Raw genomic sequence first — 43,871 nt, forward strand, 5'->3', positions numbered from 1 at the left:
GGCGTGGACACGGCAGCATATCGACCAATGGGAAGTGCAGAAGCAATGATGAATCAATTAGCCAAACGATTAAAAAATGGAAGAGCATGGAGCAAAAAAGGGGTCATGAGCCTAGCACGATTATGGATTGGACTAAAAGATGAACTATCCATCCAAACGATATATGGGAAATGGGAAGAGGCCACGGAAAAATCAAAGAAAGAGCATCGACCGAAAAGAAAAATATCCACAAAATTAGTAACAGAAACCGTGCGTCAGAACCTGCCATACTTAAATCAAGCGATTGGAAAACCCATTCACTTTGCCTTACAGGGATTAAAAGGTTTTTAAAAAAAGAGAGAATCAACAGTTGGAAGAACAAAACCAATTAGAAAGCGGATACAATCTTAGAGGTTTTACTTTATAAAAAAGGGAGCTAAAAAAACTCCCACAAAAACTTGACTCAATCGTAACAACTGAGTTGTATTTATATGGAATGCTAAAAGGTAGATATTTCTGCCTTTTTAATTTGCCTGTGCTTTTTTTATTGGAAAATAACCAATGGAGGGTAAAATAAGGGAAAAAGTATGTCTTGAATTAGTAAATATAGAAATTGCGTATTTAGATCGGATCGTGTTAACCATACCAAGATTATCTGTACATCAGTTTGATCGAATGGTTATTGTAGGGAAGAACGGAGCTGGTAAGAGCACCTTGCTAAAATTAATGGCAGGTAGGATTCAGCCAGAGAAAGGAAAAATAAATAGTTTTGTAGATTTCGCCTATTTTGATCAATTAAACCCACCTGAGAAAAAAGAAATAGACTATGACTTAATCGGAAAACTTTCTATCCCTAAAACAGCATTAGAAAATTTTAGTGGAGGGGAGCTTACAAAACTCAAAATAGCAGAGATTTTCTCCAACTATAGGGAAGGCTTATTATTGGATGAGCCAACAACCCATTTGGATAAGTTAGGAAAACAGTTCTTATTAGAAGAATTAGAGTACTATTATGGTGCGCTTATTCTTGTCAGTCATGACCGGACTGTTCTTGATAAATTAGTGACGAAAATATGGGAAGTAGAGGATGGAATCGTAACGGAATATACAGGGAATTATTCCGATTATACTGCTCAAAAGGAACTACAGCGAAAACAACAGCAGGAGCAACATGAGAAATATGTAAAGGAGAAAACACGACTTGTAAATGCGGCGGAAGTAAAAAGAAAAAATGCAGACAAAATCACGCAGGCTAACGGCCATATTTCTAAATAAGGAACAAAAGCAAAAGCTAATAAAATGTTTATGACTAAATCAAAAGATACAAGCCAAAAGTCTGTTCAACGAGCAGCAAAAGCGATGGAACAGCGAGTAGAACAATTGAAAATGGTAGAAGCTCCTAAAAACGAACAACAGTTGCGGTTTCAACAGTCAGAAACGCTTACCATGCATAATAAGTTTCCCATTATGGGCGACAGTATTATGTTGAAAGCAGGAGTAAAAAAATACTGGTTCAAGACGTAAGCTTTCAATTTCCATTAGGAAAGAATATTGTGATTACTGGAAAGAATGGTTCAGGGAAAACATCCCTTTTAAACTATATCATTCATCAAAAAGAGGGAGTTACTATCTCTCCGAATGCTGTTCTTGGTATGTATAAATAGATGGACTATCAATTTATAAAGAACCAATCAGTCAAGGATTATATGAAAGAAAAGAGTGATTATGGAGAAAGTAAAATTCGTTCTGTTCTTCATTCGATGAATTATTCAGGGAATGATTTAAAAAAGAATGTCTGCCAATTAAGTGGGGGAGAAGCTATTCGATTAACATTATGTCAGCTTTTTCTAGGAAGATATAATGTCCTATTTTTGGATGAGCCGACAAACTTTTTAGATATATATTGTATCGAAGCTTTAGAGCGATTTTTAAAAGCATATGAAGGAACAGTCATTCTTGTTTCACATGATCAAGCATTTATTGAGCGTATTGCAGATTATATATCTGAAATCGAAAATAATCAATTAGTTTTGAAGAAATTTGAATAATACATGGAATCTTGCATGAATTGTGCAAGAAAAGTCGGAAGCGTGTTAAATTTGTTTGGTAAATTTTATAAAGAAGGGGAGGGCATGAAATGGATGTAATTAAAGGAATGAATCAGGCTCTTCAATATATCGAAGAGCATTTGTCTGAAGAAATAGATATGAAGCAAGTTGCTAGGATTGCTCTTTGTTCTGAGTACCACTTTAAAAGGATGTTTTCGTTTCTCGCTGGGATATCACTAACAGAGTATATTTGTAAAAGAAGGCTAACGATTGCTGCATTCGAGCTAGAGAATAGCCATTTAAGAATTATTGATATTGCCGTTAAATATGGCTATTCATCACCTGATTCGTTTACAAGAGCATTTCAACGTTTTCATGGAATAGCGACTTCTGAAGCGAGAATTAAGGGAATCCCATTAAAGGCATATCCACGAATGTCCTTCCAATTAACCATTAAGGGAGGAGTCGAAATGAATTACCGAATAGAAGAAAAGAATGCTTTTCATATAGTAGGTATGATGAAGAAAGTACCGATTATTTTTGAAGGGGAGAACCCGGAAATCAATGCTATGTGGAAGCAGCTAGGGCAAGAGAAGATTAGTGAACTACTACAACTATCAAATGTGGAACCAAGAGGGATAATTCAAGCATCGACAAATTTTTCAGAAGAAAGGATGATGGAAAAAGGTACTCTTGATCATTACATTGGGGTTGCTACAACAGAATCCTGTCCAAAGGGCTTTGCAGCTTTAGAAGTGCCTAATCTAACTTGGGCTGTGTTTGAGTCAGAGGGTCCTTTTCCGGAAACAGTACAGACAGTATGGGGAAATATTTATGCCGAATGGTTCCCATCTTCAGGCTATCAACAAATGCAAGGACCTGAAATCCTATCAATTAAAAGTAAAGATTTACAGTCTCCGAAAGTACCATGTGAAATTTGGATACCTGTTAGTAAAAGGTAGCAGCATTTGTAAATAAAGTTTTTTAAGACGGTTTAATAAGAGAGAGTTACTTAAGAGAGGGAAGGCGACTCAAAATTTGCCTTCCCATTGCTTAATAATCCAAATGCTTATAATACAAAAGATATTCTTTTTCATTAAGTTTCATCAGTTTATATTTTCGAATATCGTTTTCCAGCTTCTTTTGATCGGTATTTTTATTACTTAGCTTCAATGCAAGCTGATAAAAAATTTCACCTAGAATGTATATGGTACCAGATGAACCTAATTCAAGACCTAATGTTTCTGTCTCTGACAGCTGTGTTTTTGCCAATTCCTCGATTTCTTTTTTATAATCCTCTTTAATTAAAATATGGGATTCTTTGTTTGCAAAGGCGAGCAGTAAATCCTCTGTATTGTATACTTCAAAATAGGCAGTGTTCTTTTCTAATTGCAAAAGTTCATCTAATACTGTTCCTTCGCTTTTTTCGACTGTTTCAGCAATAGCTTGAATGGTTTTTACTGAATAGCTGCTGACATTCTTTTTGTTGACGGCAGCTAGCATTTGTTGACTTATGCCAGTTTGTTTAAAAACATCATAACGCTTTTTTCCATTCTTTTGTAAATAGACGTCAAGTAAGCTCACAATATTAACCACCTTTACTAAAAATTTGTTTACTAAAATATATTTTAGTACAGATGGTTAATATTGTAAATGGTAATGTGGTCTTTACGTCATATTTCCAATTTTTGTTGTATTATGATTATTCTTTGTTAAAATAAAAAATTATAGTTTGAAAATGAAATGGGGGAGAAGGTATTGAAATTAGTTTTTATTGTAGGCCCACAAGCAGTCGGGAAAATGACTGTTGGCCAAGAACTATCAAAAGTAACAGATTTAAAGTTATTCCATAATCATATGACCATTGATTTAGTTAGTACATTTTTTGATTAATGGAACAGTAGCTGGTAAGAGGTTAGTGGGGCTGTTTCGTAAGGAAATATTCGAAGAGGTATCTAAAGTGATTTGAATGGCATCATCTTCGCTTACGTGTGGGCGTTTGACATGAAAGAAGATTGGGATTATGTAAGTCAGGTTTGCGAGCTTTTTGAATCAAGAGGGGCATCGGTTTATTTCGTTGAGCTAGAAGCAGATGTAGAGGAGAGAATTGAAAGAAATAAAAGTCCGAATCGGCTTGAACATAAACCTAGTAAAAGAGATATCGCTTGGTCTGAAAATGATTTGAAAACATCCATGGAAGCCTATCGCTTAAATTCTTTACCAGGAGAAATAAAACATAGAAATTATTTGCGAATTAATAATACAAACAAAAGTGCAGAGGAAGTTGCAAAACAAATTAAAGAAATATTTAATTTATGATAGTAAAAAGAAAGAGGAGTTTAGCAATAATTTATTGAAAGGATGAAGGCATATTTTCCATGAATTTGGTATCATCGAAAATTTTAATAAACAGCAAGTATACAATCAATACACACCTGATCTTTATAATTGTGTCACAGTAAATGATGATTTTATAAAAGAGATGATAAAACAATTAGCGATGATGAAAACATATTTCCATACATATGAAAGACCTGCTAATGGTTTAGCATACAACGGAATAACGCTCATTCCTCCTGAGTCGTTACCAATATTTTTAGATATCGTTTTGTCTAATAAAACAAGAAGAAAATCGGAGGAGCTTATCGATCTAGCTATAAAAATAAAAGAAGCACAGGAAGCAAAAAAATACATGATTCACTATGGGATATAAGATTAGAGTGGATTATGTATTTTTTTGCGAGGATTATTCACTCTTTGTCTACTTGAAAAGTATACCTTATTAATGAGCAAATATTTAAATAGACTCCATAACTTCCTTCATAGTAGGGATAGAGGAAGCAGCACCTTTTCGTGTTACGGCAATTGATGCTGCTTTAGAAGCAATTTTTAATGCATTCTTTATGTGGGCATGCTGAGAAATTTGGCTTAAGAAATATCCTAAAAATGTGTCTCCTGCTGCGGTAGTATCAACTGTATCTACTTTATAGGATGATTGTCTATGTTCAATGACAATATCTTTATAAATTACGCCTGCTTTGCCCAATGTTAACACGATTTTTAGCTGTTTGTTTAATGACAAGAGTTTTTGAAAGATCTTGTCATTTGTCTGTTCGTTCGTAATCGCTTTTGCTTCTATTTCATTTAAAATTAAATAATCTATTTTTGAAAAATTTAGGTTGGTAATTGATTCATCGATTGGAGAAGGATTAAGGACGATTTTTAATCCTTTTTGATGCGCTTTTTCTACTATGTATTCTATCTCATTGATTTCATTTTGCAAAAGAAGGATATCATCTGTTGAAAAATTTTCTAGAACACGATTAATTTGATCGACTGTTATCTCTTTATTTGCACCACCAAATAATAGAATGCAATTTTCCCCACTGGATGAGACTTGAATAATTGCATGACCCGTTGTGCTTCCATCCTCCTCAATCCAATCAACATTTACATTTGCTTCAGCTAAAACATCTTTTAGAAATAAGCCGTCTTTTCCGATATTCCCTCCGTGGTAAACTTGTGCTCCAGCTTTAGCAAGTGCAATCGATTGATTTAAACCCTTTCCACCCGGGAATTCTTCGTAATTCGTAGAAGATAATGTCTCGCCGGCAGACACAAAATGAGGAACAGAATATACTTTATCAATATTTAAAGAACCAAAGTTTAAAATCTTCAAGTCTTTCACCTCTGTCCATTTAACATATTTATAGAATATCACTATTTATTCAAATGGAGAAACTTTATGAATATAAGAATGAGAAAAATTTTCGAATGTATTGATAACTAATTAATACTCGGAAAACATAAATATTTTTGGCCTGCTATCGAAAAAGATTAGTCCAAAGTAAAGTTAATTATAGATAATTCAGCAGTAGTTTCATAGCCGAGTCCTTTGTAAAGATTTGTAGCAGGAAGGTTTTCCGCTAATACACCAAGAAAAACCTCTTTAGAAATCTTTTTGCCAATGTAAGTTAGTTGACTAGTCAATAGTTTTGAAAGTCCCATCCCTCTATAATCAATTCTAGTTAATATGTTTCCAAGTTCGACAAGCTCTGGATCAAAGAAGTGAAAGCCACCTACTGCGATAAATTCATCTCTGTTTTTTATTCCTAAAAATGGATATTTTTCTAATTCGCTCTTTGTAAAAAATTTCATTTTTTCATTTTCTAAAAATTTAATTACTTTGGATAACTCTTCTGTCTTTACTTCTGTAGCGACATTTGATTCAATCAGCTTTGATAGGTCTTGGTGTTTCATCGTAAAAAAACGTTTTGGTGTACCTGTAATCAAATTTTGAGACTGAAATAGGTGAAAATCATCTTGATTAAGAATGGTCCCACAAATAGATTTTTTTTTAATTTGAATGACACTTCTTGTAAAAGCGATTAATTCCGGTAGGTATGCCTTCCATTGATTAAAACGATAAAATGAAAATGCTGGGAAAGATAGCCCGTTATAAAATGCCAAAATTGCTGTTAGCTGATTATCTACATACTGACCTATAAACACTACATTCGACTTTCTTTGACTCAAATAACTATAAAAAAGTAAATGCTGATCTTTATCGACTTTATCAATTAATTGTGAAATAATTTCCTTTTTAAGAATTTGATGTGAAATCATTTTATAGTTCCTTTCTATCTATTTTCTTTTATTTTAATGGATAGAAATTAAATATATTTGAACATTTCTTAACATTTTATTTTTCAAAGCACTACAAACAGATTTTATCAATGTAAATGGATGGACTAATTTATTGAATAGAAGTTTGCTCAAGAGCATAATTTCTTTTTTATAGTAAACTAGTGCCTTAATGTTAATGGTATAATTTAGAAAAGATGATTAAAAGGAACAAAAACATAGGTATCGATTATTGATGGACTACACGATTTTTCAGTGAAAGAAAATGACTTTCAATAAGGAGCTGGGAAGAAAGATGACAGAAGATTTCTATTGTGACCAAGTTCTTAGTGGAAAAACAGAGGTTAAGAAAGTAATGGAAACAAATAATGTTTTAGCTTATTATCACACGAACCCTTATTATCCTACCCATATAGTTGCAATCCCCAAAAAACATATTTCGTCGTTCATTACGTTAGAAGCAGGGGACAATCTCCTATTATTGGAGCTTCTGGGAGTGATAAAACAAGTAGCAGCTAACGTAACAAGGGAGCACGGTGCATGTAGAGTCATTACCAATATGGGGGATTATCAAGACTCTAAACATCTTCATTGGCATATTGTTCATGGCAAACCTTTAAGATAATAGCAATAACTTAAAAAGTGGAAAAGATAAAAAGGACTCCAAAAAGTCCTGTCTTAGTTAATTTGCGTTATTCATTGGATGTCTACTGAACATCATTTTCAGGAACCAAAGGAACCATATAAAGATAAATAAATGACCAAAAATAGTAAAAATGGTCCAATGTTTTCCCAGTTGTAATGAAAGAATTAAATGTTCCCACTCATTCTGATTAATATCTCTTTCGATGCTATTAATAAGGCCGATTATCGGAATAGTCAAAGTTAAAATATGACTTAAAATCGAGATAAGCTTTTGTTTTCCTTTTAAAATACTGAATATTGCCGAAATTGTAATGGCTAATAAGAATGTATAATAAACGATCCAAAACCAAGTAGGTAGGCTTGCCAATGCATTTCCCCACTCCTTTTAAATACAATTTCATTATAAATAGTAACTTATATAATTTATTAGTGTTAGGAGAATTTAATAATGCTTACCCTCTACATAACAAGACATGGAGAAACAAAATGGAATACAGAAAAAAAGATGCAAGGATGGAGTGATTCATCGTTAACGGAAAATGGAGTAAAGAATGCGATCTTATTAGGAAATAGATTGAAAGAGATTGAGTTTAATGCTATTTATACAAGCCCAAGTCAAAGAACCGTCAAAACAGCGAATCTAATTAAAGGAGAAAGAAAGATTCCGCTTATTTTAGATGATTATATAAAAGAAATCAATATGGGGATATGGGAAGGAGAAACGTTAGCTGATTTAAAAAACAATTATCCAGAACAATTCGACTTCTTTTGGAATGCTCCTCATCTGTATAAATCCATTGATGGAGAAGATTTTTTTGAAGTGAAAAACAGAATATCTAAAGCATTGAAAGAAATACAAGACAAGTATTCATCCGGTAATATCCTCCTTGTTACTCATTCAGTAGTGATAAAAGTACTACTGGCTATTTTTAAAGACTTGCCAATCGAGAAAATTTGGGAACCTCCTTTTATTCATGATACTAGTCTCACAGTTGTAGAAATGATTAATGGTACAGCGCAGATTGTACTAGAAGGGGATCTAACACATAGACAGGATAAATAATTCATAGGAGTGTACATAAAATGAAAATCTTTGATTCACATTTTCATATTAGTATTTGAATTAGTTGGTTGGCATTCAGAAATCTACATCAATTCGAATGATTTAGAAGACATTGCTGCATTAATAGAAAAACTACCTGCTGTGTCTATTGATCATCTAGGATTATCTCAAACTGGCTTTTCAAGTCTACTATATTTGGTCGAAAAAGGAGTAAAGGTAAAGGCAACTGGTTTTGGGAGACTTGATTTTGATCCAGTTACAGCTCTCCAAAAAATACATGAAGTAAATCCAAATGCCTTAATGTTTGGTACAGATTTACCTTCTACAAGGGCGAAGCGGCCATTTCAAGTATCTGATATAGACATTATTTTGAATGCTATAAGAGAAGAATCACATCTAGTACTATATCAAAATGCAATGGATTGGTATTTTAAATAAATTGTTTACTGAAATCTGGAGTGAAATAATTATAATAGGAAGGAGAAAACTGTTGGATAATATAGAGTTTATTGAATTAACGACAGAAAATATAGAGGAAATAGGTTGTTATTGTTTAAGAAGCAAAACGAAGTCAACAGGCTATCAAGGGAAAAAAGGTTGGTTAATAGATCAATTTAGACAAGGCTTAACATATATTCAAATGTTGGAGAATGAAAAGCTGGCTGGTTTTATTGAATATACACCAATTGAACATTCCTCAAGGGTAGTATATGGGGAAAATTACTATGTCATACATTGCCTTTGGGTTAATATAACTGGGAAAGGCTACGCCACTCACCTAATTGAAAAGGTTATTCAAGATGCCAAAGATCATAAGAAGAATGGCGTTATTGTTGTAACAAATCCAACAACTTCTTGGACACCAAGTAAAGAAGTTTTTATAAAAAAGGGTTTTGTTGAAGTAGATCAGGCTCCATATGGATTTGAGTTATTAGTCTACAAAATGGAAGATGCACCAAATCCTTATTTTCCTAATGACTGGGAAGAACGGCTAACTCGTTATAACAATCAATTAACCATCCTTCGAACAAAGCAATGCCCATATATAGACATAGCAATCGATAATGTAATAGAAGCAGCAACAAAGTTAGATATTAAGGCAGAAATCCAACTTTTACAATCGCGAGAAGAATTATTAAGACTGTCTCCAACTCCATATGGCGTTTATGGTGTGGTTTATAAAAATCAATTGATATCCTATCATCGGCTTACGGTTCATTCTGCGATGAAACGAATGAGGGAAGTATCGGTATTAAAAATATAAACGGAGAATTACTGAAAGTGGGCCTATTTGAAGGACTCCACTTTTTATTTTGTGAAAATATTATAAAAAAGTAAAACTTTTAAAGACTTCATCCGTCTATACATAGAACTTTTTTAAAAGGAGGGGAAAAAGTGGAGAAGGAAAAAGACAAAATTATCTTAGAATGGTATGAAAAGTTCGGGGATGCTATTTTTAAATATATCTTAATTATGATTCAAGATTATCAGCAGGCAGAAGATTTAACAAACGAGACTTTTTTTAAGGCATTTCTTCGTTTGGATACTTTTAAAGGACAAGCCAGTGAAAAAACGTGGCTTTATCGAATTGCTCATAATCTTACCGTCGATATGATTAGAAAAAAGAAGCCGTTACTACTTATAAAAGAAGCCTTTTTACTAAAAAAAGATGATTGTCCATTGCCAGAAGAGATTTTACAAATGAAGGAGCAATCGCTGAATCTTTATCATGCATTAAGTTCATTAAAAAAATCTTATCGAGAGGTCATTATACTAAGGAAACTGAAGGAGTTTTCTATAGAAGAAACGGCAGAGATTTTAGGATGGTCAGAAAGCAAGGTGAAATCTACTTTATTTCGGGCTATTCGATCATTGGAGAAAGAATTAAAAAAGGAGGGAGAGTTAAATGGGAAAGTCATATAAACAGCTTGATTTAGATTTAACAAATTTAGAAACAGATATCATTTGGGATAAGAAACGAAAAGAAGCTACCCGCTTAAAGCTAGAAGAGAGGATGCATGTTCATAAGGAAAAACAAAACATATTTCAACCGTTTCCTTTCGTAGCATTTATAATAGCATCGACTATTCTCTTTTTATTAATTCGTATTGAATCTCCATTATTACATAAATTTCAGGATATAAACGCAATGGATGAAAAACCAGCTGATCTAGAAGAATTGGTCATTATTACAGCGGAAGAACAAAAGAGAGTCGAAAATAAAAACACCGTATTTCTTTCAGAGGAAGCAGGAATTCCTTATTCTCTATATACACTTAAATTATCTTCATTAAAGATAACTGGAGAACCGAAAATAAGTGCGACGAAGGTAAAGAATTCTATTCTAGTAAATGCAGATTTTCCATTGTCAGACGGAAGCTTTCTTTCCATACATACAGAGAAAAAACAAAAAAATATATATGGTAATGATAAAAATGGTTTTGTAAAAAAAGAGCAGGAAATAACCATTAATAAACATTTAGCAGTACTTATCCATGAGAAAAATGATCTCAAATTAATTATTCCAACAAAGAACTATCAATATACGATTACAGGTGTCGAAGATGAGCAGGATTTAATAAGCATTGCGGAAATGATTGAATTTTACTGAGTTTGTGTAAGTACACTACAATATTTGATGAGAATTTAGCTATTATAGTTTTATAATTCCATTTCACGTATATAATTGAACCAATATCATGGCGAAAAGTTAATGCGAAATAGAGGCTCAGTAGTTATTATGGAAGATAATAAGCTATGTCTTATTAAAAGAAGTAGAAATAATTCTATCTATTATGTATTTCCTGGTGGTGGTATCGAGCCAGAAGAAACGCCTAGGGAAGCAGCTAAACGTGAAGCATTTGAAGAATTAGGTGTAACCGTCCAAATAAACGAATGCTTAGCAGAAATAGAATATGAAGGAACCCAGTATTTTTTCTTAGCAGATATCGTCAGCGGCAGTATTGGAACAGGTCAAGGAGAAGAATTTACGGAAAGATCTCTAGACCGAGGAACATATTTGCCAATGTGGGTAGAAATAGATGATTTATCAGCTATTGATGTAAAACCACTATTCGTAGCTAAAAAGTGAAAGAATACTTTGATAGAAAAATCTCTTTTTAGTAAAATGGCCTTTGTTCTTGAAGGTCATTTTTAATTTCGTCGGGTATCTGAATTTTTCGAAAAAGTGAATTTCTTCTTAATGATTAATGTTATAATTTTTGAAGGTAATGAGGAGGGAAACACAGCCATGTTATTTAAAAGTTTAGGAGAAAAAGTTTATATTAAACAGCCGGAGTGGAAGGAACTAGAGTTTGTGGAATGGCTTTGGGCTGACAAAGATACCATGATGGATGTTGGAGGTACAATTGAGTTTGAGGAAAGTCGGAGAATAGGATGGTACCAACGAATGGTTCAACCAACAGATGGAACCAACTTCTACTGCTTTATTTATACTTATGAAGACATTCCAATTGGGGAAGTAAGTTTCCATCGATTTGATCATGAAAAGCACCTAGCGGAGTTAAATATAAAAATAGCTTATAAATATCGTAGAAATGGTTATGCAAAAGAGGCAATTCATTTACTTCTGGATTATTTCTTTAATGAATTTGGAGGAGAAGTGATGGCAGACCGTGTGGCTATCCATAATACTGCAGGACAACAACTATTAATAAATTATGGATTCAATCTTATTAAAGATAGTAATCAAGACATAGTTCTATTCCGGTTAAGGAAAGAAGATTTTATTAAAATTATGAACTAATATAGCAGTAGGTAGGGGAATGGCATGACAATAGAAGTGTTGACATCTGTAGAGAAATCTATAAAGGCAAGCGAAGTGTTAGAACTTTATAAAGATGCTGGATGGTGGAATGAAAGAACGGAGCAAGATATGGAAAAAATGTTATCCCAAACATTAGCAGTAGGTGCATGGGAAAATAATAAGCTCATAGGCTTTGCCAGAGCAATAACAGATGGAGTTTTTAGGGCATATATTGAGGATGTAGTGATTCATAGTTCTTTTAATAGAAACGGAATCGGAACTATGCTTATTGCTAAATTGATAGAGGAATTATCCAATATTGATGTTATTAGTTTATTTTGTGAGGAAGACTTAATTGCCTTTTACAACAAGAATGAGTTTAAAAAAAGTAAATCACAGTTTGTGATGCATAAAGTAAATAGATGAAAAGGGATTGTTACTTCCCTTGTTATTGATAGGAGTGAGAAATTGAATCTAATAGAAAATATAATTCCCATGAAGGAAAAAGAGTTGAAGAACTTTTTAGGAAATAGAAAATCTGAAGAAATAGAATGGGATGAAAAAACAAAACAGACAGTCGTAAAATCTATGCTTATACATATTGGTTCACCAGATAGCGAGCTAAGAGATAATTTGATTTATCACACCTTTTGTCAATTAATCATGGAAAATAAACTAGAAAAGCATTTTTTATGTGAAGTGTTAGAAACCTGTTTAAGTGATCAATTCTTGTTTAAAGGAATTGGTGAAAAGGATACGGATTCTGTTTTCACTCGTTCTTTTACATCATTACTAATTGCACTTATTCTTTATCAAGATAATCGCAATGATTTTTTAACAGAAGCCAAGGTTAATGAAATTAAAGATAAATTGATCAACTATGTAAACCTTGAAAAAGATGTAAGAGGATATGTGAAAGATAGAGGCTGGGCTCATAGTATGGCGCATGTAGCGGATGCTTTCGATGAACTTGTCAAAAGTGAAAAAATAAATCAAAGTACATACCCGGCAATAATGCAGGCGATTTGGCAAAAAATCTATCAAACGGAAAGTGTATATATTCATGATGAGGATGAACGAATGATTGTTCCTCTTATACAAATGATAGATAACGGTTTGGAGCAGGAAGTGTTAGAAGGCTTAATAATTAATATGAAAAACGATTTACACCAGTATAGAAATCAAATAGAGGAAGAAAGTTATTGGTTTTTGGTGGCAAACTGTAAGAATTTCCTGAAAAGTTTGTTGGTAAATATGATAAATAATCCTAAGTTATCTTCTATGCAGTCAGTCGTGAGCGAAACTTTAAATGAGATATATGAAATATGAAATTTTCAATGTTTGATAAACTAGATTATTTACGAGAAGGAAATGCTAAGCAGCAACAAGCATATTCAGCATTAAAGAAATTAAAAATATACGAAATTTTACATCCTTATAAACCAATTCTTTGTGGAACCATTCCAATTGGAGTGAATATAGAGGCTTCTGATTTAGATATTATAATGGAAGTCTACGAATTTGAAAAATTCAAACAGATTGTAACTGAGAAGTTTGGTGAAATGGAGCATTTTCGCCTGAAAAGATTAATGATTAGAGAAGTGGATGTAATGAAAGCAAATTTCAATTTTGATGGCTTCGAATTCGAATTGTTCGGTCAACCAATCCCGGTAAAACAGCAATATGCATATCTCCATATGATTATTGAACACGAAATTTTAAGGATAAACCCAACTATAAAAGAAGAAATCCTTTCACTAAAGAAACAGGGCTATAAAACAGAACCAGCTTTCTGTAAGGTACTAGGGCTAAAAGGTGAACCTTATCATTCGCTGATCCAATATGGGAAAGTGAAGAGATTTATTTAAGTATAGGTAGTAAAGGAAGGTACGACAGTGGAGAGAATAGTAATCGGTGAATATAAGTTTTATCAGTCTACTAATATTATTCAAAATAAAGACAAAATTGTGATCCTATATCATGGTTGGGGTGGAACAGCGAAAGGATACATAGAGTTGGCCGAAGAGATTGCTCAAGAAGGATTTGGTGTATTAATCCCTGACATCCTTAATCATGATGAAAGATACCCTTTGGAAAATCACTTTGATTCCAACGTTACCCGAAAGTACTTTTGGAATACCGTTTTCCATACCATTAATGATTATAATGAGTTTTTAAGAGTAATAGGCGTAAAGAAAAACAGTACCATATTAGTAGGCAATTCTATGGGGGGATTTATAGCAAATGGCATTTTTGCGAAAGAGCCTGAAATAAGTGGATTAGCAAATATAAATGGATCGGGTTCATTTGTGCTTACCGAAAAAATATTTCGAATATGGGATGGTAGAGATGAGATGTCTCAAGAAGAAGAGAGTCGATTAAAGAAATATGATCCAATCGACAAAATGATTAGTCTATCTCCTATTCTTCTCATGCATGGGGATAGTGATACGATTATTCCAATCGAGGGGCAAAAAAACTATTATAAGTATATTACCAAAGAGGAAAAACGAACCAATGTGGAAATGGAAATCTTCGAAAAAGTAAATCATGAATTTACACCGAAGATGGTTCAGAAACTAATCACTTGGTTAAAGGAAATCAAAAATTAAAATGAGGGGATGGGATGGAATGGAATTATTCTTCATACGGCATGGAGAGGGAGAACACACGCTTAATCTTCCATCTAGTCTACATAAAAGAAATCCGCCACTTACAAAAAAGGGAATGGACCAAGCAAAGAAACTTAAAGATCGTTTTCCTTTAAGCACTCAAGATATTGTGTTCATTAGTCCATTAGTAAGAACTATGCAAACAGCTATGCTGTGGGCTGATGGCGTCGATTGCAGAAAAATAGTAACTCCTTACGTTTCTCCAAGAATGTTCCCTCTCTTATCAAATAAGCAGACATTGCCTTGCGATGTAATGATGGAAAAGGAGAATATATTACATGCATTTCCTTCCTTTGAACTAGATGACAATCCACCAGTAGCCTTATGGAAGGAAGGATTTAACACCGCTACAGAAAGGGATTTTACAAGATACGCTGAAGAATTTTTAGCAAATTGTAGTCGATTAAAAAAAGAGAAAATCTATATTGTCTCACATGACGGCACAATAACTTCCTATCGCCAGTTAATAACGGGTAGACAATTAAGTAGAGATGATTTTCCGAAAGAGACAGGGTGGTTTCGGATAAATTGTTGATATAGGATGGGTGAGTATGCCGGTAAAAAGAAAATTCGGAACCCATAAAGGTTGGAAACGGATATTAGAAAAGCAATATGCGCAAATGTTTATAATAACGGATGAGTTTACGGGATATTTGTCACTATTTCATTCCATAAAGGTAGCGGAATCAGTAACCAAAAGGAATAACCAGAAAGAGGTTTGTATACTTGATGACGGCTATATGTGGCTTCACCAATATCCATTAAATAAAAATCACTCTATCACTACTATGTTTAATAAAGATGGAGATATTGTCCAATGGTATATTGATATCTGTCTTGAACATGGAACAGAAGATAAGGTTCCTTGGATGGATGACTTGTTTTTAGATATTGTAGTATTGCCAACTAAAGAAATTTATTTACTGGATGAAGAAGAACTGGTGAATGCGTATAAAGACAATTATATTTCGAAAGAACAGTATGACTTAGCATGGAAAGAAGCGAGTGATATTTTAGAACAATTAAAACAGGATCAATTCCGCTTATTAGCATTAGCCGATCAACATAAAAAGCAGCTGGAGAAGAAGTTGAAATAATTAAATAAATCGCTCGAAAGGATTGATACCAATTATCATATCAACACTAGTATTAGGCTGGATAGGAATCGTCTTATTTGTCATCCTTGCAGTAACGTTTCCAAAGCTGGCTAAAAATAACGAATTTGGATTTATACATATTCTAATGGCATTTATGTATGCAATGTGGTTGCCTATTCCGATTACATTATATGAGATACTACATACTGATAGCCTAAAAATGGGTATGATTTTTGGGACAGTATACTTATCTATGATGATTATGACAATGAGTTTACAGACAGGTCATATAGTACATAGCGAAAAAGTAAGTCAACCGCAAGCAATAAGCAATCATCTGATGGCAACCTTATCAGGACCATTTGAATTAATGGCCAATATCCTAAAGAGTATTTGGGTAATATTTCTTGCAGTTGCGTTTTGGAAGCAGCAATATGTTATGATGGCAAATTTGATGGGAATCATTGGTATACTTATCATTTATTTTGTCCTACTTTTAATAAAAGAAAGCCTCCTTAAACCAAATAAAATTTTAAATCGGATAGCCGGAAATCCATATTTTTTTAATATAGAAGTGTTTTTTCTTTTTGTAAGTTTACTAATATTTCTCACTTTTATTTAAATCTTATAATAGAATGGAAGAAAGGTGAGAGCGGCTGAACAAAAAGTATAAATGAAATCACTAAACACCCATTAAAATTGTACCTAGTATATGGTAAAAAACAGGGAACAAGAACAATATTATATTGGCAATTATACCAACTAATGATAGTGTATCTCTATTCCGTTTATATCCTAAAAGACCGATGACTGCTCCAAATGGACACAAAAAAAGCGGCATGAGAACAGGTAATCCTTGAAGCTTATCCAACGGAATGATGTTTGTAAAAAAATTAAGAATCAATAGTCCAAGGACAATAGGAAAAAATATCGATAGTACACCTAAAAAGTTGCTTTTATTGATTTGTTTTTTTCCGAAATTCTGATGCACATTCATACTCCTTTCAGATTTAATTTTAATAAAATCACTTTTTGCAAAACATGAGAGGATTAAACTTGATATGTATACTTTACTATACATTTATTGGAAATGCATGTGGTTTTCCATTGAAATTGTGTTTTTTATAATAGGAGACAAATTTACCAAGAAGGGAGAATAGTTTTGCTAATATCCGATAAACTGTACGGAGATTTTGAGATTGAAAAAGTTTTAGAGGAATTAATAAAAAGCAAGCCAATCCAACGACTAAAAGGCATCCATCAAGGCGGAGCAAGTTATTTAGTAAATAAAAATTGGAATGTTACTAGATATGAGCACTCGATTGGCGTTATGCTATTAATCCGAAAGCTCGGAGGTTCCATGGAAGAGCAAATTGCTGGACTGTTGCATGATGTCTCCCATACAGCATTCTCCCATGTTGTTGATTTTGTCTTAGATAAACATCATGAGAATTATCATGAAGTTATTTTTCTTTCTGTTATTAAGAATTCTGAAATTCCTTCAATCTTAGAAAAATATCGATATGATTATAAAGAATTGCTAATGGATGATACCAAATGGACTATTCTAGAACAGCCAGCACCCGAATTATGTGCTGATCGTGTTGATTATACAATACGGGATATGTATACTTATGGAAAAATTTCGTTAAAGGAAGTAGAGAAATTTTTAGAAAATGTTTTAACGGTAGAAGGGAAAATGTGTTTAAGTAACGTTGATGCGGCAGAATGGTTTGTTACAACCTATTACAAAGAGGTCATCGATTTTTTTATGCATCCATTAAATATTTATGGATATGATCAGTTAACAAAAATTTTAAAAGTAGCGTTAGCTAAGAACATTATAAAGTTTTCTGATTTTCTAAGAGAAGATAGGGAGTTGATTTTTAAAATTAGTAAATCAAAGAATGGTGAGATTCAGGAGCTCTGGCATAAACTTCAATCTTCTTTGAAAGTAATAGAGGATGAAGAGGATTTTGATATCCATCTAAAGAATAAGGTTCGACTTATTGACCCATCCATTTTCTATCAAAATAAGTTAGTAAGTGCTTCAAGCCTTTCTAAAAAAATAGAAGAGATGAATAAGAATGCTTTTCAAAAAGCGAAAAAAGGAACGTATGTAAAAGTAATACAAGCTTAAGACATAGTAGTGAAAAAAGGGGACAATTGTTTCAATCGTCCCTATGAATGACTTTTAATCACTTCTGCACCAAACTCTAAACATGAGCTGCAAATAGACACATTTGGTCCAACCGCTAAATGACCAACTTCCTCTTTTGATTTTCTGCAAAAGGAACAAGTTTCCGTGTATTCAATGCTTGATGCCTGTGTAGAAGAGGAGGTAGTAGAGAGAGCACGATATAATTCATCGATTACTTTTAACTCTATGCTATCTACTTCCCCATTTATTCTCATACGTTCTGTTGTATAGGCGATCGCCATTCCTTCATAAAAGCGCTGTTTTTCGGCAGAATCACTATTTTTAGCATTTCCTTCACAAGCAGAAATTAGTTTATCTAACTCAGTAATTAAACCTTGTAAAGAATCTTTTGACATGGATTAACACCTCCTTTTTTCATGTATATTTACCATACTCGTTTATAGAATCCTAGATTTGTATATTTCTATATAAATGAAGGAAATTCCTTTAGAAAAAAGAATTATGAAATAGAAAACTTCAATAGAACCATCCACTTAATTTACAAAGAATAGAAGATATTTATGAGGGGAAATGTAGTTATTTACGAGTATTTTAAAAAGTATGGTAAAAGAGACGTTACCTTTTAAAAAGTGGGAATGTCTCTTTTACTTTTTGTTAAATTTTTTTCAAATAAACATAGCTTACTTTATCATATTCCATTTTCTCTTCATAAAAGCGATGGGCATCAATACGCTGTAAACCAGAAGACAAAGACACAAGAGGATAGTCATTTTCAATGGCCCACTGATGGACATAGTTCAATAATGCTTTGCCATAACCTTTGGAACGATGGTTGCGGTCTGTTATTAATTCACAGACCCATATAAATCTGCCATAGTATAAAGTGATCATAGGCATAAATCCACATAGTGCTACGATTTCTTTCTGATTAAACAGTGCAATCAAGCGATACCCTTCTTTTTGGACAGATTCTAAAACTAATTCAAGATATGCGCTCATATCTAATTTTGTTCGCAATTGTTTCATTACAGGAAATGCTGTTTTCCATTCATCTTCTGTCTTTAACATTTTAATGGTTAATTGATTGTTTATCATGTTCATTCCTCCATTCATATCTATAATGTAATAGGATTCTGGTATAATCTAAAGTATCAGATTAGCTCTTTTTAATGGTGTCAGTGTGATTTAAGGAGGAGTGTTTTGTGCTAGAGTTAACACCAGTTTTACGGAAGGACAGTAGTAAGCCGCTTTATATACAATTAGCAGACTTTATCAAGCATGAGATTAGAAACAAACATATATTACCCAATGAAAAATTACCATCCAAAAGGAAGCTAGCAACACATTTGCAAATTAGTTTAAATACCGTCCAAGCAGCCTATGATCAGCTTTGTGCAGAAGGATATGTGGAAAGTAGTCCCCGCAAAGGATTATATGTGCAAACAATTGATGAAGAATATAAGAATCAGCTAGAAACGAAAGCTAGTCCTATCGTAAAGAAACCTAATCAACAAAAAGTGGTGAAAATCGACTTTAACTCAGGACAAGTGGATCGTAAATATTTTCCCTATAACACATGGAGAAAGCTCTCCATGCAATCGATATATGAAGATCAAAATTTTTGGTTTTCGAACGGAGATCCACAAGGTGAGTTTAACTTAAGAGAACAGATTGCCAAGCATTTATATGCTACTAGAGGGGTAATTTGTCAACCTAATCAAATAATAATTGGTGCAGGAACGCAAGTGTTAATAGGATTAATTAGTTTATTGTTAGGAAGGGATAAATCATACGGGCTTGAAAATCCAGGCTATCACCGAATTAGAGTGGTATTACAAGATATGGGGATAGAAACACTACCTATTCCTGTCGATGAGAATGGAATGGATGTATCTCTACTGAATAAGAGTAAAGCAAATGTCGCATATGTAACCCCATCTCATCAATTTCCATACGGGATGATTATGCCAATTGCACGAAGATTGGAATTGGTTAACTGGGCAGAAGAAAATAATGGTTTTATAATAGAAGATGATTATGACGGCGAATATCGCTATAAAGGAAAACCAATTCCTGCACTACAAGGATTAGCAAAAAATAGTCAAATTATATATTTGGGCACCTTCTCGAAATCATTAATTCCCTCCCTTCGAATAAGCTATGCGGTTCTCCCAATGCAATTATACAGTACATATGTGAAACAGTTCACTGTCTATAAGCAGACCGTATCACGGATGCATCAAGATACATTGTACCACTTTATAAAAGGAGGACATTGGAACAGTCACTTAAATAAAATGAGAACACTGTACCGGAAAAAACGGCAAGCACTACTCCAAGCCATCCACCGACATTTAGACAGAAATGTAGAAGTGATTGGAGAAAATGCTGGACTTCATATTGTTTTAGAAGTGAAACGTGATTTAAGTGAAAAGCGATTAGTCGAAAAGGCAATGGAATTTGGAGTGAAAGTATACCCTGTTTCTGCGTACTATTTTCAAAATGAATATTCAGGGAATCCAAAAGTGATTCTTGGATATGGTGGATTAACGGAAACAGAGATAGAAACAGGGGTGGAACTGTTAAAAGAAGCTTGGGAGTTAGAGTGAAAATAATAATAAAGAAAAGTCACAATGACAAATGCCGCTGCTCGAATCGCTTTTGTCATTGTGACTTTTTTCGCTTGCTCTTTACATAAAACTTATCGGTAACTATCATGCATGGGTGAAAATAAATCTTCCTCTGCTTCGCGTACTATCGAAAAATGATCGACATTATAGTGACCGTGTAATATTTTATTGTGATGTTGAATAATTTTTTCAGCAGAAAGAACGGTTGAATCGGTTGTTGAATGCCCATCTCCAACTAGCGTTACATCCATATTATTTACAGTTGCTGTCCGTACCGCTGTATCAATACAATAGGGTGTTTCGCAACCCATAATGACAAGATGTTGAATGTCTTTTGACTGTAAATACTCTAGTAATCCTGTTCCATAGAATGCATTTGTAGCATATTTATCAAAGATTTTTGCTTCAACAGGAATTTTCAAATCGGAATGAAATTGAAACCCAGGTCCTTCTCCTCCCGCAACATCTTTATCTCTTACAAACATAACTTCAACATTTAATTGGATAGCCTTTTCAATAACGAGATTAATAGTATCTAATAAACCTGTTTTATTATAAATCTCATTTGTTTCCGCATTCCCATCTACCAGTTTTTGCTGAACATCAATAATTAATAAAGCTTGATTCATTGAAAGACTCCTTTATAAAAGTAATGTAGGTATTTTAATTACAGTTTAATTACTAGATAAGTATTCGTTACGATTAATTGATTTTCCTCTTTTTAGAAGACTAGAGATGGAAGAGTAAAGGGAGTAATAGTGGAATGCTATAAGCTTTTTATACCTAGTATGAATTTATAAGCATTTCGTTCTTTTTTTCGTTTTTTAACCCCTTCTTTTGAATCGATAATAATGACCGTTTTCCTAATCCAGACTCTAGTATAAAGAGAGTAAAAATTAATAGGTCTCTTTATTCCTTTTTCTTCAAACTCTGTCCCATCTTGTAATTCTGTTTCTGTACGAATAAGCCATTTGTTGCCAATACCAAATTCTATGTATTTCAAAGAGATTCCTCGTTTCTATTATTCTTGTAAAATAAAGGATTTTATTTGGACGCGTATCCTATTTATCTAAAAAGAGTAGGTGGGGATTTTTGTTCATAAGCAAACTGAAAACCACATTTCAAGAAGAAGCAAGCAAAAGTAGAGTTCATAAGGAAGATGAAAACCACATTTCAAAAAAATGCAAGGAAAAGTGGCTTTCATCCAAAAAACGAAAACCACTTTTCTATAATGAATAGAAAAATTTTCCAAATCATTCAAGAGCCAAGCTTAAAAGTAAATTTACATCCTATTAACGATGTGCCTTATAAACCGATGCTTTCGAAATTTCTTTAATAAATGCTATTTCCTCTGCTGTTAAAGGTGCACTGTTCACGGCATTTGCATTGGCTCGAAGCTGTTCTGCTGAGCTTGCACCTGCAATGATGCTAGCTACAGGGGTTTGAGCCAAGTTATATTGAATAGCAGCTTCCGTTAATGTGCGATTATCTGCAAATTTTTGTTCTAAATTTTGAAGTAATTTTGCAAGTTCCTCACCAGAATAATCTAAATAGCCTTTTTCTGTTAGCTTTTCACGGTACTTAGGGCTTAAAAGACCTTTTGCAACAGGGCCGCGGGTAACGACACTAATATTGTTTTCTGCAAGTGATGGTAGTGCTTCCTCTTCTGGACGTCTGTCTACTATACTATATTGCATCATGACAGAAACAATAGAGGAACGCTTCACATATTCGCGAATGACATTTGGGCGAATGGAAGAAATGCCGTAATAAAGAATCACGCCTTCTTCCTTTAATTCTTCAAATGCCTCAATCGTTTCTTCAATCGGATCTTCCATCATCCCGCCGTGTAGTTGATATAAATCAATATAATCTGTGCCTAGTCGTTTTAGGCTGTGTTTAACTTGTTCTTTAATATAGGCCTTACTTGCATCCCAAGACCATCCATCTTTTCCCTCTTCCCACTTATTTCCTACCTTTGTTGCAATAATGACATCTTCTCGATTATTTTTGAAAAAACGACCTAGTAATTGCTCATTTTTCCCCTGATCATATAAATCTGCTGTATCAAAATAATTTATTCCTTCTTCTAATGCTGCTTCTAAAATCGGAAAGGCAGTCTTTTCTTCGGTCCCAAGACTCATGCATCCAAGTCCTAGTTTTGATACATATAAGTTAGAACTACCTAATTGTGAATTTTGCAAATTCGAACACCTCTTTACCTAAGATATCTCTTATTGTACGAAAAATGGTATTTATTCACAAAGAAATCGGCTTATTTTTTTGAAGGATTCGAATTAGCATTCACCCAATCCTTCACATAGGTGTATTCTTTTTGATACTTTTTAAGCATATAACGGATTTCCCGTGGTTTTCCAGTTAAAACAACCCCTTTTTCTCGTAAATATATCTTCAGCGTCCCCACAATCCTTTCTTAAAAACCGAAATAAAGTATAATAATCTATATGTTAGGATCTTTGTTTAATAGAACAGGAGTGTGTCAAATGAGTTCATTGGAAGAAAAAACAGTAAAAACAGAGCATATTTTTAGTGGAAGAATAATTCAAGTTCAAGTGGATGAAGTAGAATTGCCTAATGGAAAAACCTCTACACGAGAATTAGTAAAGCACCCAGGTGCAGTAGCAGTAATTGCCATAACGGACGATAACAAGCTAGTTATGGTAGAGCAATATCGAAAGCCGCTTGAAAAAGTAATCGTAGAAATCCCTGCCGGAAAATTAGAAAAGGGCGAAGACCCAGCTTTATGTGCAAGAAGAGAATTAGAAGAAGAAACGGGATATGATTGTGAATCTCTAGAATTGGTAAGTTCTTTTTATACTTCACCAGGATTTGCTGATGAAATCATCCATGTATATGTGGCAAAAGGATTAACCAAAAAAGAAGATGCCGCAGGACTAGATGAAGATGAGTTTGTAAATGTATTAGAAATTACGCTAGAGGAAGCATTACAATTTATGGAAGAACAACGCATTTTTGATGCGAAAACAATTTTTGGGATACAATATTTACAAATTGCTAACCTAAAGGAGTAAAAATGAAGTCTTTTTACACGGATTTACATATCCATATTGGGAGAACCAAAAGTGGAAAGCCGGTGAAAATCACAGCTTCCAGAAACCTTACCTTGCCTGCTGTCATTGAATATGCTAGCAAACAAAAGGGTCTTGATATGATTGGAATTATAGATTGTCATTCCCCTGAAGTGATAATGGAAATGGAAGAGTTGATAGAGCAGGGGAAGATGATAGAATTGCCTAGCGGTGGGGTTAAGATGGAAGGGATAACGATTATTCTAGGGTCAGAGCTGGAAATATACGATTCTTCCTGTAAGGGGCCGATTCATGTGTTATCCTATCTGCCGACTTTAGCTAAAATGAAGGAATTTTCCAATTGGATTTCTAATCATATGAAAAATGTGACTTTAAGCTCGCAAAGGCTTTATATAACTGGGAAAGAATTGCAGCATAAAGTAAAGGAATTAAATGGGCTTTTCATACCAGCACATATTTTTACACCATTCAAAAGTTTATATGGAAGTGGTGTTTATCGTTCCTATAAGGAAGTTTTGGATGAGAAATTGATTGATGGCATGGAACTAGGATTGAGCTCTGATACGGATATGGCTGATCAAATTTCAGAATTACATGCCTTTTCTTTTATAACCAATTCTGATGCCCATTCTTTAGGAAAAATTGCTCGAGAATATCAAATTATGGAAATGGAGGAAGCATCTTTTGCAGAATTTGCAAAAGTTCTGCATCAGGTAGAAGGAAGAAGAATCATTGCCAATTATGGGCTAGACCCAAAATTAGGTAAATATCATGAAACGGTTTGTATGAAATGCTATGCCCCTTTTTCAGAAACGACTGGTATATGCAAAGAATGCGGAAGTCATAAATGGGTAAAAGGGGTAGCAGCAAGGATTACCGATTTAAAGGATGCTACTTCAACAGCTAATAGACCACCCTATATTCACCAAATACCGCTAGAATACATTCCTGGCTTAGGGAAAAAAACACTGCAAACATTACTTGATTATTTTTCAACCGAAATGCAAATAATCCATGAAGCTCCCTACGATAAGTTAGTGGAAATCATTCCAAAGAAGGTGGCGGATTATGTAGTTGCAGCGAGAACGGGAATGTTAAATCTGCAAGTAGGTGGTGGCGGTAAATACGGAAAGGTTAGGGTAGATAAGTAATAGTACAAAAAAATCCCACACTAAAATTTGTGGGTTTTTTTGCATTATGTCAACGAATAAAGACAGATATCTCTTAGTTCCTCTGTATCGGCACTAAGGGTTTCATTTTTCAATAGACCATCCAATGAGAAGCCGAGTTTTTCTGGAATAGCACGACTTTTCCTATTTGTGGATTCAACACGTATCTCAATACGATTTGCGTGCAGTGTTTCTTTTGCAAGCTTTATTAAAGCTCTGGTGCTTTCTGTAATATAGCCATTTCCAGTGTGGACAGAATTGCACCAATACCCAATTTCAAACACGCGGACTTTCCAATCGATGGAATGTAGACCAGTTGAACCTATAAACTCTTTTGTATCTTTTAAATAAATATGTAATCGTAAATCTTCTCTTAAAATATATTTAGCATACGATTCTCGTACACCTGCTTCCACCTCTTCTAGTGTTTGCTCTTTATTAGCAAAAGCCATCCAAGGCTTAAGGGCATTTTTTGACCGTTGGATGCTCTCATATACATCCTTGCCATCTCCAGGCATACATGGACGCAATACTAATCTTTCTGTTTCGATTTTTTCTGGCAAATCTATTAAAATCGGTTTCAATTCTCTCACCTCAAAATTAATCTACCATATCTTTTTGTAAAATAACATAATTATTAGATGATTTGCTCTTTTTGATTAATAATAGATTTCTAGTCATATGCCTATCTTTCGTGCATAAACATAAATTAACAGACTTGGCGGGAGGAAAGGCAATGAAAAAGAAAAAATATCAGAATATCCTAGCGACTCATATACATGAGCATTCCTCAATTTATTTATTTATCATTGTATTATTTTTAATGGGGGTAATTTTTGGTGCAATAGTAGTAAATAGTTTGTCTCTCTCCCAAAAGGAAGATCTCTACTACTATTTAACACAATTTTTTGGACAGGTTTCCAATGGACAAGTCGCGGAAAGCAAAGATTTGTTTTTTCAAAGCTTCTCGCATAACAGTAAATATATCGGCTTTATTTGGCTGCTTGGCATCTCTATTATAGGATTGCCCATTATTTTAATTCTATTATTTATAAAAGGAATGGTTGTTGGCTTTACAGTTGGTTTTTTAGTTAACCAAATGGGATGGCATGGCTTTTTACTATCATTTGTGTCGGTTTTGCCACAAAACCTAATTGTTATTCCAATTTTTATAATTTCTGCTACACTATCAGTAGCGTTCTCTTTTAAAATGATTCGCCAGCAATTCATGAAGAAAAAGGGGGAACCAATGCTGCCACTGTTTGCTAGATATACTTTTCTGCTAATGATAGCCTTTGTTATTATCGGGATTGCGGCAGCAGTTGAGGCATATATTTCGCCAATATTAATGAAAGCAGTTATTAATATGGTACAATCTATTATTATCATGTTGCCATTTATATAAAGAGAGAATCTAAAACTTTCCTTTCGAATGGTTAAAATAGAGATAATACTCATTATAATTTAAGAATTATTATTAAATGTTATTTATAATAATTTTTATTAGGATTCTATTCCTACTTCTGTTATAATGAGATGGACAGTGGCTAGGGAGGGACTTTCGGAATGGAAAGTAGATTAGATAGAATAAAAAAACTGTTGCATTCTTCGAGCTATAAATTAACTCCCCAAAGGGAAGCGACAGTAAGAGTATTATTAGAAAATGAAGAAGACCATCTTAGTGCAGAAGATGTATACTTACTCGTAAAAGAGAAATCTCCTGAAATTGGATTGGCAACCGTATATCGTACACTAGAACTATTAACGGAATTGAAAATTGTTGATAAAATAAATTTTGGTGACGGCGTTTCTAGATATGACTTGAGACAAGAAGGCGCAGCTCACTTTCATCACCATTTAGTATGCATTGAATGTGGAGCAGTTGATGAAATTCAAGAAGATTTACTAGGAGATGTAGAGAAATTAGTAGAGCGTGACTGGAATTTTAAAATTAAAGATCACCGTCTAACATTTCATGGTATTTGCCATCGTTGCACGGGAAAAAGTGAGGAAGTTTCATCCTCCGCAGAATAAACCTTTTCAAATGAGAAGGTTTTTTATTTTGCTTTAAATCAAGCTACTATAAATAAATATGGATATCTAATAAAATATACGATTAGAGAAAGAGCACAGTAACCAATAAAGTAATTGTTATCCTAAATTTTTGGGCGTTTCTACATACAAGGACATGATGTATCCACAGTTCCCACAATATTCTGCTGATATTGGTGAAGGTTTCTGACTAAGGTTTTTTTCGGGATACATATGCTTGCCCAACCGATGCTGCCATTACACCCTTTTTAATTTCTTCACTATTGCATTTCGGACATATAGTATTCTTCATTAGTAAACTCCTCCATATTTGTGTTCTTTCTTAGCAAAATCTATTTATTTTTATTATAGCATGCATATGGATTCCTAAAAGGAAGAGTATACATTCAGTTTTATTGTCTTAATCATTTTGAACTTCTATTAAAGATTTCAAGAATTATTTGAGCGATTAACACTTTCATTTATATTTATATCCATTATAATAAGAATAATAAGTTCATTAGGTATATTAATTGTCCAACCTGGCATAGCTTGTATTAGAGAAGCTATGGAGGGATTTTGGATGAGAAGATGGACAAAAGCAATGATGAATACATTAAAAGTGTTTATCCTGTTCACAGGGTGTACGATACTTTTTTATTATGCAATCGTATGGTTTAATCAAGAATATCAACAGTTTCATCGTTATGACGAGCCATCGGGTTCAGCCATTAAGGTGAATGCAGATAATAGTCCAGAAACAGAAAAAAATTCATGGAGGGATCGAATATTCCTGTTTTATTTAAATGGGGAGTAATTCTATGGAAGATCAATTAAAAGATTTTATGCATTATTTATTAGTCGAAAAGGGATTGGCGAGTAATACGCTTGTATCATATGAAAGAGATTTAAAAAGTTATATGAAATATATGAAAAATGTGGAGAAATGTGATTTAACAGAAATACAGCGTTCGCATATCATTCGCTTTTTAGGATTCTTAAAGGATCAAGGAAAGTCATCTAAAACAATTGCTCGTCATATTGCATCCATTCGTGCGTTTCATCAATTCTTATTTCGCGATCGAGTGCTGGATGAAGATCCGACCGTACATATTGAAACGCCACAGGCTGAAAGAACATTACCAAAAGTTTTGTCCATGGAGGAAGTCGAAGCACTCCTCGATTTCGAACATAAAAAGGATCATTATGGGATTAGGGATAAGGCAATGCTAGAGCTCCTCTATGCAACAGGAATTCGTGTGAGTGAGTTAATTAATTTAAATATTGATGATGCTCATCTTACAATGGGGTTTATCCGCTGTATCGGAAAAGGGAACAAAGAAAGAATTATACCAATTGGCGGAGCGGCAACAAGAGCATTAGAGTTATATTTAAATGAAGCAAGACCTTCTTTTTTACAACATAAAAAATCGGCGGAAAATTCCTTGTTTTTAAACCATCATGGGAATAGATTAACGAGACAAGGATTTTGGAAAATCTTAAAACGGTTAGGCAAGGAAGCACATATTGAGAAAGAAATAACCCCACACACATTAAGACATTCCTTTGCAACACATCTTTTGGAGAATGGTGCAGATTTAAGAGCTGTTCAGGAAATGCTTGGTCATGCTGATATTTCGACAACACAGATTTATACACATGTAACAAAAACTAGATTGAAGGATGTATATAGTCAATTTCATCCAAGAGCATAGAGCACTGTTAGCCTCAAATACAGTGTTCTTTTTGTTTTTGCCTTCTGTAAAAAAATCTTAAAAATAAACGGAATAATTCCGTTTATATCCGCCGCTTAAGCTCACTTTGTATACACATTCTACTAGAAAACCAACAACGAATAATTACAGAGACAAATTTGTGATAGAAAGGGATAATAAAAAGGGAAGTAAGAAAACGATTTAATTATCCCTCAAAATTAATGGAAAACATTGCTGAAAAAGATGTCAGACTTCTGACGATATGCTATAATTTTTATGGTTAATAAAGATACATACAGTAGGGCAAAATAGGATGATTGAAATGGAAAAAAGGAGGATAAAAATGTCTACATATAAATATAATCGCGTTTTCCTCGTTGTAATGGATTCAGTTGGAATAGGTGAAGCGCCTGATGCAAATAAATTTAATGACTTAGGTGCACATACTTTAGGTCATATTGCTGAAAAAATGAACGGACTAAATATGCCGAACATGGCAAAACTGGGTCTGAGTAATATTGAAAAAATAGCTGGTGTAGATGCAGCTGAAAAACCGCTTGCATATTATACAAAAATGCAGGAAGCATCGAATGGAAAAGATACAATGACGGGTCATTGGGAAATAATGGGTCTTAATATTGAAACACCATTCCGTGTATTCCCGGAAGGCTTTCCAGATGAATTGCTAAATGAAATCGAAGCAAAATCAGGAAGAAAAATAATCGGCAATAAACCAGCAAGTGGAACAGAAATTTTGGACGAATTAGGTGAAGAGCATATGAAAACAGGTGCTTTAATTGTTTACACTTCAGCAGATTCCGTCCTTCAAATTGCTGCTCATGAAGAGGTTGTGCCATTAGATGAGTTATATCGAATTTGTGAATTAGCAAGAGAATTGACGCTAGACGAGAAATATATGGTTGGACGTATTATTGCTAGACCGTTCTTAGGAGAGCCTGGAAACTTTAAACGGACTGCAAATCGTCATGATTATGCATTAAAACCATTTGATCGTACAGTAATGAATGAATTAAAAGATAATCATATCGAAAGCATTGCAATCGGGAAAATCTCTGATATTTATGATGGTGAAGGGGTTACAAAGTCTTTACGAACAGTTTCAAATATGGATGGAATGGACAAGCTTGTAGATACCTTGAAAATGGATTTTACTGGTCTAAGCTTCTTGAACTTAGTAGATTTTGATGCTTTATTTGGACATAGAAGAGATCCGATTGGTTATGGAAAAGCTCTAGAAGAATATGATGCTAGACTTCCAGAAGTATTTGAACTACTGAAGGATGATGATTTATTAATTATTACGGCAGACCATGGAAATGATCCGATTCATCATGGAACAGACCATACAAGAGAATATGTGCCACTACTAGTGTATAGTAAAGCATTAAAAGAACCGAAGGAATTGCCACTTCGTCAAACATTTGCTGATATTGGCGCAACGGTTGCGGAAAACTTTGACGTTAAACTGCCTAAATATGGAACAAGTTTCTTAAATGACTTAATATAAGGGGAATAATAATGAATTTTACAATGATTAAACAGTCAGCAGATTTCTTAAAACAAAAATATGCAAATACGCCTAAAATTGGCTTAATTCTTGGCTCTGGATTAGGTGTTTTGGCAGAGGAAATTGAAAATCCAGTAAAAATTCCGTATGAAGATATACCGGAATTTCCAGTTTCTACAGTGGAAGGACATGCAGGTCAACTTGTATTTGGCACGATTAATGGAACAGAAGTAGTAGCAATGCAAGGGCGTTTCCATTTCTATGAGGGTTATTCTTTTGATAAAGTAACTTTCCCAGTTCGAGTAATGAAAGAACTAGGCGTGGAAAAATTAATTGTTACAAACGCAGCGGGTGGAGTGAATGAAAACTTTGCACCAGGTGACTTAATGCTAATCTCTGATCATATTAATAATATGGGAACAAACCCATTAATCGGTCCAAATGACAGTAAGTTAGGCGTACGATTCCCTGATATGTCAGAAGCATATTGTAATAATCTTCGTGAAATAGCACGCAATGTCGCAAGTAAGATTAGTCTTAAGGTGCAAGAAGGTGTCTATGTTGGAAATACTGGACCATCTTATGAGACACCAGCTGAAGTAAGAATGCTTCGCGTATTAGGTGGAGATGCAGTCGGCATGTCTACTGTACCAGAAGTAATTGTTGCTCGTCATGCAGGTCTGAAAGTATTAGGTATTTCTTGTATTTCGAATATGGCAGCCGGTATTCTTGATCAACCTCTAAATCACGAGGAAGTAATCGAAACAACGGAGAAAGTTAAAGCAAACTTTCTTCAATATGTAAAAGAATTGATTAAAGAAATCGGTGCATAATGAACTAAGTTAAATGAGAGAGTTACCATTTGAGCAATACTGATTTATGTGGTAGCTCTTTAGTTATTAAAACATTTTACACCGTTTACAAAAATCAAATCCTTTGACGGTTAGTTCATGTGACTTTAATTTTTGCAATGTTAAGAAGAATGATTTCAATACATAATGAAGGAGATTCAATTATGGCATTAAGAATGGTCGACTTAATCGAAAAGAAAAGAGACGGATTAGAATTAACGAAGGAAGAAATAGCGTTTATCATCAATGGGTATACAGAGGGGGAAATACCAGATTATCAAATGAGTGCTTTTGCAATGGCGGTATTTTTTCAAGATATGACAGAAGCAGAACGTGCAGAGCTGACTTTGGCGATGGTGCATTCAGGCGATGTCATCGATCTATCTGCTATTGAAGGTATTAAAGTAGATAAACACTCTACAGGAGGAGTTGGCGATACAACAACTTTAGTATTAGGTCCGCTAGTTGCTGCTGTAGGTGTTCCAGTGGCAAAAATGAGTGGAAGAGGACTAGGTCATACTGGTGGTACAATCGATAAATTAGAATCCGTAAAAGGATTTCATGTCGAAATAGAAAAAGAAGCATTTATTGACTTAGTAAATAAAAATAAATTGGCTGTTATTGGACAAAGCGGTAACCTCACCCCAGCTGATAAAAAATTATATGCATTAAGAGATGTAACAGCGACCGTTAATAGTATTCCTTTAATTGCGAGCAGTATCATGAGTAAGAAAATTGCGGCAGGTGCGGATGCTATTTGCTTAGATGTTAAAACAGGTGCTGGAGCATTTATGAAAACACTAGATGCCTCAAGAGAGCTTGCAGAAGCTATGGTTAGAATAGGGAATAATGTTGGTAGAAAAACAATGGCTGTGATTTCTGATATGAGTCAGCCTCTAGGATATGCAATAGGTAATGCCTTAGAAGTAAAAGAGGCAATTGATACATTAATTGGTAATGGGCCAGAAGATTTGACAGAATTATGCTTAACTTTAGGAAGCCACATGGTGTACTTAGCGGGAAAAGCAGAGTCTACAGATAAAGCGAGAGAAATGCTGCAAGAGGTAATCGATAATGGCAAAGCCCTTGAAACATTTAAACTTTTCTTAAGTTCCCAAGGTGGCGATGCTTCTGTTGTTGATCAAACAGATTTATTACCAAAGGCTAAATATATAATCGAGCTCCCAGCAAAAGAAACTGGCTATGTCGCAGAAATAACTGCTGACAGCATTGGAACAGCTGCTATGCTGTTAGGTGCAGGCAGAGCAACAAAAGAGTCAGAAATTGACCTTGCAGTAGGTTTAGTTTTACGGAAGAAAATCGGTGAAAAAGTCGAAGCAGGCGAATCACTTGTAACGATTTATAGTAATACAAAAGATATTGACGATGTAACAAAAAAATTGTATGAAAATATTAAGCTTTCAGCAAATGAAGTGAAGGCTCCTACTTTAATTTATGAAGTAATTACAGAATAATAAGACAAGAAAAAGACCCACAAATTGTAGAGGGCACTGAAAAGTCTAGTTCTCCAAATAAAATGAGGTTTTATTTATTTGAAAGCGAATAATAAGTTGGTTTGGAGAGGCGTCCGCTCGACTCCTACGGGAGATGCGAGAAAGTCCGAGACCCTGCAGGAGCGTGAGCTGTGAAGCGGCTCGGCGCTCGCCCCGGTGAGTCGTGCGGTAAGCCTCGGAAAACAAAAACCTACACTAAGTTAGAAAGGTTTGGTAACTACCGATTCACCAGGTAATTCACTTTTTCAGTGGCCTCAAATTGTATGAGGCTATTTTATGTTTCATAGCTAATACTTTGTGAGTCTTTTCGTTTATTCTAAGGGAATATCTATTTTTTTATTATACTCTTTCATATAATGCAATCCACCAATATGAAGTTCCAAAGGTTTAGCGTTTGTTTCAAATAGTAATGTTCGCTCATTAATAATTGTTCCATCTTTGTTTTTGGCTAATTGTTGATTCGTTGTCGTTTTTAAAGGGATGTTTTCTTGAGCCTCATTGATAATACTTACTTTATCTAATAGAATAGAATCACTCGTTGAAATACGTATCATTAACTCATCCTTTAATTGAATGTCATTTATCGTCAATTCCCCATTCTCTAATGGTATCACTTTCTTTTTTTCTTCCCCAATAAGAGAAATGGATTTATTTATTTCTTTATATCCAATAAAGTTTTTTAAATGGATTTCGAGTGAAGTCACATCTTCTGGTAAACCACCATATTCAATGGAAAATGTATTGTTTTTTCCAAAAGTTGAAGAACTACCATATCCTTCTAGTGGGAAAGGTTTGCCATTGGCAATTAGTTCTACTCCCTCAAAGCCATGACTAAGTCGGTCATAATTCTCGACATTAAATGTTCCTTCTATTACTGTTTGAGTGGGGGTAGCTGTAATGGTTTTAAAATTAACCGTTCCTTTATCGACTTTTAATTTTTTATTAATAGATTGCTTCATTTTTGTTTGCAATGCTTCTTTGTGATTATAGGGAAAAGTAACCGTCCCCTCGATTATTTCGGTATCATTTTTCCAGTAATAGTATTGTAGCTGAAGTTTTTTTGAAAAAGCATTAATAGAATCATATTGTAAAATTCCCGTCATTTTTGTTTTATCATCACTTATTTCATAGTAAGAGCTATTAATATTGGCGTTCGTAAAAAAGCCAGTAATGCTCTGAGGGGTAAAAATACGATCTAAATCATCTGGTAAACCGTCTTCATTTGCTAATGTAATATAGACAACCAATCTATTTTCATCAGACATAAGTCCATTGATCGTTAATGTAGTACCATTTTCTAATAAAAAAGATTGCTCTATATTTTGCCCAAATCCTTTTTCGTTTAAATTTTTTAATGATTGGGTCATAAGCGTATCAAACCCTAATAGCTTTTTACCGTAATAAGCAATCGCATTTGATTGGTAAGTAATAAAAATGACTAAGACAATAGCGGCTACTGATAATGGGACCCATCGCTTAAAAGGAAAAAATTTAACTTGCTTAGCATAAAGCGCTTGCGCTAGTCTTTGTTCTAATTCTGGAGGTGCAGTTATGTCTGTTAACTTCTTTTGTTCCTCTAATAATTTCTGTTCAATTGAGTTCATACATCATGCCTCCCATAGACCCTTTTTAATAGGTTTAATCCATTGTGAATTCTTGATTTTACCGTTCCAACAGAGACATTCGTGATTTTTGCAATGGTTGCATTATCTAAATCGTGTAGGTATTTTAATTTAATTGTTTCCGCCTGATATGGATTTAAGGATGATAGCAGTTGTTCTATATCCATCGTCTCTGCTTTATATTTATAGGGGTCTATTGTTTGAGTTGTACTAGAGTGGAGCTCAATATCATCGACAAGTAACTCTTTATGCTGTTTTTTTAATTTTGTTTTACAAAGGTTTACTAAAATGGTCTTGCTCCAGCTATAGAAGGATTCGATTTTTTCTAGTTGCCCAATTTTCTCATACAAGATGATAATCATTTCTTCCATTACATCCATTGCATCATGAGGATTCTTCATATATGAATAGGCTAAACGATAATAATCATCCTTTTGTTGCATTACTAACTGAAGTAAAGCTTTTTTATTTTGCTTTTTTGCCTTTTGTACGAGTTTTTTCTCATTCATGTGTTCACCTCTCATATATAGGAGTATTTTTCCGTATAAAAAGTTCATTTTTTTATAAAAAAATAAAAAAGAAACCCAATGGCGAAAAGGAAGCCATTGGGAGTATGTTTATTGTTTTGTCAAAATAACCGGTCCATTAGCTGTAATAGCTATAGTATGTTCATATTGTGCTGATAGACTTCCATCAACTGTTCGTGCTGTCCATCCGTCTAAATCAACCTTGGCATGATACATGCCGATATTTAACATTGGTTCAATTGTAATAACCATTCCCTCTTTAAGAGGTGTCCCTACTTTTGGAGGACCATAGTGGGGAATTTGAGGTAGTTCATGCATTTCTTTTCCAATTGCATGCCCGACAAAATCTCGAACTACGCCATACCCTTTAGCTTCTGCGAACGTTTGAATGGTATGAGAGATATCTCCCACTCGGTTTCCAATCACCGCTTGTTCTATTCCTATGTATAAGGCTTCTTCTGTTGTTTTTAATAAGTTTTTTGCATCTGCTGAGACATTTCCTACGGGATAAGACCAGGCAGAATCAGCAAGCCATCCATCTAAGTTTACTACCATATCTATCGTAACAATATCTCCGTCTTTTAAGATTGTTTTGGAAGGGAAACCGTGACAGATCACATCATTTATGGATGCACATGTTGCAAAAGGATAACCATGATACCCTTTTTGTTCAGGAGTGGCGCCTCTTTGTAAAATAAAGTTTTCGGCAAACACATCAATTTCTTCGGTAGTAATGCCTGGTTTGATTAATTTTTTTATTTCTTTATGACAATCTGCAAGAATTTCTCCTGCTCTTTTCATTTTTGCAATTTGCTCTGGTGTTTTTAAATGAATCAATTGTTTTCCTCCTTTAATCTCCATTAATTATAACCTAGATCAACAAACTAGCCTAACTTTTCCTATAATATGCACTACTCTTTCTATCTTCATTTAGGGCTATTCTAATTATTTTATGAATATTCCTGATTGGCTGTATAAACTTGTCTTTTTTGGAAAAAATGGAGGCTATATAGAATGGAGGGTCAATAGATGAAACGCATCATATCAATGTTAATCATTACCTGCTTTATGACATCAATTTTGGCACCAAGCACATTAGCAGCTGAGAAAAAGCAAGAGCTAGTTGATAATGTAAAATCAGCCATTTTAATTGATCGTGATACAGGAACAATCATGTATGAAAAAAACAGCGAGGAAAAGCTTCCCCCAGCAAGTATGACGAAAATAATGACAATGCTTCTTATTATGGAAGCGATTGATCAAGGTAAATTAAAGCTAGACGAGAAAATTCGTACAAGTGAGCATGCGGCATCTATGGGAGGCTCGCAAATTTTCTTAGAACCAGGAGAAGAAATGACAACAGAGGAAATGCTAAAAGGAATTGCTATTGGTTCAGGAAATGATGCAGCAGTAGCTGTTGCAGAAAGACTAGCAGGCTCTGAAGAGGAATTTGTTCATTTAATGAATAAAAAAGCAAAAGAATTAGGCTTAGAAAGTACTCAGTTTCAAAATGTGACAGGGTTGCCGGTAGCAGATCATTACAGTTCTGCAAAAGATATGGCGCTTATGGCTAAAGAGCTATTGAAATATGAAGATATTACAAAATTCACCGGTACCTATGAAGATTATTTAAGGGAAGATACAGATAAAAAGTTTTGGCTCGTTAATACGAATCGTCTTGTGAAGTTTTACCCAGGAGTAGACGGATTGAAAACTGGATTTACAGCTGAAGCTAAATACTGTTTAACAGCAACTGCTATGAAAAATGGAATGCGAGTAATTGCAGTTGTTTTCGGTGCGCCAACATCTAAAGAAAGAAATGCTCAAGTAACCAAAATGCTTGATTACGCATTTAGTCAATATGAAACACATCCATTGCATAAACGAGAAGAGGCAATTGGTAAAGTAAAGGTAAGCAAAGGTTCAGAAAAAGAAGTAACGGCGGTAACTAGTGAACCTATTTCCATCCTAACGAAAAAAGGGGAGCAAATAGATAAGTTAGAAAAAGTAATTACCATGAATAAAAACTTAAAAGCTCCCATTCAAAAAGGACAAGAAATTGGAGAAATTACGTATAAGCAAGATGGTAAAACATTAGTTACAAGTCCATTGGTTGCTCAAAAAGAAGTAAAACAAGCAAAATGGTGGACGTTATTTAAACGATCAGCAGGTATGTTTACAAAAACAGAATAATCTTTTTTCCATCTTGTCGAAATAATTTGTATTCCTTCTTTTTTTAGCGAATGAACACTAGTTTTGTCTGTGGAGAAGGAAAAGCTATATAAATCTAGAATAGTTTCTTTAAACCAAATAAGGAGGCTATTCTTGTGAGTCTTAATATTGAGTTGGAAGTAAAGAACAATGTACTTTGTATACGTCTATCTGGGGAATTGGATCATCACTATGCGGAAGAATTGCGTACAAAAGCAACTTCTGCCATAGAGAGCTATAATATTCGTCACATTGTGTTAAATCTTGAAAACTTAACATTCATGGACAGTTCTGGCTTAGGTGTTATCTTGGGCAGATACAAGCAAATAAAGCAGCTTGGAGGAGAAATGGTAATTTGTGCTATTTCCCCTAGTGTACAGCGCTTATTTGATATGTCAGGTATGTTTAAAATTATGAAGCTAGAAACAAATGAAGAATTTGCCCTACAACGATTGGGGGTAGCTTAAAATGAGAAATGAAATGCATATTCAATTTAGTGCTCTGAGCCAGAATGAATCGTTTGCACGTGTGACGGTAGCAGCTTTTATAGCCCAGCTTGATCCTACAATGGATGAATTAACAGAAATTAAAACAGTTGTATCAGAAGCAGTGACAAACTGCATTATTCACGGATATGAAAATGATCCAAGTGGAATTGTTTATATTTCGGTTATATTAGAAGATTCATACATTGATTTAACGATCAGGGATGAAGGGAAAGGAATTTTCGATGTAGAGGAAGCAAGACAGCCATTATTTACGACAAAGCCAGAGCTTGAACGATCTGGTATGGGATTCACCATCATGGAAAACTTTATGGATGATATCGAAATTCAATCAAGTCCAGATAGCGGAACAGAGATTCGTCTGCGTAAGCATTTAATGAATAGCAAAATGCTAAGCAATTAAGGAGAATCGTCTATGGATGTGGAGGTAAAGAAAGATAAGAAGGAAACGTATCTAAAAGACCATGAAGTCAAAGACTTAATAAAACGAAGCCAAGATGGAGATCAGTCAGCAAGAGATACAATCGTTCAGAAAAATATGCGTCTTGTTTGGTCAGTCGTGCAAAGGTTTTTAAATAGAGGCTATGATCCAGATGATTTATTTCAAATTGGATGTATCGGTCTATTAAAATCAGTGGATAAATTTGATTTAAGCTATGATGTTAAATTTTCAACCTATGCTGTTCCAATGATTATTGGAGAAATTCAACGATTTATCCGTGATGACGGAACAGTAAAGGTAAGCAGATCGTTAAAAGAATTAAGCAATAAAATTCGTAAGGCGAAGGACGAATTATCGAAGCAATACGGCAGAACACCAACAGTTGGGGAACTTTCTGAGTTTTTAGATATACCTCCAGAAGATATCGTTCTCGCGCAAGAAGCAGCAAGAACGCCATCCTCCATTCATGAAACAGTTTATGAAAATGATGGGGATCCTATTACTTTATTGGATCAAATCGATGATGGCAATGAAGGCAAATGGTTTGATAAGATTGCTTTGCAGGAAGCAATCCGTGAATTAGATGAAAGAGAACGTCTGATTGTTTATCTAAGATATTATAAAGATCAAACACAGTCAGAAGTAGCAACAAGGCTAGGTATTTCTCAAGTGCAGGTTTCTAGGCTAGAAAAAAAGATTTTACTGCAAATGAAAGATCAGATGGATTTATAAATGGGAAAGTCGGCAAATCTCCATATAGGAGGATTGTCGACTTTTTTATTTGGCTTTACGTAAGAAATGAACAGCAATATATTGAGAGGAATGGATCGAGAGTAGGAGTATTATATGGTTGAAGAAAAAATTACCACTTAGAAGTCCATCATATTTTATAAAAGATTATCGAATACTACATTTAATAGGAAAACAATGTGTGTTAGGACGTGGAACTTATGGCAGAGACGATATATATTCGGATGAGGCATCGTATTCAAAAAAAGTCAGATGAACGGATATTCCTACAGGATCTTGCGCAAATCATTGCCACAGATGAACTGCTGTCGTCACTAAAAAATGTATGTCTTTACCATATAACAGAACAGGATAAGAATATTATTATCATAGACAGTACACGACTTATCCGTGAGATAAAAAAGCGATATAAAGACCTGGAAATTCAATTGATTGGCCCTGCGCAAACAATTATAGAGGTAGTTTTTGAAAAGAAAAAAGTAGCCCTTCCGTTTTTTATACTAGTGTGGTTGTTGCTGTTTATTGGGTCTGGATTGACGATTATGAATTTCCATGAAGATGTAAGTATGCAGACGGTTCATCAGCGCATTTATATGATGATTACCGGTAAGGAAATAGAAAAACCATTAATTTTTCAAATACCTTATTCAATCGGATTAGGACTTGGAATGGTAATATTTTTTAATCATGTTTTTAAAAAGCGCCTAAATGAAGAGCCGAGCCCGTTAGAAGTAGAAGTGTTTAACTATCAGCAGTCCCTAGATCAATATATGATTATGCATGAAAATAAAGAAAGTATTAAAAAAGTAGATGATCATTAGTATTCTTTTTGTGATTTTTGTAGGGCTAGCCTGGGGAATTACGGTTGGTGCTGGATATGTTGCTTTTTTAACTGTATTTGGCATTATTCCTAGGCTGACACAATTGACTAAAACCTTCAGTAAAATCTATGCATATGAATGGGCTGCTGTTTTAGGAGCTGTTTTAGGTACAATCGCATTTTTACAAGAACCTACTTTTTCTTTACCGGCTTTTCTCCTTATTCTAATAGGATTGGCAGATGGAATATATGTGGGAATGATTGCGGCCGCATTAACAGAGGTTTTAGATGTTTTTCCCCTTTTAGCTAAAAGAATTGGAATTGACGATCGATTATTAATTTTAATGATGGCTCTTGTTTTTGGTAAGATCTTTGGCTCCTTGTTTCATTGGATCTATTTTATTCCATAATATTAGAAACGGAAAGGAAGTATAAAGAATGAATAATAGGAGAAAAGTAATCCTTATTACAGATGGAGATGAGTATGCCAAAAGAGCCGTTGAGATTGTAGCAAAGGAAGTAGGCGGGAGATGTATATCTACTTCATTTGGTAATCCTAGCCAGCATAGCGGCAAGGAAATTTTAAGTCTTATTAAGCAAGCCAAACAGGATCCGGTGTTAGTTATGTTTGATGATAGTGGGTTTGTTGGAGAAGGTACTGGTGAAAAAGCATTGAAATACATAGCTACACATCCTGATATAGAAGTGTTGGGAGTTATTGCAGTGGCAAGCAGGACGAGAAGAGAAGAATGGACGAAAATTGATGTTGCGATTGACCAAGATGGAGAACTGACTCCCTATGGTGTCGATAAATATGGAATTCCTGAAATCGAATTGGGAAGAGTGAATGGAGATACTGTATATGTCTTAGATGAGTTAAACTTACCACTTGTAGTTGGGATTGGCGACATTGGGAAAATGGGGAAAAAAGATTCTTATGAAAAAGGAGCACCGATTACGAGAAAAGCAGTTGAATATATATTAGAAAGAAGTGGTTTTTATGAGCAGTAAGACTGAAAAAAAGGTGCAGATATACGAAGATTTAGATAATGTGGAAAAATATATGAAAGACCGGGTCGGACTTGGTACGAGTTTTGATTTAGGAGTCCGCAAAATAAAGGTAATGCAAAAACAAGTCCATTTATATTATGTGAATGGATTATGTGACAGTGTCTTAATTGCTGAATTATTAGAACAGCTATTATTCTTAAATGATACAGATAGAAAATCACAAGCTAGAAATATATTTGATATTGTGGAAAATCAACTTGTTCATCAAAGTGTACAGCCGATTGAAAAAATGGATGAATTAGTAGATCAAGTACTTTCAGGATTAATTGCCATTGTGGTAGAAGGCTATAATCATGGGTTAGTGGTAGATGTCAGAAGCTATCCAGGAAGAATGCCACAAGAACCAGACACAGAAAAGGTAGTTCGTGGTTCACGAGATGGTTTTGTTGAAAATATTATCGTAAATACAGCCATTACAAGAAGAAGAATTAGAGATGAGCGATTACGCTTTGAAATTATGAGAGTAGGAGAGCGCTCTAAAACAGATATTGCTGTTGGTTATATTGATGGAGTAGCAGATCCTGATTTAATTAACATTGTCATAAAAGAGCTGAAAAATATTAAAGCAGATGGATTAACGATGGCGGATAAAACAATTGAGGAATTTTTATTAAAGCAAAGCTATAATCCATATCCTCTAGTTAGATATACCGAAAGAGCGGATGTAGCGGCGACTCATTTATTAGAAGGACATGTGGTTATCTATGTAGATACATCCCCAAGTGTCATTATTACACCAGCAACCTTTTTTCATCATTTACAGCATGCAGAAGAGTATAGGCAAGCACCATTAATTGGTAGCTTTATAAGATGGGTTAGATTTTTAGGTGTTTTTGCTTCGATTTTTTTCCTTCCTCTTTGGTTTTTAGTTGTATTAGAGCCATCCTTATTACCAGAGCGACTATCTTTTATTGGACCAAATGAAACAACAAATATTCCAATTGTCGTCCAAATCTTTATTGCAGATCTAGGATTAGAATTTTTGCGGATTGCAGCCATTCATACGCCAACACCACTGTCAACCGCAATGGGACTAATTGCCGCAGTTCTAATTGGACAAATCGCAATAGATGTAGGTTTATTTGTTCCAGAGGTTATTCTTTATGTGTCAGTTGCGGCAATTGGTAACTTTGCTACACCTAGTTATGAGTTAGGAATAGCGAACAAACTTGTACGATTAATTTTATTAATAGTTGTAGCAATATTCCATACACCAGGTTTTTTTATTGGAATAACTGTCTATCTTTTATTTCTAATCCGGACAAGAACATTAAATGTCCCTTATTTATGGCCGTTTATCCCTTTTTATCCAAAAGCCTTTGCACAAATTCTTTTACGCCGTACGGTTCCAGGTAACAGAATTAGACCTAGTCATTTACATCCACAAGATCGTTTTAAGCAGCCGTAAGCAAAAAAAGAGGCAATTTGATTCTTGAATAGTAGTGAGCGAGAACGGGCAGATTATTTAAAGCTCCTTAGAGAGTGAATAACTGTCCGTTCTCTTTGGTAAAATTAGATGATCAGCTATTGAGAATTGCCTGAAATTATGGTACATTTGGATAATTAAAGTGAGCTAATAATAAAGTGAAACTTCAATCAATTGGCATTTTACCTAACTTGAAATGTTAGTTGAATGAATCGTTTTTTACGAGCTGTATTCCTCTTCAATCTTTTTAAATCGTGATTTGATGGTGAGTGTTATGGCCTTCCTGGCGGGATAGAAATAAGTTTCACAAACAGACAAGTGCTTTCTTTAGACTGTCTGTTTGTGATTAGGAGCATTTATAATATTTTATGGAAGAATAGAGGGGAATCAATGCACTATTACGGAACTTCAAAAGTAAATGATGCTGGTCATCTTGAAATAGGTGGCGTAGATACGCTTTTATTAGTCAAAAAATTTGGAACACCAGTTTACATTTATGATGTTGAATTAATTAGAGAAAGAGCTAGAGGGTTTAAGCAAACGTTTGACCAATTAGGTGTGAAAGCGCAAGTTGCTTATGCAAGTAAGGCCTTTTCTACGATTGCAATGGTTCAGCTAGCAAATGAGGAAGGCTTATCATTGGATGTTGTTTCTGGTGGTGAATTATATACAGCTATTGCTGCTGATTTCCCTGTAGAAAGAATACATTTTCATGGGAATAATAAAAGTAAAGAGGAGCTATTGATGGCAATCGATTATAAGATTGGCTGTATTGTCGTTGATAACTTTTATGAACTTGAAATGCTTCATCAATTATGTGAAGAAAAAAAGACAAAAGTGTCTATTCTTTTAAGGGTAACTCCTGGCATTGAAGCACATACGCATGACTATATATTAACAGGGCAGGAAGATTCAAAGTTTGGATTTGACTTGCAGAATGGACAAGCAGAGGCCGCTTTGTTGAAGGCGAAAGAGTCACCATTTTTAGAAGTTTTAGGACTTCATTGCCATATTGGCTCCCAAATTTTTGATACAACAGGTTTTGTACTTGCTGCAAAAAAAATAATGGCGCATTTAACAGATTGGAAAGCGAAGCATGAATTTGAGTCACAGGTCTTAAATTTAGGTGGTGGCTTTGGTATTCGCTATACAGAGGAAGACCAACCAATCAAGCCCGCTGAATATGTAGAAGTAATCATTAAGGAAGTTAAAGAACAAGTAAGCTATCTGAATATGAAAATGCCAGAAATATGGATTGAGCCAGGAAGATCTCTTGTAGGAGATGCTGGGACTACACTATATCAAATTGGTTCACGAAAAGAAGTCCCAAATGTCAGAAATTATTTAGCGATTGATGGAGGAATGAGTGATAACATTCGTCCTGCTTTATATCAAGCAAAATATGAAGCGGTTCTTGCAAATAAGCCTCTACAAACACCAGATGAAACAGTTTCAATTGCAGGGAAATGCTGTGAATCAGGTGATATGCTTATTTGGGACTTGCCTTTACCAAAGGCGGATGACAAAGATGTCCTTGCTGTATTCTGTACTGGTGCGTATGGGTATTCCATGGCAAATAATTATAATCGGATTCCAAGACCTCCAGTAGTTTTTGTGGAAAACGGGGAAGCAAGATTAGTAGTGAAAAGAGAAACATTTGAAGATTTATTACGATTAGATTTACCGTATAAAGAAGCTGCTTCTTTAAAAAAATAGAGGTTGGAAAAAATTAATTAGCCAATCTATAAAGACGAAAAATCTCAAATATAGTGCTTAATTAAAACTACTTTCTCATACTGGTTGAATCAATTTCATAAATTTAACGCTTAGAGCCTTAAGGTCTCAGAGACACAAAAAAAGGAGTACCTCCCCAAAATGTCGAATTTAGTAAGCACCACACAAACTAATAAGA

Annotated in this window: 52 protein-coding genes and 3 pseudogenes; 40 read left to right on the top strand and 15 right to left on the bottom strand. The window is 34.3% G+C overall.

Annotated elements, in window-relative coordinates; all coding sequences use genetic code 11:
• The 3 genes and pseudogenes from ACTQ5K_RS19035 to ACTQ5K_RS19045 form a co-directional block, all read left to right on the top strand.
• Positions 1–330, top strand: a pseudogene (locus tag ACTQ5K_RS19035) (ISLre2 family transposase); the annotation flags it as partial.
• 210 nt (positions 331–540) lie between these two features.
• Positions 541–2,027: pseudogene (locus ACTQ5K_RS19040) on the top strand (Msr family ABC-F type ribosomal protection protein).
• Positions 2,028–2,116: 89 nt separating this feature from the next.
• The gene (locus tag ACTQ5K_RS19045; RefSeq protein ID WP_031539678.1) at positions 2,117–2,989 is read left to right on the top strand and encodes an AraC family transcriptional regulator; all 873 of its coding nucleotides are present in this window, start codon (positions 2,117–2,119) and stop codon (positions 2,987–2,989) included.
• A 91-nt stretch (positions 2,990–3,080) separates the two neighbouring features.
• Here the strand turns inward: ACTQ5K_RS19045 and ACTQ5K_RS19050 are convergent, their stop codons facing one another.
• Positions 3,081–3,611: a hypothetical protein gene (locus tag ACTQ5K_RS19050; RefSeq protein WP_031539677.1), complete on the bottom strand. Its 531-nt coding sequence runs from the start codon at positions 3,609–3,611 to the stop codon at positions 3,081–3,083.
• A 174-nt stretch (positions 3,612–3,785) separates the two neighbouring features.
• Here ACTQ5K_RS19050 and ACTQ5K_RS19055 point away from each other — a divergent pair.
• Together ACTQ5K_RS19055 and ACTQ5K_RS19060 are read left to right on the top strand one after the other, a co-directional pair.
• Positions 3,786–4,346, top strand: a pseudogene (locus tag ACTQ5K_RS19055) (AAA family ATPase).
• A 163-nt stretch (positions 4,347–4,509) separates the two neighbouring features.
• On the top strand, positions 4,510–4,740 hold the full coding sequence (locus ACTQ5K_RS19060) for a hypothetical protein (RefSeq protein WP_414630351.1): 231 nt from the start codon (positions 4,510–4,512) through the stop codon (positions 4,738–4,740).
• An 84-nt stretch (positions 4,741–4,824) separates the two neighbouring features.
• Here ACTQ5K_RS19060 and ACTQ5K_RS19065 read toward each other — a convergent pair whose 3' ends face one another.
• On the bottom strand, positions 4,825–5,706 hold the full coding sequence (locus ACTQ5K_RS19065) for a ribokinase (RefSeq protein ID WP_435406681.1): 882 nt from the start codon (positions 5,704–5,706) through the stop codon (positions 4,825–4,827).
• 158 nt (positions 5,707–5,864) lie between these two features.
• Positions 5,865–6,653, bottom strand: a complete 789-nt coding sequence (locus tag ACTQ5K_RS19070) for a GNAT family N-acetyltransferase (protein ID WP_349205263.1) — start codon at positions 6,651–6,653, stop codon at positions 5,865–5,867.
• A gap of 313 nt (positions 6,654–6,966) precedes the next feature.
• Here ACTQ5K_RS19070 and ACTQ5K_RS19075 point away from each other — a divergent pair, with 313 nt between their 5' ends.
• Positions 6,967–7,296, top strand: a complete 330-nt coding sequence (locus ACTQ5K_RS19075) for an HIT domain-containing protein (RefSeq protein ID WP_235249601.1) — start codon at positions 6,967–6,969, stop codon at positions 7,294–7,296.
• Positions 7,297–7,353: 57 nt separating this feature from the next.
• Here ACTQ5K_RS19075 and ACTQ5K_RS19080 read toward each other — a convergent pair whose 3' ends face one another.
• Positions 7,354–7,683, bottom strand: a complete 330-nt coding sequence (locus ACTQ5K_RS19080) for a hypothetical protein (protein ID WP_349205264.1) — start codon at positions 7,681–7,683, stop codon at positions 7,354–7,356.
• Between the two features lie 81 nt (positions 7,684–7,764).
• Here ACTQ5K_RS19080 and ACTQ5K_RS19085 point away from each other — a divergent pair, with 81 nt between their 5' ends.
• From ACTQ5K_RS19085 to ACTQ5K_RS19150, 14 genes are all read left to right on the top strand, one after another.
• The gene (locus ACTQ5K_RS19085; protein ID WP_349205265.1) at positions 7,765–8,379 is read left to right on the top strand and encodes a histidine phosphatase family protein; all 615 of its coding nucleotides are present in this window, start codon (positions 7,765–7,767) and stop codon (positions 8,377–8,379) included.
• A gap of 30 nt (positions 8,380–8,409) precedes the next feature.
• A complete protein-coding gene (locus ACTQ5K_RS19090) occupies positions 8,410–8,817 on the top strand; it encodes a hypothetical protein (protein WP_328283912.1) in 408 nt (135 codons plus the stop codon).
• A gap of 52 nt (positions 8,818–8,869) precedes the next feature.
• Positions 8,870–9,643, top strand: coding sequence for a GNAT family N-acetyltransferase (locus ACTQ5K_RS19095; RefSeq protein WP_235249614.1), 774 nt, complete (start codon positions 8,870–8,872; stop codon positions 9,641–9,643).
• 131 nt (positions 9,644–9,774) lie between these two features.
• The gene (locus ACTQ5K_RS19100; RefSeq protein ID WP_251630073.1) at positions 9,775–10,302 is read left to right on the top strand and encodes an RNA polymerase sigma factor; all 528 of its coding nucleotides are present in this window, start codon (positions 9,775–9,777) and stop codon (positions 10,300–10,302) included.
• Positions 10,286–10,990: a DUF4367 domain-containing protein gene (locus tag ACTQ5K_RS19105; RefSeq protein WP_251630072.1), complete on the top strand. Its 705-nt coding sequence runs from the start codon at positions 10,286–10,288 to the stop codon at positions 10,988–10,990. Before ACTQ5K_RS19100 ends, ACTQ5K_RS19105 begins: the two co-directional genes overlap by 17 nt.
• Positions 10,991–11,092: 102 nt before the next feature.
• Positions 11,093–11,470, top strand: coding sequence for an NUDIX hydrolase (locus tag ACTQ5K_RS19110; protein WP_235249622.1), 378 nt, complete (start codon positions 11,093–11,095; stop codon positions 11,468–11,470).
• A 159-nt stretch (positions 11,471–11,629) separates the two neighbouring features.
• Positions 11,630–12,145, top strand: coding sequence for a GNAT family N-acetyltransferase (locus tag ACTQ5K_RS19115; protein ID WP_235249623.1), 516 nt, complete (start codon positions 11,630–11,632; stop codon positions 12,143–12,145).
• Positions 12,146–12,169: 24 nt separating this feature from the next.
• On the top strand, positions 12,170–12,571 hold the full coding sequence (locus ACTQ5K_RS19120; RefSeq protein WP_235249637.1) for a GNAT family N-acetyltransferase: 402 nt from the start codon (positions 12,170–12,172) through the stop codon (positions 12,569–12,571).
• Between the two features lie 42 nt (positions 12,572–12,613).
• Complete coding sequence (locus ACTQ5K_RS19125) at positions 12,614–13,474, top strand: DUF2785 domain-containing protein (protein WP_349205266.1); 861 nt, start codon at positions 12,614–12,616, stop codon at positions 13,472–13,474.
• An 8-nt stretch (positions 13,475–13,482) separates the two neighbouring features.
• Positions 13,483–14,013 carry a DUF4269 domain-containing protein gene (locus ACTQ5K_RS19130; protein WP_235250081.1) on the top strand — a complete coding sequence of 177 codons (531 nt, stop codon included), beginning with the start codon at positions 13,483–13,485 and terminating at the stop codon, positions 14,011–14,013.
• Between the two features lie 27 nt (positions 14,014–14,040).
• Entirely contained in the window at positions 14,041–14,757 is a 717-nt protein-coding gene (locus tag ACTQ5K_RS19135) for an alpha/beta hydrolase family protein (protein ID WP_349205267.1), read from the top strand.
• A gap of 19 nt (positions 14,758–14,776) precedes the next feature.
• Positions 14,777–15,352: a histidine phosphatase family protein gene (locus tag ACTQ5K_RS19140; protein WP_349205268.1), complete on the top strand. Its 576-nt coding sequence runs from the start codon at positions 14,777–14,779 to the stop codon at positions 15,350–15,352.
• A 16-nt stretch (positions 15,353–15,368) separates the two neighbouring features.
• A complete protein-coding gene (locus ACTQ5K_RS19145; protein WP_441994202.1) occupies positions 15,369–15,914 on the top strand; it encodes a DUF402 domain-containing protein in 546 nt (181 codons plus the stop codon).
• Between the two features lie 22 nt (positions 15,915–15,936).
• Positions 15,937–16,536 (top strand): hypothetical protein, encoded by a 600-nt coding sequence (locus ACTQ5K_RS19150; RefSeq protein WP_235249679.1) that lies wholly within the window; start codon positions 15,937–15,939, stop codon positions 16,534–16,536.
• A gap of 60 nt (positions 16,537–16,596) precedes the next feature.
• Here the strand turns inward: ACTQ5K_RS19150 and ACTQ5K_RS19155 are convergent, their stop codons facing one another.
• Positions 16,597–16,905 carry a hypothetical protein gene (locus tag ACTQ5K_RS19155; protein ID WP_231512548.1) on the bottom strand — a complete coding sequence of 103 codons (309 nt, stop codon included), beginning with the start codon at positions 16,903–16,905 and terminating at the stop codon, positions 16,597–16,599.
• Between the two features lie 171 nt (positions 16,906–17,076).
• Here ACTQ5K_RS19155 and ACTQ5K_RS19160 point away from each other — a divergent pair, with 171 nt between their 5' ends.
• Positions 17,077–18,054 (top strand): HD domain-containing protein, encoded by a 978-nt coding sequence (locus ACTQ5K_RS19160; RefSeq protein ID WP_031537301.1) that lies wholly within the window; start codon positions 17,077–17,079, stop codon positions 18,052–18,054.
• Between the two features lie 41 nt (positions 18,055–18,095).
• On the opposite strand, the gene ACTQ5K_RS19165 is transcribed toward ACTQ5K_RS19160, so the two are convergent.
• A complete protein-coding gene (locus ACTQ5K_RS19165) occupies positions 18,096–18,470 on the bottom strand; it encodes a ClpX C4-type zinc finger protein (RefSeq protein WP_031537303.1) in 375 nt (124 codons plus the stop codon).
• A 259-nt stretch (positions 18,471–18,729) separates the two neighbouring features.
• Positions 18,730–19,170 (bottom strand): GNAT family N-acetyltransferase, encoded by a 441-nt coding sequence (locus ACTQ5K_RS19170; protein WP_441994203.1) that lies wholly within the window; start codon positions 19,168–19,170, stop codon positions 18,730–18,732.
• 107 nt (positions 19,171–19,277) lie between these two features.
• Here ACTQ5K_RS19170 and pdxR point away from each other — a divergent pair, with 107 nt between their 5' ends.
• The gene (pdxR, locus tag ACTQ5K_RS19175) at positions 19,278–20,684 is read left to right on the top strand and encodes a MocR-like pyridoxine biosynthesis transcription factor PdxR (protein WP_441994204.1); all 1,407 of its coding nucleotides are present in this window, start codon (positions 19,278–19,280) and stop codon (positions 20,682–20,684) included.
• Positions 20,685–20,776: 92 nt separating this feature from the next.
• On the opposite strand, the gene ACTQ5K_RS19180 is transcribed toward pdxR, so the two are convergent.
• The 4 genes from ACTQ5K_RS19180 to mciZ all read right to left on the bottom strand — a co-directional run bounded on the left by ACTQ5K_RS19180 (position 20,777) and on the right by mciZ (position 23,130).
• Positions 20,777–21,334, bottom strand: coding sequence for an isochorismatase family protein (locus ACTQ5K_RS19180; RefSeq protein ID WP_441994205.1), 558 nt, complete (start codon positions 21,332–21,334; stop codon positions 20,777–20,779).
• 137 nt (positions 21,335–21,471) lie between these two features.
• A complete protein-coding gene (locus tag ACTQ5K_RS19185) occupies positions 21,472–21,708 on the bottom strand; it encodes a DUF3977 family protein (protein WP_031537312.1) in 237 nt (78 codons plus the stop codon).
• 289 nt (positions 21,709–21,997) lie between these two features.
• Positions 21,998–22,909, bottom strand: a complete 912-nt coding sequence (locus ACTQ5K_RS19190) for an aldo/keto reductase (protein ID WP_441994206.1) — start codon at positions 22,907–22,909, stop codon at positions 21,998–22,000.
• Positions 22,910–22,980: 71 nt separating this feature from the next.
• Positions 22,981–23,130, bottom strand: coding sequence for a Z-ring formation inhibitor MciZ (gene mciZ, locus ACTQ5K_RS19195; RefSeq protein WP_269320379.1), 150 nt, complete (start codon positions 23,128–23,130; stop codon positions 22,981–22,983).
• A 79-nt stretch (positions 23,131–23,209) separates the two neighbouring features.
• Here mciZ and ACTQ5K_RS19200 point away from each other — a divergent pair, with 79 nt between their 5' ends.
• Together ACTQ5K_RS19200 and ACTQ5K_RS19205 are read left to right on the top strand one after the other, a co-directional pair.
• Positions 23,210–23,758 (top strand): NUDIX domain-containing protein, encoded by a 549-nt coding sequence (locus ACTQ5K_RS19200; protein ID WP_031537314.1) that lies wholly within the window; start codon positions 23,210–23,212, stop codon positions 23,756–23,758.
• A gap of 2 nt (positions 23,759–23,760) precedes the next feature.
• Positions 23,761–24,927, top strand: a complete 1,167-nt coding sequence (locus ACTQ5K_RS19205; protein WP_031537316.1) for an endonuclease Q family protein — start codon at positions 23,761–23,763, stop codon at positions 24,925–24,927.
• Positions 24,928–24,971: 44 nt separating this feature from the next.
• Here ACTQ5K_RS19205 and ACTQ5K_RS19210 read toward each other — a convergent pair whose 3' ends face one another.
• On the bottom strand, positions 24,972–25,529 hold the full coding sequence (locus ACTQ5K_RS19210) for a GNAT family N-acetyltransferase (RefSeq protein ID WP_251628027.1): 558 nt from the start codon (positions 25,527–25,529) through the stop codon (positions 24,972–24,974).
• A 152-nt stretch (positions 25,530–25,681) separates the two neighbouring features.
• Here ACTQ5K_RS19210 and spoIIM point away from each other — a divergent pair, with 152 nt between their 5' ends.
• The 7 genes from spoIIM (at position 25,682) to ACTQ5K_RS19245 (ending at position 32,545) form a co-directional block, all read left to right on the top strand.
• Complete coding sequence (spoIIM, locus tag ACTQ5K_RS19215) at positions 25,682–26,350, top strand: stage II sporulation protein M (RefSeq protein WP_251628026.1); 669 nt, start codon at positions 25,682–25,684, stop codon at positions 26,348–26,350.
• A gap of 161 nt (positions 26,351–26,511) precedes the next feature.
• Positions 26,512–26,979 carry a ferric iron uptake transcriptional regulator gene (fur, locus tag ACTQ5K_RS19220; protein WP_031537320.1) on the top strand — a complete coding sequence of 156 codons (468 nt, stop codon included), beginning with the start codon at positions 26,512–26,514 and terminating at the stop codon, positions 26,977–26,979.
• Positions 26,980–27,559: 580 nt separating this feature from the next.
• Entirely contained in the window at positions 27,560–27,793 is a 234-nt protein-coding gene (locus ACTQ5K_RS19225; RefSeq protein WP_235249709.1) for a YqzK family protein, read from the top strand.
• Between the two features lie 4 nt (positions 27,794–27,797).
• The gene (gene xerD / locus ACTQ5K_RS19230) at positions 27,798–28,691 is read left to right on the top strand and encodes a site-specific tyrosine recombinase XerD (RefSeq protein WP_235249716.1); all 894 of its coding nucleotides are present in this window, start codon (positions 27,798–27,800) and stop codon (positions 28,689–28,691) included.
• Positions 28,692–29,034: 343 nt separating this feature from the next.
• Positions 29,035–30,219, top strand: a complete 1,185-nt coding sequence (deoB, locus tag ACTQ5K_RS19235; RefSeq protein WP_031537325.1) for a phosphopentomutase — start codon at positions 29,035–29,037, stop codon at positions 30,217–30,219.
• 11 nt (positions 30,220–30,230) lie between these two features.
• On the top strand, positions 30,231–31,052 hold the full coding sequence (locus ACTQ5K_RS19240; RefSeq protein WP_031537326.1) for a purine-nucleoside phosphorylase: 822 nt from the start codon (positions 30,231–30,233) through the stop codon (positions 31,050–31,052).
• A 182-nt stretch (positions 31,053–31,234) separates the two neighbouring features.
• Positions 31,235–32,545, top strand: coding sequence for a pyrimidine-nucleoside phosphorylase (locus tag ACTQ5K_RS19245; protein WP_235249741.1), 1,311 nt, complete (start codon positions 31,235–31,237; stop codon positions 32,543–32,545).
• 350 nt (positions 32,546–32,895) lie between these two features.
• Here ACTQ5K_RS19245 and ACTQ5K_RS19250 read toward each other — a convergent pair whose 3' ends face one another.
• The 3 genes from ACTQ5K_RS19250 to map form a co-directional block, all read right to left on the bottom strand.
• Positions 32,896–34,188 carry a DUF4179 domain-containing protein gene (locus ACTQ5K_RS19250; RefSeq protein ID WP_251628025.1) on the bottom strand — a complete coding sequence of 431 codons (1,293 nt, stop codon included), beginning with the start codon at positions 34,186–34,188 and terminating at the stop codon, positions 32,896–32,898.
• Positions 34,185–34,715, bottom strand: coding sequence for an RNA polymerase sigma factor (locus ACTQ5K_RS19255; RefSeq protein WP_251628024.1), 531 nt, complete (start codon positions 34,713–34,715; stop codon positions 34,185–34,187). The genes ACTQ5K_RS19250 and ACTQ5K_RS19255 overlap by 4 nt, the downstream gene beginning before the upstream one ends.
• A 108-nt stretch (positions 34,716–34,823) precedes the next feature.
• On the bottom strand, positions 34,824–35,570 hold the full coding sequence (gene map / locus ACTQ5K_RS19260; RefSeq protein WP_031537331.1) for a type I methionyl aminopeptidase: 747 nt from the start codon (positions 35,568–35,570) through the stop codon (positions 34,824–34,826).
• Positions 35,571–35,762: 192 nt separating this feature from the next.
• On the opposite strand from map, the gene ACTQ5K_RS19265 reads away from it, so the two are divergent.
• The 9 genes from ACTQ5K_RS19265 to lysA all read left to right on the top strand — a co-directional run bounded on the left by ACTQ5K_RS19265 (position 35,763) and on the right by lysA (position 43,675).
• A complete protein-coding gene (locus ACTQ5K_RS19265; protein ID WP_031537332.1) occupies positions 35,763–36,926 on the top strand; it encodes a D-alanyl-D-alanine carboxypeptidase family protein in 1,164 nt (387 codons plus the stop codon).
• Positions 36,927–37,060: 134 nt separating this feature from the next.
• The gene (gene spoIIAA / locus ACTQ5K_RS19270) at positions 37,061–37,411 is read left to right on the top strand and encodes an anti-sigma F factor antagonist (protein WP_031537333.1); all 351 of its coding nucleotides are present in this window, start codon (positions 37,061–37,063) and stop codon (positions 37,409–37,411) included.
• A 1-nt stretch (position 37,412) separates the two neighbouring features.
• Entirely contained in the window at positions 37,413–37,853 is a 441-nt protein-coding gene (gene spoIIAB / locus ACTQ5K_RS19275) for an anti-sigma F factor (protein WP_031537335.1), read from the top strand.
• A gap of 12 nt (positions 37,854–37,865) precedes the next feature.
• Positions 37,866–38,624 (top strand): RNA polymerase sporulation sigma factor SigF, encoded by a 759-nt coding sequence (gene sigF / locus ACTQ5K_RS19280; RefSeq protein WP_031537337.1) that lies wholly within the window; start codon positions 37,866–37,868, stop codon positions 38,622–38,624.
• Between the two features lie 218 nt (positions 38,625–38,842).
• Complete coding sequence (locus ACTQ5K_RS19285) at positions 38,843–39,463, top strand: stage V sporulation protein AA (RefSeq protein ID WP_031537340.1); 621 nt, start codon at positions 38,843–38,845, stop codon at positions 39,461–39,463.
• Positions 39,453–39,872 carry a stage V sporulation protein AB gene (locus ACTQ5K_RS19290; protein WP_031537342.1) on the top strand — a complete coding sequence of 140 codons (420 nt, stop codon included), beginning with the start codon at positions 39,453–39,455 and terminating at the stop codon, positions 39,870–39,872. Before ACTQ5K_RS19285 ends, ACTQ5K_RS19290 begins: the two co-directional genes overlap by 11 nt.
• 28 nt (positions 39,873–39,900) lie before the next feature.
• Positions 39,901–40,473, top strand: coding sequence for a stage V sporulation protein AE (locus ACTQ5K_RS19295; RefSeq protein ID WP_031537343.1), 573 nt, complete (start codon positions 39,901–39,903; stop codon positions 40,471–40,473).
• Complete coding sequence (locus ACTQ5K_RS19300) at positions 40,463–41,941, top strand: spore germination protein (RefSeq protein ID WP_251628021.1); 1,479 nt, start codon at positions 40,463–40,465, stop codon at positions 41,939–41,941. The genes ACTQ5K_RS19295 and ACTQ5K_RS19300 overlap by 11 nt, the downstream gene beginning before the upstream one ends.
• A 408-nt stretch (positions 41,942–42,349) precedes the next feature.
• The gene (gene lysA / locus ACTQ5K_RS19305; protein WP_251628020.1) at positions 42,350–43,675 is read left to right on the top strand and encodes a diaminopimelate decarboxylase; all 1,326 of its coding nucleotides are present in this window, start codon (positions 42,350–42,352) and stop codon (positions 43,673–43,675) included.
• Positions 43,676–43,871: the final 196 nt, after the last annotated feature.

Origin of the sequence: Niallia sp. Sow4_A1, assembly GCF_052116745.1 — a bacterium.
GTDB lineage: Bacteria > Bacillota > Bacilli > Bacillales > Cytobacillaceae > Niallia > Niallia hominis.

Bases quoted from the DNA above. Each gene is read 5' to 3' on its own strand.
- ACTQ5K_RS19070 (WP_349205263.1), bottom strand. From the start codon at position 6,653: ATGATTTCACATCAAATTCTTAAAAAGGAAATTATTTCACAATTAATT.
- ACTQ5K_RS19205 (WP_031537316.1), top strand. From the start codon at position 23,761: ATGAAGTCTTTTTACACGGATTTACATATCCATATTGGGAGAACCAAA.
- ACTQ5K_RS19265 (WP_031537332.1), top strand. From the start codon at position 35,763: ATGAAACGCATCATATCAATGTTAATCATTACCTGCTTTATGACATCA.
- ACTQ5K_RS19075 (WP_235249601.1), top strand. From the start codon at position 6,967: ATGACAGAAGATTTCTATTGTGACCAAGTTCTTAGTGGAAAAACAGAG.
- lysA (WP_251628020.1), top strand. From the start codon at position 42,350: ATGCACTATTACGGAACTTCAAAAGTAAATGATGCTGGTCATCTTGAA.
- sigF (WP_031537337.1), top strand. From the start codon at position 37,866: ATGGATGTGGAGGTAAAGAAAGATAAGAAGGAAACGTATCTAAAAGAC.
- ACTQ5K_RS19200 (WP_031537314.1), top strand. From the start codon at position 23,210: ATGAGTTCATTGGAAGAAAAAACAGTAAAAACAGAGCATATTTTTAGT.
- deoB (WP_031537325.1), top strand. From the start codon at position 29,035: ATGTCTACATATAAATATAATCGCGTTTTCCTCGTTGTAATGGATTCA.
- ACTQ5K_RS19180 (WP_441994205.1), bottom strand. From the start codon at position 21,334: ATGAATCAAGCTTTATTAATTATTGATGTTCAGCAAAAACTGGTAGAT.
- ACTQ5K_RS19170 (WP_441994203.1), bottom strand. From the start codon at position 19,170: ATGATAAACAATCAATTAACCATTAAAATGTTAAAGACAGAAGATGAA.
- ACTQ5K_RS19165 (WP_031537303.1), bottom strand. From the start codon at position 18,470: ATGTCAAAAGATTCTTTACAAGGTTTAATTACTGAGTTAGATAAACTA.
- ACTQ5K_RS19045 (WP_031539678.1), top strand. From the start codon at position 2,117: ATGGATGTAATTAAAGGAATGAATCAGGCTCTTCAATATATCGAAGAG.
- ACTQ5K_RS19245 (WP_235249741.1), top strand. From the start codon at position 31,235: ATGGCATTAAGAATGGTCGACTTAATCGAAAAGAAAAGAGACGGATTA.
- ACTQ5K_RS19110 (WP_235249622.1), top strand. From the start codon at position 11,093: ATGCGAAATAGAGGCTCAGTAGTTATTATGGAAGATAATAAGCTATGT.
- ACTQ5K_RS19250 (WP_251628025.1), bottom strand. From the start codon at position 34,188: ATGAACTCAATTGAACAGAAATTATTAGAGGAACAAAAGAAGTTAACA.
- ACTQ5K_RS19300 (WP_251628021.1), top strand. From the start codon at position 40,463: ATGAGCAGTAAGACTGAAAAAAAGGTGCAGATATACGAAGATTTAGAT.
- ACTQ5K_RS19140 (WP_349205268.1), top strand. From the start codon at position 14,777: ATGGAATTATTCTTCATACGGCATGGAGAGGGAGAACACACGCTTAAT.
- ACTQ5K_RS19115 (WP_235249623.1), top strand. From the start codon at position 11,630: ATGTTATTTAAAAGTTTAGGAGAAAAAGTTTATATTAAACAGCCGGAG.
- xerD (WP_235249716.1), top strand. From the start codon at position 27,798: ATGGAAGATCAATTAAAAGATTTTATGCATTATTTATTAGTCGAAAAG.
- ACTQ5K_RS19295 (WP_031537343.1), top strand. From the start codon at position 39,901: ATGAATAATAGGAGAAAAGTAATCCTTATTACAGATGGAGATGAGTAT.
- spoIIAB (WP_031537335.1), top strand. From the start codon at position 37,413: ATGAGAAATGAAATGCATATTCAATTTAGTGCTCTGAGCCAGAATGAA.
- ACTQ5K_RS19060 (WP_414630351.1), top strand. From the start codon at position 4,510: ATGATAAAACAATTAGCGATGATGAAAACATATTTCCATACATATGAA.
- ACTQ5K_RS19085 (WP_349205265.1), top strand. From the start codon at position 7,765: ATGCTTACCCTCTACATAACAAGACATGGAGAAACAAAATGGAATACA.
- fur (WP_031537320.1), top strand. From the start codon at position 26,512: ATGGAAAGTAGATTAGATAGAATAAAAAAACTGTTGCATTCTTCGAGC.
- ACTQ5K_RS19255 (WP_251628024.1), bottom strand. From the start codon at position 34,715: ATGAATGAGAAAAAACTCGTACAAAAGGCAAAAAAGCAAAATAAAAAA.
- ACTQ5K_RS19105 (WP_251630072.1), top strand. From the start codon at position 10,286: ATGGGAAAGTCATATAAACAGCTTGATTTAGATTTAACAAATTTAGAA.
- ACTQ5K_RS19120 (WP_235249637.1), top strand. From the start codon at position 12,170: ATGACAATAGAAGTGTTGACATCTGTAGAGAAATCTATAAAGGCAAGC.
- ACTQ5K_RS19130 (WP_235250081.1), top strand. From the start codon at position 13,483: ATGTTTGATAAACTAGATTATTTACGAGAAGGAAATGCTAAGCAGCAA.
- ACTQ5K_RS19225 (WP_235249709.1), top strand. From the start codon at position 27,560: ATGAGAAGATGGACAAAAGCAATGATGAATACATTAAAAGTGTTTATC.
- ACTQ5K_RS19145 (WP_441994202.1), top strand. From the start codon at position 15,369: ATGCCGGTAAAAAGAAAATTCGGAACCCATAAAGGTTGGAAACGGATA.
- ACTQ5K_RS19285 (WP_031537340.1), top strand. From the start codon at position 38,843: ATGGCAGAGACGATATATATTCGGATGAGGCATCGTATTCAAAAAAAG.
- spoIIM (WP_251628026.1), top strand. From the start codon at position 25,682: ATGAAAAAGAAAAAATATCAGAATATCCTAGCGACTCATATACATGAG.
- ACTQ5K_RS19290 (WP_031537342.1), top strand. From the start codon at position 39,453: ATGATCATTAGTATTCTTTTTGTGATTTTTGTAGGGCTAGCCTGGGGA.
- ACTQ5K_RS19240 (WP_031537326.1), top strand. From the start codon at position 30,231: ATGAATTTTACAATGATTAAACAGTCAGCAGATTTCTTAAAACAAAAA.